At 67.7% G+C, this 57,671-nt stretch carries 48 protein-coding genes (2 of these 48 only partly in view); 22 read left to right on the top strand and 26 right to left on the bottom strand.

All coding sequences use genetic code 11. From position 1 onward, the window contains the following. From hrpB to BMX29_RS14790, 3 genes are all read right to left on the bottom strand, one after another. Positions 1-646, bottom strand: partial view of an ATP-dependent helicase HrpB gene (gene hrpB / locus BMX29_RS14800; RefSeq protein ID WP_092814235.1) — the 5' end (the start) only. 1,796 nt of this gene lie to the left of the window's left edge; 646 of the gene's 2,442 nt are visible here — the first part of the coding sequence; its start codon is at positions 644-646; the stop codon falls past the left edge of the window. 76 nt (positions 647-722) lie between these two features. Continuing rightward, a complete protein-coding gene (gene argF / locus BMX29_RS14795) occupies positions 723-1,649 on the bottom strand; it encodes an ornithine carbamoyltransferase (RefSeq protein WP_092814232.1) in 927 nt (308 codons plus the stop codon). A gap of 237 nt (positions 1,650-1,886) precedes the next feature. After that, the gene (locus BMX29_RS14790) at positions 1,887-3,065 is read right to left on the bottom strand and encodes an aspartate aminotransferase family protein (protein ID WP_043843250.1); all 1,179 of its coding nucleotides are present in this window, start codon (positions 3,063-3,065) and stop codon (positions 1,887-1,889) included. 469 nt (positions 3,066-3,534) lie between these two features. Here BMX29_RS14790 and BMX29_RS14785 point away from each other — a divergent pair, with 469 nt between their 5' ends. Together BMX29_RS14785 and BMX29_RS19285 are read left to right on the top strand one after the other, a co-directional pair. Continuing rightward, positions 3,535-5,109 carry a 2-isopropylmalate synthase gene (locus tag BMX29_RS14785; RefSeq protein WP_043843249.1) on the top strand — a complete coding sequence of 525 codons (1,575 nt, stop codon included), beginning with the start codon at positions 3,535-3,537 and terminating at the stop codon, positions 5,107-5,109. Positions 5,110-5,231: 122 nt separating this feature from the next. Next, positions 5,232-5,720 (top strand): BLUF domain-containing protein, encoded by a 489-nt coding sequence (locus BMX29_RS19285; RefSeq protein WP_175471200.1) that lies wholly within the window; start codon positions 5,232-5,234, stop codon positions 5,718-5,720. On the opposite strand, the gene BMX29_RS14775 is transcribed toward BMX29_RS19285, so the two are convergent. Further along, positions 5,662-6,648 (bottom strand): 2-hydroxyacid dehydrogenase, encoded by a 987-nt coding sequence (locus tag BMX29_RS14775; RefSeq protein WP_092814226.1) that lies wholly within the window; start codon positions 6,646-6,648, stop codon positions 5,662-5,664. The two genes, BMX29_RS19285 and BMX29_RS14775, sit on opposite strands and share 59 nt — an antisense overlap. A gap of 106 nt (positions 6,649-6,754) precedes the next feature. Here BMX29_RS14775 and BMX29_RS14770 point away from each other — a divergent pair, with 106 nt between their 5' ends. Continuing rightward, entirely contained in the window at positions 6,755-7,264 is a 510-nt protein-coding gene (locus tag BMX29_RS14770) for an SH3 domain-containing protein (protein WP_043843245.1), read from the top strand. Positions 7,265-7,333: 69 nt separating this feature from the next. On the opposite strand, the gene BMX29_RS14765 is transcribed toward BMX29_RS14770, so the two are convergent. Both BMX29_RS14765 and BMX29_RS14760 read right to left on the bottom strand, forming a co-directional pair. Next, the gene (locus BMX29_RS14765) at positions 7,334-8,410 is read right to left on the bottom strand and encodes a Hint domain-containing protein (RefSeq protein ID WP_092814224.1); all 1,077 of its coding nucleotides are present in this window, start codon (positions 8,408-8,410) and stop codon (positions 7,334-7,336) included. Between the two features lie 156 nt (positions 8,411-8,566). Further along, the gene (locus BMX29_RS14760; RefSeq protein WP_092814222.1) at positions 8,567-9,502 is read right to left on the bottom strand and encodes a lipid A-modifier LpxR family protein; all 936 of its coding nucleotides are present in this window, start codon (positions 9,500-9,502) and stop codon (positions 8,567-8,569) included. A 257-nt stretch (positions 9,503-9,759) separates the two neighbouring features. Between BMX29_RS14760 and BMX29_RS14755 the strand changes: the two genes are divergently transcribed. Together BMX29_RS14755 and BMX29_RS14750 are read left to right on the top strand one after the other, a co-directional pair. After that, positions 9,760-10,830, top strand: a complete 1,071-nt coding sequence (locus BMX29_RS14755; RefSeq protein WP_092814219.1) for an efflux RND transporter periplasmic adaptor subunit — start codon at positions 9,760-9,762, stop codon at positions 10,828-10,830. Between the two features lie 4 nt (positions 10,831-10,834). After that, positions 10,835-13,930 (top strand): efflux RND transporter permease subunit, encoded by a 3,096-nt coding sequence (locus BMX29_RS14750; RefSeq protein ID WP_092814216.1) that lies wholly within the window; start codon positions 10,835-10,837, stop codon positions 13,928-13,930. Positions 13,931-14,036: 106 nt separating this feature from the next. Here BMX29_RS14750 and BMX29_RS14745 read toward each other — a convergent pair whose 3' ends face one another. The 11 genes from BMX29_RS14745 to BMX29_RS14695 form a co-directional block, all read right to left on the bottom strand. Further along, entirely contained in the window at positions 14,037-14,870 is an 834-nt protein-coding gene (locus tag BMX29_RS14745) for a metal ABC transporter permease (RefSeq protein WP_092814213.1), read from the bottom strand. Further along, the gene (locus BMX29_RS14740; RefSeq protein ID WP_092814210.1) at positions 14,867-15,754 is read right to left on the bottom strand and encodes a metal ABC transporter permease; all 888 of its coding nucleotides are present in this window, start codon (positions 15,752-15,754) and stop codon (positions 14,867-14,869) included. Before BMX29_RS14740 ends, BMX29_RS14745 begins: the two co-directional genes overlap by 4 nt. Next, positions 15,751-16,608 (bottom strand): manganese/iron ABC transporter ATP-binding protein, encoded by an 858-nt coding sequence (locus BMX29_RS14735; RefSeq protein WP_092814207.1) that lies wholly within the window; start codon positions 16,606-16,608, stop codon positions 15,751-15,753. Before BMX29_RS14735 ends, BMX29_RS14740 begins: the two co-directional genes overlap by 4 nt. Further along, on the bottom strand, positions 16,605-17,501 hold the full coding sequence (locus BMX29_RS14730; RefSeq protein ID WP_092814204.1) for a metal ABC transporter substrate-binding protein: 897 nt from the start codon (positions 17,499-17,501) through the stop codon (positions 16,605-16,607). The genes BMX29_RS14735 and BMX29_RS14730 overlap by 4 nt, the downstream gene beginning before the upstream one ends. Positions 17,502-17,688: 187 nt before the next feature. Further along, the gene (locus BMX29_RS14725) at positions 17,689-19,908 is read right to left on the bottom strand and encodes an NADP-dependent isocitrate dehydrogenase (RefSeq protein WP_092814201.1); all 2,220 of its coding nucleotides are present in this window, start codon (positions 19,906-19,908) and stop codon (positions 17,689-17,691) included. 69 nt (positions 19,909-19,977) lie between these two features. After that, positions 19,978-21,429: a xylulokinase gene (gene xylB / locus BMX29_RS14720; RefSeq protein ID WP_092814198.1), complete on the bottom strand. Its 1,452-nt coding sequence runs from the start codon at positions 21,427-21,429 to the stop codon at positions 19,978-19,980. 71 nt (positions 21,430-21,500) lie between these two features. Continuing rightward, on the bottom strand, positions 21,501-22,427 hold the full coding sequence (locus tag BMX29_RS14715) for an ornithine cyclodeaminase family protein (protein ID WP_092814195.1): 927 nt from the start codon (positions 22,425-22,427) through the stop codon (positions 21,501-21,503). 260 nt (positions 22,428-22,687) lie between these two features. Then, positions 22,688-24,700 carry a CocE/NonD family hydrolase gene (locus BMX29_RS14710; protein WP_092814192.1) on the bottom strand — a complete coding sequence of 671 codons (2,013 nt, stop codon included), beginning with the start codon at positions 24,698-24,700 and terminating at the stop codon, positions 22,688-22,690. 136 nt (positions 24,701-24,836) lie between these two features. Continuing rightward, complete coding sequence (locus BMX29_RS14705; protein ID WP_092814190.1) at positions 24,837-26,135, bottom strand: ATP-grasp domain-containing protein; 1,299 nt, start codon at positions 26,133-26,135, stop codon at positions 24,837-24,839. 81 nt (positions 26,136-26,216) lie between these two features. Further along, a complete protein-coding gene (gene cphA, locus BMX29_RS14700) occupies positions 26,217-28,865 on the bottom strand; it encodes a cyanophycin synthetase (protein WP_092814188.1) in 2,649 nt (882 codons plus the stop codon). After that, the gene (locus BMX29_RS14695; RefSeq protein WP_092814185.1) at positions 28,852-29,724 is read right to left on the bottom strand and encodes a cyanophycinase; all 873 of its coding nucleotides are present in this window, start codon (positions 29,722-29,724) and stop codon (positions 28,852-28,854) included. Before BMX29_RS14695 ends, cphA begins: the two co-directional genes overlap by 14 nt. 179 nt (positions 29,725-29,903) lie before the next feature. On the opposite strand from BMX29_RS14695, the gene BMX29_RS14690 reads away from it, so the two are divergent. From BMX29_RS14690 to BMX29_RS14665, 6 genes are all read left to right on the top strand, one after another. Further along, positions 29,904-30,830, top strand: a complete 927-nt coding sequence (locus BMX29_RS14690) for an isoaspartyl peptidase/L-asparaginase family protein (protein WP_092814183.1) — start codon at positions 29,904-29,906, stop codon at positions 30,828-30,830. A 384-nt stretch (positions 30,831-31,214) separates the two neighbouring features. Next, entirely contained in the window at positions 31,215-32,198 is a 984-nt protein-coding gene (locus BMX29_RS14685; RefSeq protein ID WP_092814181.1) for an ABC transporter substrate-binding protein, read from the top strand. Between the two features lie 144 nt (positions 32,199-32,342). Then, the gene (locus BMX29_RS14680) at positions 32,343-33,341 is read left to right on the top strand and encodes an ABC transporter substrate-binding protein (protein WP_092814178.1); all 999 of its coding nucleotides are present in this window, start codon (positions 32,343-32,345) and stop codon (positions 33,339-33,341) included. 127 nt (positions 33,342-33,468) lie between these two features. Then, positions 33,469-34,443 (top strand): ABC transporter substrate-binding protein, encoded by a 975-nt coding sequence (locus tag BMX29_RS14675; RefSeq protein WP_092814175.1) that lies wholly within the window; start codon positions 33,469-33,471, stop codon positions 34,441-34,443. A 98-nt stretch (positions 34,444-34,541) separates the two neighbouring features. Then, a complete protein-coding gene (locus tag BMX29_RS14670) occupies positions 34,542-35,585 on the top strand; it encodes an ABC transporter permease (RefSeq protein WP_043843219.1) in 1,044 nt (347 codons plus the stop codon). Positions 35,586-35,597: 12 nt separating this feature from the next. Further along, entirely contained in the window at positions 35,598-36,653 is a 1,056-nt protein-coding gene (locus tag BMX29_RS14665; RefSeq protein ID WP_092814172.1) for a quaternary amine ABC transporter ATP-binding protein, read from the top strand. A gap of 390 nt (positions 36,654-37,043) precedes the next feature. On the opposite strand, the gene BMX29_RS14660 is transcribed toward BMX29_RS14665, so the two are convergent. Beyond that, the gene (locus BMX29_RS14660) at positions 37,044-39,416 is read right to left on the bottom strand and encodes a Tex family protein (RefSeq protein WP_092814169.1); all 2,373 of its coding nucleotides are present in this window, start codon (positions 39,414-39,416) and stop codon (positions 37,044-37,046) included. 111 nt (positions 39,417-39,527) lie between these two features. Further along, on the bottom strand, positions 39,528-40,427 hold the full coding sequence (locus tag BMX29_RS14655) for a LysR family transcriptional regulator (protein ID WP_092814166.1): 900 nt from the start codon (positions 40,425-40,427) through the stop codon (positions 39,528-39,530). Between the two features lie 111 nt (positions 40,428-40,538). Here BMX29_RS14655 and BMX29_RS14650 point away from each other — a divergent pair, with 111 nt between their 5' ends. The 6 genes from BMX29_RS14650 to BMX29_RS14625 all read left to right on the top strand — a co-directional run bounded on the left by BMX29_RS14650 (position 40,539) and on the right by BMX29_RS14625 (position 46,107). Continuing rightward, positions 40,539-41,714 carry a cytochrome P450 gene (locus BMX29_RS14650; RefSeq protein ID WP_092814163.1) on the top strand — a complete coding sequence of 392 codons (1,176 nt, stop codon included), beginning with the start codon at positions 40,539-40,541 and terminating at the stop codon, positions 41,712-41,714. 39 nt (positions 41,715-41,753) lie between these two features. After that, a complete protein-coding gene (locus BMX29_RS14645; RefSeq protein ID WP_092814160.1) occupies positions 41,754-42,077 on the top strand; it encodes a 2Fe-2S iron-sulfur cluster-binding protein in 324 nt (107 codons plus the stop codon). Then, complete coding sequence (locus BMX29_RS14640; RefSeq protein WP_092814158.1) at positions 42,077-43,261, top strand: NAD(P)/FAD-dependent oxidoreductase; 1,185 nt, start codon at positions 42,077-42,079, stop codon at positions 43,259-43,261. The genes BMX29_RS14645 and BMX29_RS14640 overlap by 1 nt, the downstream gene beginning before the upstream one ends. 61 nt (positions 43,262-43,322) lie before the next feature. Then, positions 43,323-44,309 carry a TRAP transporter substrate-binding protein gene (locus BMX29_RS14635; RefSeq protein ID WP_092814155.1) on the top strand — a complete coding sequence of 329 codons (987 nt, stop codon included), beginning with the start codon at positions 43,323-43,325 and terminating at the stop codon, positions 44,307-44,309. Continuing rightward, positions 44,309-44,812, top strand: a complete 504-nt coding sequence (locus tag BMX29_RS14630; protein ID WP_092814153.1) for a TRAP transporter small permease — start codon at positions 44,309-44,311, stop codon at positions 44,810-44,812. Before BMX29_RS14635 ends, BMX29_RS14630 begins: the two co-directional genes overlap by 1 nt. Next, entirely contained in the window at positions 44,809-46,107 is a 1,299-nt protein-coding gene (locus tag BMX29_RS14625) for a TRAP transporter large permease (protein ID WP_092814151.1), read from the top strand. Before BMX29_RS14630 ends, BMX29_RS14625 begins: the two co-directional genes overlap by 4 nt. A gap of 457 nt (positions 46,108-46,564) precedes the next feature. Here BMX29_RS14625 and BMX29_RS14620 read toward each other — a convergent pair whose 3' ends face one another. The 7 genes from BMX29_RS14620 to BMX29_RS14590 all read right to left on the bottom strand — a co-directional run bounded on the left by BMX29_RS14620 (position 46,565) and on the right by BMX29_RS14590 (position 53,124). Further along, entirely contained in the window at positions 46,565-46,981 is a 417-nt protein-coding gene (locus BMX29_RS14620; protein WP_244889252.1) for an alpha-hydroxy acid oxidase, read from the bottom strand. Between the two features lie 71 nt (positions 46,982-47,052). Then, the gene (locus BMX29_RS14615; protein ID WP_092814148.1) at positions 47,053-48,558 is read right to left on the bottom strand and encodes a tripartite tricarboxylate transporter permease; all 1,506 of its coding nucleotides are present in this window, start codon (positions 48,556-48,558) and stop codon (positions 47,053-47,055) included. 16 nt (positions 48,559-48,574) lie between these two features. Then, positions 48,575-49,030, bottom strand: a complete 456-nt coding sequence (locus BMX29_RS14610; protein WP_092814145.1) for a tripartite tricarboxylate transporter TctB family protein — start codon at positions 49,028-49,030, stop codon at positions 48,575-48,577. 132 nt (positions 49,031-49,162) lie between these two features. Beyond that, positions 49,163-50,116: a Bug family tripartite tricarboxylate transporter substrate binding protein gene (locus BMX29_RS14605; RefSeq protein ID WP_092814142.1), complete on the bottom strand. Its 954-nt coding sequence runs from the start codon at positions 50,114-50,116 to the stop codon at positions 49,163-49,165. 117 nt (positions 50,117-50,233) lie between these two features. Further along, a complete protein-coding gene (locus BMX29_RS14600) occupies positions 50,234-51,430 on the bottom strand; it encodes an MFS transporter (RefSeq protein ID WP_175471199.1) in 1,197 nt (398 codons plus the stop codon). After that, entirely contained in the window at positions 51,427-52,107 is a 681-nt protein-coding gene (locus BMX29_RS14595; protein ID WP_092814136.1) for an RraA family protein, read from the bottom strand. Before BMX29_RS14595 ends, BMX29_RS14600 begins: the two co-directional genes overlap by 4 nt. A 12-nt stretch (positions 52,108-52,119) precedes the next feature. Continuing rightward, positions 52,120-53,124: a hydroxyacid dehydrogenase gene (locus BMX29_RS14590; protein WP_092814133.1), complete on the bottom strand. Its 1,005-nt coding sequence runs from the start codon at positions 53,122-53,124 to the stop codon at positions 52,120-52,122. Positions 53,125-53,241: 117 nt separating this feature from the next. On the opposite strand from BMX29_RS14590, the gene BMX29_RS14585 reads away from it, so the two are divergent. The 5 genes from BMX29_RS14585 to BMX29_RS14565 all read left to right on the top strand — a co-directional run. Next, complete coding sequence (locus BMX29_RS14585; RefSeq protein ID WP_043843191.1) at positions 53,242-54,126, top strand: LysR substrate-binding domain-containing protein; 885 nt, start codon at positions 53,242-53,244, stop codon at positions 54,124-54,126. 282 nt (positions 54,127-54,408) lie between these two features. Beyond that, complete coding sequence (locus tag BMX29_RS14580) at positions 54,409-55,467, top strand: amidohydrolase family protein (protein WP_092814130.1); 1,059 nt, start codon at positions 54,409-54,411, stop codon at positions 55,465-55,467. Then, entirely contained in the window at positions 55,449-56,396 is a 948-nt protein-coding gene (locus tag BMX29_RS14575) for a tripartite tricarboxylate transporter substrate binding protein (RefSeq protein WP_244889251.1), read from the top strand. The genes BMX29_RS14580 and BMX29_RS14575 overlap by 19 nt, the downstream gene beginning before the upstream one ends. Positions 56,397-56,482: 86 nt before the next feature. Then, entirely contained in the window at positions 56,483-57,460 is a 978-nt protein-coding gene (gene dctP, locus BMX29_RS14570) for a TRAP transporter substrate-binding protein DctP (RefSeq protein WP_092814124.1), read from the top strand. A 4-nt stretch (positions 57,461-57,464) separates the two neighbouring features. Continuing rightward, on the top strand, positions 57,465-57,671 hold the 5' end (the start) of the coding sequence (locus tag BMX29_RS14565) for a TRAP transporter small permease (protein ID WP_092814121.1). The gene runs 312 nt beyond the window's last position; only the first 207 of its 519 coding nucleotides appear in the window; the start codon lies at positions 57,465-57,467; its stop codon lies off the right edge, out of view.

Raw genomic sequence — 57,671 nt, 5'->3', positions numbered from 1 at the left:
TGCCGCCCCCGGTCTCGCGGGCGGCCTGTATCACGAGGTCGGCGGCAGCGTCCTCGAACCGGCGGCCCTTGGGCACGGGTGTGTCGAGCCAGCGGGTCTCGACCGGGAAGGCGCGGCCCGCCGAGGTGACGACGGGGGCATCCATCAGTTCGGCCAGACCGCCCGCGTCGAGCGTGGCGGACATGGCCAGCAACACGAGGTCCTCGCGTAGCGCGCCCGCCACTTCGAGGCAGAGCGCAAGCCCGAGATCGGCGTTCAGGGAGCGTTCGTGGATCTCGTCGAAGATCACCGCGCCGACGCCGTCGAGGCCGGGATCGGATTGCAGGCGCCGGGTGAGGATGCCCTCGGTGACCACCTCGATGCGGGTGTCCGGCCCGACCTTCGACTCGCCCCGGATGCGGTAGCCGACGGTTTCTCCCACGCGCTCGCCCAGCGTCTCGGCCATGCGCTCGGCCGCCGCGCGCGCGGCGAGGCGGCGCGGCTCCAGCATGACGATGGTGCCGGGGGTGACGCCGGCCTCCAGCATCGCCAGCGGCACGCGGGTGGTCTTGCCGGCGCCGGGCGGCGCCTCGAGCACCGCACGGCCGCGGTCCTTCAGCGCCGCGATCAACTCGGGCAGCGCGTCCTCGATCGGCAACCGGGTCATGCGGACTCCGCGCGGAGGCCCGGCGCACCGGGGCGGCGCGGCACCCGCGCTGCCGGCTTGGCGGTGCGTCGCTGGCTCACGCCCCGAGGCACCACCGCATCACGGCCTTCTGGGCGTGCAGCCGGTTCTCGGCCTCGTCCCAGATGACAGAGTGTGGGCCGTCCATGACCTCGGACGTGACCTCTTCCTCGCGGTGCGCGGGAAGGCAGTGCATGAAGAGCGCGTCGGGCTTGGCTTTCTCCATCAGGTTCGCGTTGATCTGGTAGGGCCGGAGCATGTTGTGCCGCCGCTCGCGGGCGGACTGGGCATCGTGCATCGACACCCAGGTGTCGGTAATCACGAGGTCCGCGTCCTCGACCGCCTTCATCGGGTCGCGCTCGATGGTGACCTGAACGCCCTTGTTGCGGGCAAGGCCCACGAATTCCATCTCGGGGTCGAGCTGCACCGGGCCGGTGAAGGTGAAGTCGAAGCCCATCTGCGCGGCGGCGTGCAGCCACGAGGCGCAGACGTTGTTGCCGTCGCCGGACCAGACCACCTTGCGACCGCGAATGTCGCCGCGGTGCTCCTGGTAGGTCAGGAGGTCGGCCATGATCTGGCAGGGATGCGAGCGGTCGGTGAGACCGTTGATGACCGGCACGCTGGCGTATTCGGCCATTTCCTGCAGCACGCTCTCGTCGAAGGTCCGGATCATGATCATGTCGACGTAGCGGCTGAGCACGCGCGCCGTGTCGGCGATGGTCTCGCCGTGACCGAGCTGCATGTCCGTGCCCGACAGAACCATCGTCTCGCCGCCCATCTGGCGCACGCCCACGTCGAAGGAGACGCGCGTGCGGGTCGAGGGCTTCTCGAAGATCAGCGCGACCATGTGGTTCTTCAGCGGCTGCTCGGCGTCCGGCGTCGCCTTGGGCGCACCGTTGCGGGCCTCCTTCATGCGCGCGGCATTCTTCAGGATCGCGTCGAGGTCGGCGGGGTCGGTGGTGTGGATGTCGAGGAAATGGTTCATCTGTCGGTCTGCCTGTGCGGCGGCGGACCGGGGCGCTGCCCCGGACCCCGGAGTATTTGCTACGAGAAGAAGATCAGGTTCCGGCCGGGCGCGCCGCTCGGGCGGCGGTACGGGCGGAACGAGGCGCGGCGAAGTGTGTCATACATCTGATCCGGTGAGGCCGGCGGGTCGGCCGGGGGCGCTGCCCCCGGGCCCCCGGGATATTGCAGCCAGGACGAAGGCGCGGGGTCGCGCCGCCTATTTCGAGAGCGCAACGTGGGTGGCGGCGCGGTCGAGGCGGCGGACGGCCTCGGTGATCTCCTCGTCGGAGAGGATGAGCGGGGGCAGCAGGCGCACCACGTTGTCGGCCGCCGGGACGGTGATGACCTCGTGGTCGTAGCCCGCCTGCACGACGTCGGTGTTCGCCGCGCGGCACTTGAGGCCGAGCATCAGGCCCTGTCCGCGGACCTCCTCGAAGACGCCGGCATGGGTGGCGACCAGCCCCTCGAGCTTCTGGCGCAGGAGACCGGCCTTGCGCCGCACCTCGGGCAGGAAGTCGTCGGCCAGCATCTGGTCCATCACGGCCGAGCCCACCGCGCAGGCGAGCGGGTTGCCGCCGTAGGTCGAGCCGTGGGTGCCCGCGGTCATGCCGGCGGCGGCGCGCTCGGTGGCGAGCACGGCGCCGAGGGGGAAACCGCCGCCGATGCCCTTGGCGACCATCATGATGTCCGGCGTCACCCCCGCCCATTCGTGCGCGAAGAGCTTGCCGGTGCGGCCCATGCCGGATTGCACCTCGTCGAGGATCAGCAGGATGCCGTGCTCGTCGCAGAGCTTGCGGAGGCCCTGGAGGCACTGGTCGGGCAGCGGGCGGATGCCGCCTTCGCCCTGCACCGGCTCGATCAGGATCGCGGCGGTCTGCTCGCCGATGGCGGCCTTGAGCCCGTCATGGTCGGCCCAGTCCACGTGCACGAAGCCCGGCAGGATCGGCGCGAAGCCCTTGACCATCTTCTCGGACCCCGCGGCGGCGATGCCCGCGGAGGAGCGGCCGTGGAACGAGCCCGAGAAGGTGACGATCTCGGTGCGCTCGGGCGCGCCCTTCTCGTACCAGTACTTGCGCGCCATCTTGACCGCGAGTTCGCAGCTTTCGGTGCCGGAATTGGTGAAGAATACCGTGTCGGCGAAGGTGGCGCCGACGAGTTGATCGGCGAGGCGCTGCTGCTCGGGGATCCGGTAGAGGTTCGAGACGTGCCAGAGCTTGCCGGCCTGCGCCTCGAGCGCCGCGATCAGCGCGGGATGGGCGTGGCCGAGCGCGTTCACCGCGATGCCCGCGCCGAGGTCGAGGAAGCGTCGGCCGTCGGCCTCGATCAGCCAGGCGCCCTCGCCTCTCTCGAAGGAGAGCGGCGCGCGGTTGTAGGTCGGCAGGATCGAGGGGATCATGGGTCGCATCCTCTGGAATGAGAGAGCCCGATTGGTGCCAAGGCCCCACGGGCAAGTCAAGTTTGCGGGAGATGTGCCGGCGGGCACGGAACGACGGGGCGCGTAGGTCCCTGGCGGGGCGGCGCGGGCGGAGGCGATCAGAGGCCTCGTCGGATGATCCATGTGCCGGTCATGGGCGACGCAGTGGGGGTGTGCCGGACGGAATGCAAGAAAAATCGCTCCGGCGAGGCGCACGAATGCGGAAATCGGCACTTTTCATTCACGAAACAGGCGTTATTGTCCGGCCCATGATGACGACCGGCCATATCGCGACGCTCGCACGCCCCCTCGGGGCGGCACTTCCGCTCGGCCTGCTTCTGCTTACCCGCCTCTGAGCGCGGCCTTTCGGCGCGACCGCTCAGAGGAGACAGGGACGACGCGCCGAACGCCGACACATCATTCAGAAGCCACGTCACAGAGCACCAGACCCATGACAGATGCCCCCAAGGACCGCGTCCTGATTTTCGATACCACGCTGCGCGACGGCGAGCAGTCGCCCGGCGCGACGATGACCCATGCCGAGAAGCTCGAGATCGCGGAGCTTCTCGACGACATGGGGGTGGATATCATCGAGGCGGGTTTCCCGGTCGCCTCGGAAGGCGACTTCCGCGCCGTGAAGGAGATCGCGGAACGCTCCAAGCAATCGGTGATCTGCGGCCTCGCCCGCGCCAACCCGACCGATATCGACCGCTGCTGGGAGGCCGTGCGTCATTCGGAGCGGCCGCGCATCCACACCTTCATCGGCACCTCGCCGCTGCACCGCGCCATCCCGAACCTCGACAAGGAGCAGATGGCCGAGCGGATCGAGCAGACCGTGACCCACGCGCGCAATCTCTGCGACAACGTGCAATGGTCGCCGATGGACGCGACGCGGACCGAGTGGGACTACCTCTGCCGGGTGGTCGAGATCGCGATCAAGGCGGGTGCGACCACGATCAACATTCCCGACACGGTGGGCTACACCGCGCCGGTCGAAAGCGCGGACCTGATCCGGCGGCTGATCGCGACGGTGCCCGGCGCGGACGAGGTGATCTTCGCAACCCATTGCCACAACGACCTCGGGATGGCGACGGCCAACAGCCTCGCGGCCGTCGAGGGAGGCGCGCGGCAGATCGAGTGCACGATCAACGGGCTCGGCGAGCGGGCAGGCAACACCGCGCTGGAAGAGGTGGTGATGGCGCTGCGCACGCGTGGCGACATCATGCCCTACGACACAGGCGTCGACACCCGGAAGATTATGCACATCTCGCGCCGCGTCGCGACGGTGTCGGGCTTCCCCGTGCAGTTCAACAAGGCGATCGTCGGCAAGAACGCCTTCGCGCACGAGAGCGGCATCCACCAGGACGGGATGCTCAAGAACGCCGAGACGTTCGAGATCATGCGCCCCGAGGACGTAGGCCTCTCGGCGACCAGCCTCGTCATGGGCAAGCATTCGGGCCGTGCGGCCCTGCGTTCCAAGCTGTCGGAGCTGGGCGTCGAGGTGGGGGACAACCAGCTCAAGGACCTGTTCGTGCGGTTCAAGGACCTCGCCGACCGCAAGAAGGAGGTCTACGACGAGGATATCCTCGCGCTGGTCACGGCCACCACCACCGACGGCATGGCCGACCGGCTGGAGCTCGTGAACCTCGCCGTGCAGTGCGGCACCGGTGGCCCGGCCCGCGCCGAGCTGGAAATGGAGATCGACGGCACCGAGGTCTCGGCCACGTGCGAGGGTGACGGCCCCGTGGACGCGACCTTCAAGGCCGTGCGCGAGTGCTATCCCAACGGCGCCGAGCTGCAGCTCTACCAGGTGAACGCGGTGACCGAGGGCACCGACGCGCAGGCCACGGTCAGCGTCCGGCTGGAAGAGGACGGCATGATCGCCACCGGACAGTCGGCGGACACCGACACGGTCGTCGCGTCGGCGCGGGCCTACATCAACGCGCTGAACCGTCTGCTGGTGCGCCGCGACAAGGCCGGCCCCGGCTCGGACGCGCGCGAGATCAGCTACAAGGACGTCAGCTGACCGACGCGGCCGGGGCGGTCAGTCCGCCCCGGCAAGCGCCGCTTCGGTCCGCTTCGCGTCAACCATTTGTTCATCAGCTGCCCGGCATTATCCGCGAGAGAGCGCGCGCACGGGACGTTGGTTTGGACTACTTCATCTATATCAGCCGGTCATTGGTCCCGACCGGCAGTTCGGCTGCCGCCGCGATCTTCCTCACCGCCCGGCGCAACAACGCCCAGGCGGGGATCACCGGCTACCTGCATCACGAGGACGGGCATTTCGTGCAGGTCTGCGAGGGGCACCGCACGTCGCTGGTGTTGCTCTACCATCACCTGCTGACCGATCCCCGGCACACCGGGCTCCGGATGCTGGCGCGCGGCTCGGCACCCGGGCGGCGCCTGTCCGCATGGGACATGGCCGCGTCCGAGAAAGAGGCCTTGCGGTTCGCGGACTGGAGTGGCGGCGCGCCCCTGTCAAAGCTCGTTCACCGGCTGTCCGAGGAAGAACTGTTCGACTTCGCGCGGGCGGGGCTCGCAGCGGTGCGGGCCGGCACGCCGCCGGCGCCGGGGGCGGTCACAGCATTGACGGCAGCACCTGGTCCGGGGGACGGTGGCCATCGGCGAAGGTCTTGACGTTGATGATGACCTTCTCGCCCATCTCGAGCCGCCCTTCGCGAGTGGCCGAGCCCATGTGCGGCAGCAGCACGACGTTGGGCAGGCTGCGCAGTTCGGGGTTGGTGTCGGTGCCGCGCTCGTAGACGTCGAGGCCGGCGCCCGCCAGCTCGCCGGCGCGCAGGCGCCGCACGAGGGCGTTCTCGTCGATGACCTCGCCGCGCGAGGTGTTCACGATCACCGCCGACGGCTTCATCAGCGCAAGGCGCCGCGCGTTCATCAGGTGGAAGGTCGCGGGCGTGTGCGGGCAGTTGATCGACACCACGTCCATCCGCGCGAGCATCTGGTCGAGGCTTTCCCAGTAGGTCGCCTCGAGGGCGGTCTCGGTCTCTTGGCGCAGGCGCCGGCGATTGTGGTAGTGAACCTGCATCCCGAAGGCCCGCGCCCGGCGCGCGACGGCCTGCCCGATCCGGCCCATGCCGAGGATGCCCAGCCGCTTGCCGCCGATCCGATGGCCGAGATACGCGGTCGGCGCCCAGCCGTTCCAGGCACCCTCCTGCATCGTCGCGAGGCCTTCGGGGATTCGCCGCGTCACGCCGAGCATCAGCGCCATAACCATGTCGGCGGTATCCTCGGTCACCACGCCCGGCGTGTTCGACACGAGGATCCCGCGTGTCCTCGCGGTGTCCACGTCGATGTGGTCGATGCCCGCGCCGTAGTTCGCGATCAGTTTCAGCCGGTCGCCGGCCTGTCCGATAAGCCCGGCGTCGATCGTGTCGGTGAGCGTCGGCACGAGCACGTCCGCGCTCTGCATCGCGTCCAGCAGCTCGCCCCGCGTCATCGGCGTATCGTCGTCGCGCAACTTCACGTCGAACAGCTCGGACAGCCGTGTTTCCACGTCGTCCGGCAGGCGTCGCGTGACGACAACACTCAGCCGTTTTGATGGCATGCTCGAGGCCCCCGTCTTCCAAGCAACATTCTTTCGGGGCAGAGTGTCGCAAGACGGGACGGGGCACAAGAACCCCGGCCGGAGAAAACCGAGCAGGACAATTGTCATGAAGAACCTCGTCACGGGCGGCGTGCTGGCGCTGGCCCTCGCGGTGGGCGCTGTGGCTCCGAGCGGCGCCGCGACCACCGACCGCGGACCGGTCACCAACCTGCCGCTGCCGCGCTACGTCTCGATGAAGGCCTCCGAGGGCAACGTGCGGCGCGGGCCGTCGCTGACCCACCGGATCGACTGGGTCTACATGCGCCGCGACATGCCGCTGGAGATCACCGCCGAATACGGCCATTGGCGCCGCGTGCGCGACAAGGACGGCGCCGGCGGCTGGGTGCACTACTCGTTGCTGTCCGGCGTGCGCACCGTGGTCGTCCAGCAGGACATGCTGCCGCTCTACGCGCGGCCCGCCGAAGGGTCGCAGATGACCGCCAAGCTCGCGCTCGGGGTGATCGCCCGGCTGGGGTCGTGCCTGGCGCAGTGGTGCGAACTGGAGGCCGGCGGCCAGAGCGGCTGGGGCCGCAAGGCCGCGCTCTGGGGCGTGGCACCGGACGAATTGCGCGAGTGAGCGCCGTCATAGGCGGAAACTGCGCTTCACTTTCGACACAGGACGGGGGCTACGCACGGCCCCCTTCGGTCACGCCGCCTCGTGCAGGAGGATCGCGGCCTCCGATGACGTGAGGTTTCGCCGCGCGGTCGCACCGTAGGCGTGCGGCGCATGGTCGATCCCGGGCATCAGTGCGCGCAGCCGGGCGAGGTCGCCCGGCGCCAGCGTCTCGAGCGCCGACTGCCCGGGATGGAAGCTTTCTGTCTCGACGTTGTTGGCGAAGACGATCTCGTGCCGCGGCAACAGGAGGTGGATGTAACTCACCTCCTTGACCGTGACGTCGGTGACAACCGTGTCGCCGTTCACGAGGTCACGCGCAGAAACCAGCACCTCGGGCGTGTTGAACAGCGCCCGCGCGACGTGCCCGCGCACCACGATCCGGTGGTCGGGCGACACCAGCACCTCGTCGTCGGGCCGCTCGACCCCGAGCGCGCCCGCGCGGATGCGGATCGGCCGAAGACGCGGCATGGCGAAGAGACGGGCACCGGACATGCGGCGGCACCCGATCCAGCGGATTTCCTGCGCGCCGCTGTCCTTGGTCTGCACCATCGCGCCCTCGCGCAGATCCTCGACGCGCGCGCTCGTGCCGTCGGCCATGGCAATGCGCGTACCCGGTGTGAAGCAGATCACGCCCCCTGCCCCCGGTGTGGCCGGATCGGCGGCGGCCGGTGCCGTGGGCTCGAGCGTGTGGTGCACGACCCACAGGTCGGTGTTCCGCGGCGGCATCTCGCCCAGGAACATCAGCAGCGGCGGCAGGCTGCCCGAGAGGGCGATCAGCGTGATGGTGTAGCTCCGCACCCCGTTGGTCACCACGAAGCTGCGATCCTCGAAGAGCCCCGGCCCGCCGATGCCTTGGTGCCCGCCGGTTTCGTCGAGCGCGCGGCCCGCGATGCCCTGCACCATGCGCGCCGCGCGGCGGCGCATGTCCGTCTCTCCGTCGGGCCAGCCTGCGGTCGGCGCCGGCCCGGAGCCGTCCACGCGGATCGCCTCCCCGCGCCAGGACCATGCCGATCCCACCGCCAGAGAGCCGACCGGGGCCGCCTCCAATCCGTCCACACCGGTTTGCGCCCAGGAGATGACGAACGTGCCCTGAAAGCCCGTTGTCATGCTCGAACCCTGCCATTTAACTTATTGTTAACTATGGTCAGGAGTAACGGTCGATCCGAACTTTTTCAAAGCGTGTCAGGGGCCTGCGCGCCGATGTTCGATCTTTGCACGAGCATGGTTGCGCAACTGCAACATTCAATTCCCGCGATACGAGAATTAGAACTCCCAGCTTACACGCGCGGCGCCCACGAGCTGCGGTTCGCCCTGTCCCTTGAACTCCCGACCGAGGCGAGCGAGCCCGTAATACAGGCTCCGGCCCTGGCCCTGCCAGTGCAGTCCGGCGCGCAGGCGAGACCGGGTCGCTCGAAGGTCGGGGCCCCTGTCGTCGGGCAGGTAGACGCTGTCCGCGACCTGCGCGATGTCGGCGCCGAAGACAACGCTGAACCCCGGTTCGGCTGCGCCGATGACCTCGTAGCGCTGGCCGGTCACCGGTTCGCGCACCATCAGCGCGTCGGCCCCGAACCCGCCCAGCGTGAGGTCCAGTCCCGCCCGCGCCAGCGTCTCGTCGCCCCAACGCAGTTCGGCGAAGGGCCGCAGCCGGCCCGCAGCGCCGAGGGCGCGCGTGCTGCCGATCTCGGCCACCAGCGTCGGATGCACGCCGTTTCCGATCTGAGCGTCGAGGATCTCGGACGATGGCGGACGGATGCCCATGAGGTCATGCACCGCGGTCTGGACCTGGTCGATGCCGGTCCGCGGGCCGGTGAAGACAAGATCGCCGCCCAGCGCCACCTCGGCGCCGCGACGTTGAAAGTGGGTGTGCAGCCCCGCCGACAGGACGCCGGCATAAAGGCGGTCGTCTGGGTCGAGGCGGTGCAGGCTCGCCGGGGCAATGGCGCGGCCGTGGGTCCTGAGCTCCAGCAGGTCGCCGGCGCGGCCGGGCAAAGCGCCATCGAAGCCGTAGCCCCAGACCCGGCTCGCGGTGATGCCGCCAGTCTGCCAGCGATCCTCGGACTGGGCGAGCGAGTCGTTGACGAAAAGCCGTCCGTAGCCAAGCCGAATCCGGTCCTGCGCCTGCGCCGCGCCCGTCGAGAGGAGGGCCACGGCGGCAAGGGCAAGCGCGCTGCGCGCAAGGGCACGGGACCGGGTCGACATCGGGGCGGCTCCACATTCATCGGAATTTTTCGTTATTCTAAATAAGGGGATGGCAGGCGTCCCGGAAGCATGAAACCGGAGCGCGATGCGCCTCGAATGCGGAATGTGGCATCACTGCCCCGATTCACCGGCACTCCGCCGGTCCGGGTGGAGGCCCCTCTGTGTAGACGCGCACACATAAAATGAACCGTTCAGTCTTGTCCGCGACCGGACCTCGCGTCAAATGGGGAGGCAACCAAGGACGGAGTTCCCCGCACATGTTCCGCACGTTGCTCATCGCCGCGCTGACGCTTGCCGGCACGATCGTGGCCGCCCAGGAATCCGAGGATTCCGCGCAGGCGTCCAGCCCGCCCCGCCCTGCCAAGCTGATGACGCTCGACGACGGCGGCGACCGCATCTCGCGGCGCTTCTACGGCCGGGTCGAAGCGCGCGAGACCGTGGACCTCGCCTTTCAGGTCGGCGGGCAGATCATCGAGTTCCCGGCCACCGAGGGCAGCGCGATCCCCGAGGGCGACCTCGTGGCGCGGCTCGACCTCGATCCGTTCCGCCGCCAGCTCGACGAGGCGCAGACCAACCTCGCCAAGGCCGAGCGCGACCTGACGCGCCTCGAGGCACTGTCGGGCAACGCGGCCTCGGAAGTGCAGATCGAGGATGCGCGCACACAGGTGCGGCTGTCGGAGATCGCCGTCGAGAACGCCCGCGACCAGCTCGAGGACGCGACATTGAACGCGCCGTTCGACGCGCTGGTGGCACGGCGCGAGGTCGCGAACTTCTCGACCGTCTCGGCCGGTCAGCCGGTGGTGCGCCTGCACGACATGTCGGAAAAGCGCGTGGCGATCGACGTCCCCGAGGTGCTGTTCCGCCGCGCCGCCGGCGGAAAGGACGTCGAGATCACCGCCTCGTTTCCCGAGTCCTCCAAGGACTACGCACTCGAGCCGCGGGAATTCGAGGCCGAGACCGCCGACGTCGGCCAGACGTTCCACCTGACGCTCGCCTTCACAGAGGACCCCGGCGAATGGGTCCTTCCCGGCGCCTCGGCGACAGTGACCGTGGTCTCGGCGCTCGGCGCCTCCACCGGCGTGCTCCTGCCCGAGACGGCGTTGGTCTTCGAGCCCGACCGCTCGGCCTCGGTCATGGTGTTCGAGCCCTCGGGCGACGACCCCGACGTCGGCACTGTGCACCGCACCCCGGTCGAGATCGAGGCGCGCGCCGACGGCCGCGTGGCGCTGCTCGAAGGCCCCGAGGTCGGCACCGAGATCGTCATGACCGGCGCCTCGCAGCTGAGCGACGGCCAGACCGTCCGCCGCTTCACCACCGTGGGGGAGTGACGCCATGAAGGTCGCCCGCGGCGCCATCGACAAGGCGCTTCTCACCTGGATCCTGATGATCGGCTGCCTTCTGGGCGGCCTCTGGGGCTTCGCGAATATCGGCCGCCTCGAGGATCCGGCGTTCACCATCAAGAACGCGATCGTCTTTACCCAGTACCCCGGCGCCTCGGCCGAAGAGGTCGCGCGCGAGGTATCCGAGCCGCTGGAATCCGCGATCCAGCAGATGTCCGAGGTCAAGACCATCACCTCGTCCAACAAGCCCGGTGTCAGCCGGATCGAGGTGGAGATCGAGTCGATCTATGATGGCACCGAGCTGCCGCAGATATGGGACAAGCTGCGCAACAGGGTGAACGACGCGCAGGGCGACCTTCCGGACGGCGCGGGACCGTCGCTGGTCAACGACAATTTCGGCGACGTCTACGGCCTGTTCTACGCGATCTCGACGCCCGGCTTCACCGACGCCGAGACCCACGACATCGCCACGTTCATCCGCCGCGAGTTGCTTGCGGTTGAGGGCGTGGCCGACGTGGCAGTACAGGGCCTGCCCGAAGAGGCGATCTTCGTCGAACCCGACACCGCGATCACCGCCAACCTGGGCGTGTCGCCCGCGGCGCTGATCGGGGCCATCGCCGACAGCAACACGGTCACGCCCGCGGGCTCGGTTGACCAGAACGGCCAGTCGATCCGCATCGAGCCGCCCGAGGGATCGGACTCGGTCGAGGAGATCCAGAACCTGACCATCGGCGTCGGCGGCGAGGTGATCGACCTGACGGACATTGCCCGGGTCCACCGCGGCCGGGTCGAGGACCCCTCCGAGATCATCCGCTTCGACGGCCGCGAGGCGTTCACGCTGGGCGTCTCGGGCAAGGCGGACCTCAACATCGTCGATGTCGGCAAACGGGTGGACGCCCGGCTCGACCAGATCACCTCGGACATTCCCTACGGCGTCATCTTCGAGCCGATCTACCAGCAGCACGTGGTGGTCGAGGAAGCCTCGAACGACTTCCTTGTCAGCCTCGCCATGTCGGTCGCGATCGTTGTGATCGTACTGGCGCTGTTCATGGGCTGGCGCGCGGCGGTCGTGGTCGGCGTGACGCTCCTGCTGACGGTGGTGGGCACAGTCTTCTTCATGGCCGTTTTCGGGATCGAGATGCAGCGGATCTCGCTCGGGGCGCTGATCATCGCGATGGGGATGCTGGTCGACAACGCCATCGTGGTGGCCGAGGGGATGCAGGGCGACATGGCCGCGGGCAAGGCCTCGCGCGAGGCCGCCGAGGACGTGGCCGACAAAACGCAGATCCCGCTTCTGGGCGCGACGGTCATCGGCATCATGGCCTTTGCGGGCATTGGCCTGTCGCCGGACGCGACGGGCGAGTTCCTGTTCTCGCTCTTTGCCGTCATCGGCATCTCGCTCCTGCTATCCTGGGTGCTGGCGATCACGGCAACGCCGCTCCTGGGGCACTACCTGTTCAAGCAGGGCGGCGCGGCCGAGGGCGGCGCCTATAACGGTCCGATCTTCCGAGCCTACGCGTCGGTGCTGCGACTGGCGCTCAAGCTGCGCTGGCTGGTGGTCGTGCTGCTTCTGGCGATCACCGTGGTCTGCTACTGGGGCTTCGGGCAAGTGAAGCAGCAGTTCTTCCCCGACTCGAACACGCCGCTGTTCTACGTGCATTACAAGCTTCCGCAGGGTGCCGACATCCGGCGCACCTCAGACGACATGCGCGTGCTCGAGGACTGGCTTGCAGAGCGTGACGAGGTCGTGTCGGTGGCGACCTTCGTGGGCGGCGGAGCCTCGCGCTTCATGCTGACCTATGCCCCCGAGGAAAGCCTGCCGACCTACGGCCACCTCATCATCCGCACCTCCACGCTCGAGCAGATTCCGCCGCTGCGCAGCGATCTGGAGGACTTCGGCAAGCGCGCCCTGCCGCAGGGTGAATTCCGGACCGAGCGGCTGGCCTTCGGGCCCGGCGGCGGTGCGCCCATCGCGGCGCGGTTCTCGGGCAGCGATCCTGACGTGCTGCGGCGGCTGGCCGACGAGGCGTCGGCCCGCATGACCGAGGCGTCGGACCGGCTCGTCGACCTGCGCACAGACTGGCGTGAGCGCGAGCTGGTGCTGACGCCGAATTATGCGTCCGAACGCGCGCAGACCGCCGGCATCGCGCGCGAGGACGTGGCGACCGCCCTGCAGGCGGCGACGGACGGCACCCGCGCCGGCGTCTACCGCGAGGACGACCGGCTGATTCCCATCGTGGTGCGGGACCCCGACGCGGCCGAAGGCGGCGGATCGCACCTCATCGATCGGCCCGTCTGGTCGGAGCCGGCGAACATGGCGATCCCACTGGAACAGCTCGTCGACGGTTTCGACACGCTGGTTCAGGACACGCTCTACCAGCGCCGCGACCGCCTGCCGACGATCACCGTCGAGGCCGGCGTGCCGGCGGGCGTCAATGCGGCCGCGGTGTTCTCGGAGGTGCGGGGCACCATCGAGGCGATGGAACTGCCAGAGGGCTACACGCTGGAATGGGGCGGCGAATACGAAAGCTCCACCGAGGCGCAGGAGAGCCTCGGCAAGCAGCTGCCGCTGTCGCTTCTGGTGATGGTGCTGATCTCGATCTTCCTCTTCGGCACCCTGCGTCAGCCGCTCATCATCTGGCTTCTGGTGCCGATGTCGGTGAACGGCGTGGCGCTGGGGCTGCTGGGCACCGGGTTGCCGTTCTCGTTCACGGCACTGCTCGGCCTGCTCTCGCTGTCGGGGATGCTGATCAAGAACGGCATCGTTCTGGTCGAGGAGATCGACCTGACCCGGGCCGAGGGCGTGCCCTTCCGCCGCGCGGTGGTCGAGGCCTCGACGTCGCGTCTGCGGCCGGTTGTGCTCGCGGCGGGGACGACGATCCTCGGCATGACGCCGCTTCTGGGCGATGCGTTCTTCGCCTCGATGGCGGTAACCATCATGGGCGGTCTGGGCTTCGCATCGATCCTGACCCTGATCGCGGCCCCGGTCCTTTACGTGATCTTCTTCCCCCGCGCGTGGAAAGAGAACCGCGTAGAGGGCAAGGGCGCGGCCTCCGAAGGCGACGGGGGATCGGCGGTTCCCGCCTGAGCTTCCACCGCGCTTCCTGCAAGCAAAGGCCCGCGCCTCTCCCGGTGCGGGCCTTTTCGTTTGTCGCTTCGCGCTGTCGCGAGGCAGCTCGACGACACGCGGCCCTTCAGGCGTGCGCCGAGGCATGCCGCGTGAGGATCAGTCGCCGCGCCAGCGCCGCCACGAACAGCGCGGTGAGGATCAGCACCACCGTCGGCGCGGGCGCGCTGTCGAGCCAGAAGCTCGCGTATGTGCCCGCCACCAGAGAGGCCGCGCAGGCCGCGACCGCGACCGCCAGCATGGCGCCGAAGCGGCGCACGGTCAGAAAGGCGATGGCCCCCGGCGCGATCAGCAGCGCCACGGCCAGGATCAGCCCCGTCGCAGAGAGCGTCGCCACCACCGTCAGCGACAGGATCGCCAACAGCGTGTAATGCAGAACCCGCACCGGCAGGCCCGAGGCCTGGGCCTGCGCCGGGTCGAAGGCATGCAGCAGGAAGTCCCGCCACTTGAGCAGCAGCACCGCCGACACCGCGACCGAGATCGCCCCCGCGGTCCAGAGGTCCTGCCCCTCCACGCCCAGCATGTTGCCAAAGAGGATGTGGTCGAGGTGCTGATTGGTGTTCACCTGCGTGTAAAGCACGATCCCCAGCCCGAACATCCCCGAGAAGACGACGCCCATGACCGTGTCGCGCTTGACCCGGCTGTTCTCGGCCAGAAAACCGGTCAGCAGCGCGCACCCCATGCCGGCCGCGAAGGCACCGACGATCAGCGGAATGCCGGTGATCCAGGCCAGCACCACGCCGGGCAGGATCGCATGGCTCACCGCGTCGCCCATCAATGCCCAGCCCTTGAGGACCAGAAAACAGGACAGCAGCGCCGTCGGCACCGCGACGATCAGCCCGATCAGGAACGCGTTCTGCATGAACGGGAACTGGAACGGCATCAGGAGGTCGGCGCTCATGCCCGCACCTCCGTACCGCCATCCCGTGCCGGATCGGCGTCGAGCGTCGCGGACGCCCGGGCCCGCGCCGCGCGCATCCCGTGCTTCGGCGCAAAGACAAAGGCCGCGAGGAACACGACGGTCTGCAAACAGACGATGATCCCCCCGGTGGCGCCGTCGAGGAAATACGACAGGTACGCGCCCGCGAAACTCGTCACCGATCCAATCGCCACGGACACCGTCAAGAGCCGCGGAAACCGGTCGCAGAGCAGGTAGGCGGTGGCCCCCGGCGTCACGACAAGCGCGATCACCAGGAACGCGCCCACGGTCTGCATCGCCGCCACCACGGCCAGCGACAGGAGCGTGAAGAACATCAGCCGCAGGCGCCCGGGTCGCAGGCCGATGCTGCGCGCGTGGGTCTCGTCGAAGAAAACGGCCAGCAGGTCCTTCCATTTCAGCAGCAGCACCGCCAGCGACACGGTTCCGATCAGCACGAGCTGCAGGGTGTCGCCCGGCGTGATGGCGAGGATATTGCCCATGGTGATGGTCTGCACGCTCACCGCCATCGGGTTCAGCGACACCATGAACAGCCCGAGGCCGAAGAAGGCCGTGAAGATCAGCCCGATGATCACGTCGATCTTCAGCCCCGAGCGCTCCGAGAGAAGCAGCATCGCCCCTGCGGCCAGCCCGCCCGCGATGAACGCCCCCAGCGCGAACGGCAGACCGAGCATGTAGGCCCCGGCGACCCCCGGCACCACCGAGTGCGAAAGCGCGTCGCCGATCAGGCTCCAGCCCTTGAGCATGAGATAGGCCGACAGGAACGCGCAGAGCGCCCCCACCAGCGCGGAGACCCACATGGCGTTGAACATGTAGGAATAGGCGAAGGGTTCGAGCAGGACGCTCATGTCCCCTCCCCCGCCGTGGTGCGCGCGCGGTCGCCGTAATGGACCAGCGGTCGTTCGTCGTCGGTGAAGATCGACACCTGCCGGTCGTCGTCCGTGTGGTCCTCGTGCAGGTCCTTCCCGCCGAGCGTGAACTGCCGCAGCACCCCGCCGAACGCGGCTTCGAGGTTGCGGCGGGTGAAGACCTCCTCGGTCGGGCCGTAGGCCAGCACGGTGCCCTTCACCAGAACGGTGCGGTCGCAGAACTCCGGCACCGAGCCGAGATTGTGGGTCGAGACCAGCATGACCCGCCCCTCGTCCCGCAGCTCGCGCAGGAGCGCGACGATCTGCTCCTCGGTGGTGACGTCGACCCCGGTGAAGGGCTCATCGAGCAGAATGACCCGGCCGTCCTGTGCCAACGCGCGGGCGAGAAAGACGCGCTTGCGCTGACCGCCCGACAATTCGCCGATCTGGCGGTGACGGAAGGCGGTCATGTTGACCCGCTCGAGCGCGGCGTCCACCGCCTCGCGGTCGGCGCGGGACGGGCGGCGCAGGAACCCCATGTGCCCGTAGCGGCCCATCATCACCACGTCCTCGACCAGCACAGGGAAGGCCCAGTCGACCTCTTCGGACTGCGGAACGTAGGAGACGAGGTTGCTTTTCAGCGCCTCGGCCACGGTCCGGCCAAGGAGAGTGATGTCTCCGCGTGCCAGAGGCACGAAGCCCATGATCGCCTTGAAAAGCGTGGACTTGCCCGCCCCGTTCACCCCGACCAGTGCGGCGATGGAGCCTTCCGGCACCTCGAAGCTGGCATCGCGCAGGGCGGTATGGCCGTTGCGGTAGGTGACGGACAGGTGGCTGGCGGAGATGCCGCTCATGATCCGTCCCCGGGGACGAGGCCGTCGGCCACGGTGGTCGCGGTCACGCGCAGGAGGTCGAGATAGGTCGGCACCGGGCCGCCCTCTTCGGACAGCGAGTCGACGTAGAGCACGCCGCCATAGGCTGCACCGGTCTCGCGGGCGACCTGCTCGGCGGGGGCGGTGTTCACCGTGCTTTCGCAGAAGACCGCCGGCACGTCGTTCTCGCGCACCCCGTCGATCACCGCGCGGACTTGTCGGGGCGTGCCCACCTGATCCGCGTTCATCGGCCAGAGATACAGCTCTTGCAGGCCGAAATCGCGGGCGAAGTACGAGAATGCGCCCTCGCAGGTCACCAGCCAGCGCTGCTCTTCGGGGATGGAGGCGATCCGGTCGCGCACCGGCTCTAGCGTCGCGCGGATCTCTTCCTTGTAGGCGGCGGCGTTGGACGCGTAGGCCTCGGCATCGTCGGGGTCGGCCTCGGACAGTGCGGCGGCGATGTTGTCCACGTAGACCATCGCGCTTTCCAGACCCATCCACGCATGGGGATTCGACTGCCCCTCGTAGGCGCCTTCGGCGATCGGGATCGGCTCGATCCCCTCCGAGATCGTGGCCGATGGCACGTCCCCGAGATTGGAGAGGAACTGCTCGAACCACAGCTCGAGGTTCAGCCCGTTCCACAGGATCAGGTCGGCGTCCTGCGCGGCGACGATGTCGCGCGGCGTGGGCTCGTAGCCGTGTATCTCGGCGCCGGGCTTGGTCACCGACACGACTTCGGCGTGATCTCCGGCAACGTTACGCACCATGTCCGCGATGACGGTGAAGGTGGTCACGACCTTGAGCGGATCGTCCTGCGCCTGCGCGCCTCCCGCGGCCAGCGTGAGGGCGGTGACGAGGGATAGCCGTCCGAGCATCGTGGGGTCTCCTGACTTTTCTTGCGAACAATTCGCAACAAAGGAGAACTGAGAACGATTTGCAAGACGGTCAAGCGGCCTGCGGCGATTATTCCCGGTCAGGCCCCGTCGTCTGGTCGCCGCGCACACGAAAACGGCCCGGCGCAGGCGCCGGGCCGTTCCATCAAGGCGTCTCGGAAGTTCCGGATCAGCCGATGAGGTCGTTCAGCGTGCCCGAGGGACGCATGACCTTGGCGGTCTTGTCGACATCGGGGTGGTAGTAGCCACCGAGGTCCACCGCCTGGCCCTGCGCCTCGGCCAGTTCCTTGGTGATCTGGTCGGCATTGGACTTCATCGCCTCGGCGATGGGCTTGAAGTGCGCCGCAATGTCGGCGTCCTTGTCCTGCGCGGCCAGCGCCTCGGCCCAGTAGAGCGCGAACCAGAAATGGCTGTCGCGGTTGTCGGGCTCGCCGACCTTGCGCGAAGGCGACCGGTCGTGGTCGAGCACGCCCTGCGTCGCGGCCTCGACACCCTCACCGAGGATGCGCGCCTTCTCGTTGTTGCGCTGGTCGGCCAGGAACTTGAGGCTTTCCGCCAGCGCGCAGAACTCGCCCAGCGAGTCCCAGCGCAGGTGGTTCTGCTCCTGCAGCTGCTGCACGTGCTTGGGCGCCGAGCCGCCCGCGCCGGTCTCGAAGAGGCCGCCGCCGTTCATCAGCTTCACGATCGACAGCATCTTGGCCGAGGTTCCCAGCTCGAGGATCGGGAACAGGTCGGTCAGGTAGTCGCGCAGCACGTTGCCGGTGATCGCGATAGAGTTCTCGCCCTTCCGGATCGTCTCCAGCGTCTGGCGGGTCGCCTCGCGCGGGGCCATGATCTTGAAGTTATCGGCGACGCCCTGCTCTTCGAGGATGGGCTTCACGTACTTGATGAGCTCGGCGTCGTGCGCGCGGCTCTCGTCCAGCCAGAAGATCGCCTCGCAGCCCTCGGCCTTCTGACGCTCGATCGCCAGCTTCACCCAGTCCTCGATCGGCGCTTTGCGCGCGCTGGCCGACCGCCAGATATCGCCCGCCTTGACGCTGTGCAAGTGCACCACGTTGCCCGATCCGTCCACCATGCGGACGGTGCCGTCCGCGGGGATCTCGAACGTGGTCGGGTGCGAGCCGTATTCCTCGGCCTTCTGCGCCATCAGGCCGATGTTCTGCACGGTGCCCGAGGTCGTCGGGTCGAGCGCGCCGGTCTCTTTGAAGTACTTGATCGTCTCGTCATAGACGGGCGCGTAGGAGTTGTCCGGGATCGCGCAGACCACGTCATGCTGGCCGTCGTCGGGGCCCCAGCCCTTGCCGCCGGCGCGGATCACGGCCGGCATAGAGGCGTCGATGATGACGTCCGAAGGCACGTGCAGGTTGGTGATGCCCTTGCCCGAGTCCACCATGTACATTGGCGGACGCTCTTCCTTCATCACCCGATCGATCTCGGCGCGGATCTCGTCGGCCTTGCCGGTGTCGTCGAGGCGCGCCATCAGGTCCTTGATACCCGAGTTCGGGTTCACGCCCGCGGCCTTCAGCTCTTCGCCGTACTTGTCGAAGACCGGCTTGAGGAACATCTTCACCGCGTGACCGAAGATGATCGGGTCCGAGACCTTCATCATCGTCGCCTTCATGTGCAGCGAGAACAGGATTCCCTCTTCCTTGGTCTTCTCGATCTCGCGGGCGAGGAAATCGTCGAGGGCCTCCGCGGACATGTAGGTCGCGTCGACCACGGCCCCTGCCGGGAACGACAGCCCGTCCTTGAGGACGGTGACGGTACCGTCGGCGGCCTCGTGTTCGATCTTCATGGTGGTCTCGTCGCCGAGGGTCGTGGACACCTCGTTCGAGAAGAAGTCACCGCCGTCCATCGCCGCCACGCGGGTCTTGGACGAGGACGACCAGTCGCCCATCGAGTGCGGGTTGTTCATGGCGTATTTCTTGACCGCGGCGGCGGCGCGGCGGTCCGAGTTGCCCTCGCGCAGGACCGGGTTCACGGCCGAGCCCTTGATCCCGTCATAGCGCGCGCGGACCTGCTTTTCCTCGTCGGTCTGCGGCTCGTCGGGATAGTCGGGGATATCGTAGCCCTGGCTTTGCAGCTCCTTCACCGCGGCGACCAGCTGCGGCACCGAGGCCGAGATGTTCGGCAGCTTGATGACGTTGGCCTCGGGCTCCTTGACGATGCGGCCGAGGTCCTTGAGGTCGTCGGACTGCTTCTGCGCGTCGGTGAGCTTCTCGGGGAAGGTCGCGAGGATGCGGCCCGCCAGCGAGATATCCTTCAGGCCGACGTTCACGCCTGCGGCCGAGGCGAACGAGCGGATGATCGGAAGCAGCGAGAAGGACGCGAGCTCGGGGGCCTCGTCCACCTTGGTGTAGATGATGTCGGGAAGGTTGGGATCGGACATGTTCTCAAGCCTCTGAAATTGTCTACCGTTGTATACCGTTTCGTTCCGACCGGGTCCACCGGCCCTCGTCTACTGCGCGGCGCGGATCGCGGGGTAGGCCTCGCGAAAGCGCCCATGGGCCTCGGCGTAGACGTCGCGCAGCTCGCTTACCGGCTCAACGGCCGCGCCAAGCTCGGGTTTCGAGAGAATGTCATCGGGGTTCGCACCGGTGTCCGCGATCAGGCCGAGCCGGGCCACGCCCAGCGCCGCGCCGAACTCGCCCCCCTCGGGCAGGTGCAGCGGCACGCCGGTGATCGTGGCGATCAGGCGCAGCCAGTAGGCCGAGCGCGTGCCGCCGCCGATGGCGATCAAGCGCTCGAGCTCGGCACCGGTCTCGCGCAGCGCGAAGAAGCTGTCGGCAAGGCCGAAGGCCACGCCCTCGAGCACCGCGCGGGTCATGTCGTCGCGCGTGGTGTCCTGCCCGAGCCCGGTGAAGCTGCCGCGGATGGCGGCGTCGTTGTGCGGCGTCCGCTCGCCCGACAGGTACGGCAGGAAGCGCACGCGCCCCGGTCCCGCGGGCGTGTCGCCGAGGGGCGCGGTCAGCTCCGCCGGGCTGGCGCCGGTGATCCGGGCCAGCCAGTTGAGACTGTCGGTGGCCGAGAGCATCACGCCCATCTGGTACCACCGCCCCGGCACCGCGTGGCAGAAGGTGTGCACCGCCGTCTCCGGCGCGGGCACGTAGCCGTCGCGGGCCGCCAGAAGCACGCCCGAGGTCCCGAGCGAGACGAACCCGTCGCCCTCGGCGCGCGCGCCGATCCCGCAGGCCGCGGCGGCGTTGTCGCCGGCCCCGCCCGCCACGGTGACCGGCTGCGACAGGCCCCACCGGCCACGCAGGTCGTCGCGCAGCCGGCCCGCGGCCGCGCAGCCCTCGACCAGGCGGGGCATCTGGTCGCGGCGCATGTGGCCGACCTCCAGCAACCGGTCGGACCAGTCCCGCGCGCCTGTGTCGAGCCACGCGGTGCCGGCGGCGTCCGACATGTCGCAGACATGTTCTCCGGTCAGGTAGAGGTTCAGGTAGGCCGCGGGCAGCAGCACCTTGGCCGTGCGGGCGAAGAGGTCAGGCTCGTGTGCCTCGACCCAGGCGAGCTTGGGCGCGGTGAAACCGGGAAAGACGATATTGCCCGACAACGCGCGGACGTCCCGGGCGGTGTCGAGGCGCGCGGCCTCCTCGTGGCTGCGGGTGTCGTTCCAGAGGATGCAGGGCCGCAGCACCTGGTCGTCCGCGTCCAGCAGCGTGGCGCCGTGCATGTGCCCGGCGACCCCGATGCCGCGCAGCTCGGCAAACTCGGGATGCCCGGCGGAGAGGTCCGCCACCGCGCCCTCCAGCGCCTCGATCCAGGCGGCCGGGTCCTGCTCGGCCCAGCCGGCGTGGGGATGCGATACGGAATAGGACCGCTCGGCCGAGCCCACGGGACGGCCCTCGCCGTCCACCAGCAGCGCCCGCAGGCCCGACGTGCCCAGATCGATGCCAAGATAGCTCATGCGGTGGCCTCCCTCTCGTTCCCGGGCACCCATAGCGTTCCGCGCGCGTCTCGGAAAGGCCGGTGCGGACCTCAGGCGGTGCGGGCGATCCAGTCGGCGATCATCAGGTCCATATGCGCGCCGCCGCCGTTCTTGAAGACAGTGACCGCGTCGTCCGTGGGACGGCCCGGGACACCGCCGGCGATCAGGTCGTAGAAATCCGCGCGCACCGCCTCCGGGCCGATGACACCCGCCTCGATGGGGATGGTCAGCTCCCCGATATGGCCGAGCGTGGTCTCGCGGCTGTCGACGAAAAGCACGCCGCCCAAGATCAGCGCGTCGTCGGCCTCGCGCATGTCGGCCTTGAAGGCGCCGATCAGATCAACATGGGTGCCGGGCGCGATCCACGCGCCGCGCAGAACCGGGGTGCGGGCCATGGTGGCGCTGGACACGATGTCGGCCTGCCCCGCCGCCTGTTCGAGATCGGCGACCGCAGCGACCGGCACGAGGCCCCCGGCCGCCCGCGCCAGAGCCTCGGCCCGCTCGGGACGCCGGGCCCAGACCGAGATCCGCTCGAGCGACGGAAAGGCGGCGGAATAGGCACCGACGAGGCTCTGCGCCACGGTTCCCGCGCCCACGATCAGCAGGTGCCGCGGGTCCGGCCGCGCCAGAAGCCGGGCCCCCAGAACCGAGTCGGCGGCGGTCTTGATCTCGGTGACGAGCCGGCTTTCCACGATCGCGGTCAGCTGCCCCTGCTCCGGCGCGAAGACGAACATCGCGCCCTGCACGCTCGGCAGTCCGGCGGCGGGATTGTCGCCGAACACCGTCACCGACTTCACGCCGTATCCCAGCCCCTCGATCCGGGCCGCGCGGGTCAGGAGCGTGCCCTCGGGCGGCCCGAGGAACAGGTCGCCGATCTCGGCCTTGGGGCGGCGGTGGCCGTCCTCCAGCGCGGCGAGCGCACCGGGCCAGTCCAGCGCGGACCGTGCGCCGTCGTAGGTAATGATGCGAGCGTCCATGCGCGGGCCTCCGTGGGGTGAGCCCGCTCAGGGGACACGGGCACGCCGTTCGGTGCAAGGGGCGATGGGGACATGCCGCGCGACACGAAACGCGCGCTGGCGCCCTCGCGACAACGGGTCACGTTCGCCGCACCGAAGCCCCGTCACGGGGCTTCTTCTCGTCCCAAATACTCTCGCCGAAGGCGGCCCGACGCGGATCGCGCGCGGGATAGACCGGTCGATGCGGCGGCGGACATCAGACGCCGCCGCCTGCATGTCCCTCAGACCAGGTTGCGCGGGATGCGTTCGTCCCAGCTCTGGTCGCGGACCAGGTCCTCGCCGTCCCAGGCCTGCATCCGCGCCTCGATGCGGAAATGCGTGGCGTCCGAGGTCAGCTGGGTCTCGGTCAGGGTGCGGACGCGCCATTCGCCGCGCGCCATGACATGTTCCCACGCCACGCGGCCGGTGACCGAGGTCGGGTCGTTCGGCAGGACCGAGTACACCTCCTCGCAGTCGGCGGAGTGGTAGAAGTCCTGCCCCACGATTGTCACCGCGCCCTCGTGGTCGGTCACGCGCACGGTGATACGGTCGGTGTCGCGGTCCTCGGTCACGGTCCAGGTGGATTGCGGCGGCACGTCCACGTCCAGCGGCAGAGGCTCGGCGGCGCGGGGCGTGCCGAGATCGGGGCCCGCGGGCACCTCTCCGGTCAGAAGCGGCAGGTGCAGGAGCGTGCGGTCGGTGTCCACGGAGAGCGTCGCCGTCTCGGGTGCGGGCCACGCGATGGGGAAGTAGGCGGACGAGATCGACAGCCGCATCCGGTGCCCGGCGCGGAAGGTCTGCGCCACGTGCTTCAGCGGCACGCGCACTTCGTAGGTCTTGCCCGGGACCAGTGGTTCGGGGAACTCGTGCCCGTTGCGGTGGGTGAGGTTCAGAAGCCCGTAGCAGACCCGCGTCGCGGCGCCGTCTGGGGCCACGTCCGACACCCGGACCGCCACCTGCGCGACCGGACGGTCGGCGGTGAAGCTGAGCGACAGCGTGCCGTCGCCCACGAGATGCATGGGCGCCTCGAGCGGCTCGGTCGTGTAGGTCAGGCTGCCGGCGTCGTCGCGGCGCTGGTCGCCGGGCTGGTCGCCGGGATGCGCGTATGAGCACCACTTGCCGCCATGCGTGCCGACCCAGAGCGGCGAGGCGATGTCCTGCACGTCGCGCGGCGCGCCATCGACGCCCAGCGTGCCATCCGACCCCAGCGGGAACGCCACCGAGGCGACCTCGGGGGCCGGCCAGGATGGGAGCGCGATCCACTGCCCCTCGCGGTAGTCGTAGTGCGAGCGCGGCTCGGCATGATCCTGCAGGTAGAGGGTCAGCGCGGGCTCGGCGTCAATCCCGGTGTCGCGGTCCTTGAGCCAGCGATCCCACCACCGGACCTCCTCGGTCAGCCAGTCGATGGCGGGTCCGGGTTCGCCCAGGTGCGGATACTTGTGCGACCAAGGCCCGACGATGCCCTTGGCGGGGCTCTTCAGCTTCTCGACCAGCCGGAAGACCGACCGGCAATAGCCGTCGGCCCAGCCCGAAACGGCATAGACCGGCACCTCGATGTCGTCCCAGTCCTCGCAGACCGAGCCGTGCTTCCAGAAATCGTCGCGGGTCTGGTGTTCGAGCCAGGTCTTGAGCCAGAGGCCCGAACCGTCGAGTCGCTCTTCCCAGAGCCGGCGCCAGTCGTCGCCCACATGGGCGGGGTCCGGCGGCAGGGTGTTGATCCCGAACATGACCGACGCCCATGAGAGCTGATCCACCAGAAGCGTGCCGCCCATGTAGTGGATGTCGTCGGCATAGCGATCGTCGGTCGAGCAGATGGTGACCACCGCCTTCAGCGCGGGCGGGCGCAGCGCGGCGATCTGGAGGCCGTTGAAGCCGCCCCACGAGATTCCGACGATCCCCACGCCGCCGTCGCACCATGCCTGGTCGGCGATCCACGCGATGGCGTCGCAGCCGTCCTGAAGCTCGATCTCGGTGTACTCGTCCTCCATGACGCCCTCGGACTCGCCGGTGCCGCGGATGTCGAGACGGACATAGGCGTAGCCCCGCGCCGCGATCCACGGCGCCCGGGCATGGTCACGTTCGAGCGTCTTGTCGTTCTTTCGGTAGGGAATGTACTCGAGAACCGCCGGCACGGGCGCGTCCTCGGCCCCCTCGGGCATCCAGATCCGCGCGGCGAGGTGCGTGCCGTCGGGCATCGGGATTCGCACGTGTTCGAGTTCCCGAACGTCGCGGGGAAGGTCCTGGTCGATCTTCATGGAGGGGCTCGATTCTCGGATAGGGAAGGCAGGGAGACGGCAACAGGCTATGCCGCGCGGGCGCTCGGCTGTCCAGCGCGGCGCACCGGTACGTGACGCGGTGTCGGGCGGGCGTGATCGCGCCGCCCCACGCGCCTCATTCGACGATGTCCGTGAACTCGAAGTTCAACCGCTTCATCACCTGTTCGTAGTTCCACAACAGCTTGGACTGCTTTCCCGCCCCCATCCAGACGGAGGCCACGGCAAAAGAGTAGGCGTCCTGTTCGGGCAGCTCCGAAAGCTGCATGCCCTTCTTCACGTAGGACACGATCCGCGTGCCCTCGACCTGCTCGGCCGCGACCTCGATCTCGGCGCGGGACGGCGCACGGGCCACGGTCGCGTCGCGGAAGAACACCCGGTAGAAGAACTCGGCCGCCACGTTCTCGGGGCCCTCGCCGCTCGGCATATCGGGCTTGCGACCGAGGCCGAGATCCACCGTCACCTGCTGGTGGCTCACGCCGTCGACCATCTCGAACAGGTCGCAGTGTGACTGCGCGATGCGGGTGTTGATCTCCAGCAGCCAGATCTTGTCCTGCACCTCGTCCCAGTAATACTCGATGTTGAAGCCCGCGTTGTCGTAGCCGATGTGACTCATGATCGTGCGCGTGATCTCCCACATCTTGTCCTGCACCTTCTTCGGAAGCTGCGAGGGGTAGAGGTAGTAGAAGAAGCTCAGCACCTGCGGGTAACGGATCGAGTCGACGGTCCCGTAGGGCACCACGTTCCCGTCGTGGACGTAGCCCTCGACCGTGCACTGACGGCCGCCGATGACCTGCTCGGCCATGCAGTAGTGGCCCTCCACGCGCGCGATGTCGTCGGGCAGGTTGGCCTGGCTCAGGACGTGATCGAAGGGCTCGCCGATCGTGCGGATCTCGGCGCGGAGCTTCTCGGTCGCGTAGTCGAAGTCCTCGGGGCTGTCGATGCGGAAGCCGAGGCGCGAGCCCGACGACTTGATCGGCTTCACGAAGAAAGGAAACCGCAGGTCGGCTTCGCCGATTTTCGACAGCGCCTCGTCATCGAACGGGTCGAAGGCGGTGAACTTCGGGATGTGGTCGGGGATCACCTCCTTCATCACGGCGCGCGACCAGAACTTGTGCTCGCACTTCAGCAGGCTCTCAAGCGAGGCCTGCTTGGTGCCGTATTTCTCGCACAGGATCGGCAGCATGGTCGAGACCGGGAAGTCGATGTAGCCGACGATGGCGTCGATCGATCCGTCGAAGGCGTCGAGGGTGGCCTCGGCCTCCTTCAGCATCTCGGGGATGTCGAAATCCTGCGTCTCGGAGACCTGCGCGGGCGTCAGCAACGGGTGAAACGCCACGTCCTCGACGCCGCGCAGACGCTTGAGACGCTCGGCGTTCAGGTCGTTCATGCCGATGACGAATACGTTCTTGGTCATGGGGGTCTGTCCTCCCGGAGCATACGGGACGCGCGCGCCCGCCGGTTGCCTCCGGCGGTGCGCCACGCGTCGTGTCTTGGTTCAGGTCTGGGCGAGTTCCGCCTGGGTCGGGAAGGACCGCCCCTTGAGGCGCTCGGTCGTGCCCTCGATGTCGTCCACGAGCAGCAGCAGGAAGTCGCCCTCGCGGGCCTCTTCCATCGCCCGCTCCACGGCCTCGGCCTCGCCCATGATGACCTCGACGCGGCCCGCCGCGCCCGATTGCTTGGCGCCCTCCGAGATCAGCTTAGCGACCTCGCCCTCGGACCGGCCGCGGGCGTCGGTCTCGTAGACGAAGACCGAGTCGCACATCTTGGCCAACTGTGCGCCCAGCGCCTGCAGATCCTCGTCGCGCCGGTTGCCGGGCGCCGTGGAGACCGCGATCTTGCGCTGCGTGCCGAGACCGTTGACCAGCGGTTCCAGCGCCTCGAGCGCGGGCACGTTGTGGCCGTAGTCGATCAGGCACTTCACGCCGTGCGCCTCGAAGTAGTTGGTGCGGCCGGGCATCTGCGCGGGGGTCGGGTGGAACGTCAGAAGGCCTGCGCGGATGTCGTCAATCTCGATCCCGTGGGCCAGCGCCGCGGCCGCGGCCGCCATGGCGTTCTGGACGTTGAAGGGCGCGTGCCCCTCGAACGCGATCGGCACGTCGTTGACCTCGACGATCTCGACCGTGACCTTGCCGCGCAGCAGGACGATCTTGCCGTTCTTCACGGTCATTACCATGCCGAGATTGCCCAGATGCTCGGTCAGGGCGGGGTTCTCGGGGTCCATCGTGAAGTAGATGATCTGCCCGCGCGCCCAGTAGGTGCCGTGCTCCATCACGAGGGGGTCGTCCGCGTTCAGAACGCAGTAGCCGCCTTCCTCCTTGCGCTTCACGGCGTCGACGACGACCGTCTTGCAGCGCGCCAGTTCCTCGAGCGTGTGGATGTCCCGTTCGCCCAGGTGATCCGAGGCGATATTCATCAGGATGCCCACGTCGGCCTCGTCGAAGCCGAGGCCCCGGCGCATGATGCCGCCGCGCGCGACCTCGAGGACCGCATGCTCGACCGTAGGCTCGCGCAGAACGGCCTGGGCCGCGGCGGGACCGGAATAGTCGCCGCGCAGGATCACGTTGTTGTCGATCTCGACGGTGCCGGTGCAGCCCATGCCCACCGACCAGCCGGCCTGGCGCAGGATGTGACTGGTGAGGCGGGTCGTCGTTGTCTTGCCGTTCGTGCCCGTGATCGCGGTAATCGGGATCCGGCCGTCGTCGGACTGGTCGGGGAACAGCATGTCGACGATGTGCTCGCCCACCGGACGCGGATGACCGTGGGTCGGGGCCATGTGCATCCGAAAGCCGGGGCCGGCGTTGACCTCGACCACACCGGCCGATTGCTGGTCGAGCGGCACGGACACGGTTTCGCACAGCAGGTCGATGCCGATCACGTCGAGGCCCACGAGACGGCCGATCCGCTCCATCGCGAACTTGACCTCGGGGTGCACCTCGTCGGTGAGGTCGGTCGCGGTGCCGCCGGTCGAGATGTTGGCGGTGGACTTGAGGAACGCAAGCTCCCCCTTGGGCAGCACGGTGTCGAGCGAGAAACCCGCCTGCTCCAGCATCCGGTGGGTCTGTTCGTCCACCTTGATCTGGGTGAGCAGGTTCTCGTGCCCCACGCCGCGGCGCGGGTCCTCGTTCTCGCGGTCGATGAGCCACTGGATCGTGTGTTCGCCGTCGCCCTCCACGTGGGCAGGTCGGCGACGCGCGGCGGCGACGAGCTTGCCGCCGATGACCAGCATCCGGTGATCCTCGCCGCGGATGTAGCTTTCCACGATGACGCCGGCATATTCGTCGCGGGCCCGCGCCACGGCGGCGTCGTAGCCCGAGCGCAGATCCTCGTCCGAGCCGATGTCGGTGGTCACGCCGCGCCCGTGGTTGCCCGAAAGCGGCTTGGTCACGACCGGCCAGCCGATCCACGCGGCGGCCTCCTGCGCCTCTTCGAAGGAATAGCACGTCTGGCCGCGGGGCACGGGCACGCCGGCGTCGCCGAGGATCTGCTTCGTCCAGTCCTTGTCGTCGGCGATCGAGTGGCCGATGATTCCCGACGCATCCGTGACGGTCGCCTGGAAGCGGCGCTGCTTGATGCCGTGTCCGAGCTGCGTGTAGCTCGTGCCCTCGGTCAGGTTGTAGGCGGGGATGTTACGCGCCTTGGCCGCGTTCACGATCGAGCCGGTCGAGGGGCCGAGCGCGTTGGCGTCACGGACCTCTTTCAGGTGGTCGATATGCGGCTGAAGGTCGACTTCGTCGCCATCGTAGAGCTTCTGCACGATGTCGACCGCGGCCTCGCCGGCGGCGATGCCGGTGGCCTCGTCGCGGTAGCGGTAGACGACGTTGTAGACGGCGGGTTCGTAGCTATCGACGGTCTTGCCGTAGCCAACCGAGAAACCCACGAGATTTTGCAGCTCGATCGCGACATGTTCGACCATGTGGCCGGCCCATGTGCCGTTTCGCACCCGCTGCAGAAAACCGCCCGGCTCGCCAACGGAGCAGCGGTGGTCGTGAATGGATGGGATCAGCGCCTCGAGACGCTCGGCGATGCCCGGAACCTTGTCGGACGGGCGCTCTTCGAGTTCCTCGACATCGAGGCGCATGTAGATGGCTTGATAGCGGCTGTAATAGTTGGGGCCGCGCAGTGCACGGTGTTCAAGTATACGCAATCCTACGCTCCAGGCTTTCTGCCTCGAGCTCCTCCGGCCCGAGGACCCGCTGGTCCGTCAGGCTGTATCCGTACCCGTCGACCAGCGCATGCATTCTAACGCCGGAAACCGCGACCGGTTCCCCATCAGCCAACTCGAACACATTCGAACGTTCGATTCCAGAGCTGTCCACGAGGATCACGTGCCCGTCGCCGAAAACACGGATGGTATCGCCGTCGAATTGAACAGCTGCATCCTCGCCAAGGCCCACGCCGAGATATTCGGGATTGGTCGCGCCCACCTCCATCAGTCGCGAGAAGCGCCCGCGCTCGAGGAAATGCGTATCGATGATGACGCCGTCGACAAGGCCGAAGCCTGCCGCCATCTTGACCGCGCCCTTGCGGAGGGCGTCGTCGGCAGCACCGCCGTAGACCATGGTGGCCGACTGGCAGGCCGCACCGGCGCTGGTGCCGGCGATGACCATGCCGGCCTCGTGTCGTTCGCGGATGGCGTCGAGCGCATCCGACCCGCCGAAGATGTTGGTCAGCCGCATCTGGTCGCCGCCAGAGATGAACAGAACGTCGGACCGGCGGATCATGTCGGTGAACCGGCCCTCGGCCGAGTCGGCGCGTTCACGCACCCGGACATCGAGCACCTCGGAGGCGCCGAGGCTGCGGAACGCGTCGTCGTAGCCCTTGAACACGTCGTCGGGGATCGCGCTGGCGGTCGTGATGACGCCGACGACCGGATCGGGCTTTCCGCTCAGCTTCATAACGCGGCGCAGCACGTTCGATGCGGAAGTCTTGTTCTCTGCCCCGCCAATGGCGACCAGCGCGCCCTTGGTGGGCGTCTCTCGGGGAATGGCTACGCTCATGTTCATCACTTTGTCTCCGCCACGCGACATGCGTCCAGATATTGTGGCGAGTTTACCAGCATTCAGTTAAGGGGACAGCACCGTGCACCGTTATTTGATGTTTGGCGACCCTACTGCCACATTTTTTGGCGCACCGACCGGCGCCGCCGCGCCGAATAGCACATCTGAAGAGGCTTCGACATCGCATGAGCACCGGATTTTCGCTGGCCATCCACGGCGGCGCGGGCGTTCTGCCCACCGCCGACATGACCCAGGAGCGCGCCGCCCGCACCCATGCCGCGCTCGACCGCATCCTTGCGGTGGGCGAGGCGATCCTGTTGCGCGGCGGATCGGCGCTCGACGCGGTTGACGCCACGGTCTGCGCGCTGGAGGACGAGCCGCTGTTCAACGCCGGACGCGGCGCGGTCTTCACCCGGGCGGGCACCCACGAGATGGACGCGTGCATCATGGACGGCAGGACCCGCGCGGCGGGGGCCGTCGCCGGGATCATGGGCCCGCGCAACCCGGTGCGCACGGCGCGCGCGGTCATGGAGGCCACGCCTCACGTCCTGATGATCGGCGACGGCGCGCTCGAGGTCGCGCGGGCCGCCGACCTGCCCTTCGAGGACGCCGACTACTTCTTCACGCAGGAGCGCCGCGACGCCCTCGACAGCACTTTGGCGATGGAGGCGGCCGGGACGCTCGACGACGATCCTTCCCGCCGACACGGCACCGTAGGGGCGGTGGCGCGCGACCGCGACGGCAATGTCGCCGCCGCGACCTCGACCGGAGGCATGACAGCCAAGCGGGCGGGCCGTGTGGGCGACAGCCCGGTGATCGGCGCCGGCACCTTTGCCTCGAACGCCACCTGCGCGGTGTCGGCCACGGGCGACGGCGAAGCGTTCCTGCGCCTCTCGGTCGCCCACGAAATCGACGCCCGGATGCGGCTCGCCGGCGCCGATCTCGACACCGCGGCGCGCGGCGTGGTGATCGACGATCTGACGGCCATCGGCGGCTCGGGCGGGCTGATCGCCGTCGGTGCGGACGGCGCAATCTCCCTGCCCTTCAATTGCGAGGGCATGTATCGCGGCTGGAGCCGCGAAGGCGACGATCGGGGTACGGCGATCTACTGAGGGACGCCGCCCCACCCGATTCCGCGAGACCCGCGGGATCGGCATCGGCGCGATCGCGCCGGTCACGGCGGCCGTCGCGCATCACACGATTTCCGACGCGGGTCAGCGTCGGATACCGAGAAGCCGCGCCCCGAATGCTGTCAGAGTATGCAGAAAGCGACCTGCGAATGTCGTTTTCCGGCGATTTTACGCCTCGTCGGGGTAGACCGGCCCGATTTGCGCACTTACTGAATGCGACCGCGTTCCGGCCGAGACCGGCGGAATGCCGCCGATGATTGCGCCGCGCACGACCGCGGCGCGGCGGCCGGACCTGCGATCACCCCGCCCGGGGTCGGGCCTTCCCGAGGTCACCCCCGGAGCCGATGGAACAACATAGAGGAAGTCATGAGACACCTCACGCTGACGACCGCGACCACCGCCCTCACCCTTCTTGCCGCTCCTGCCTTCGCGCAGGAGTCCGGCGAATGCGGCGAGGTCTCGATCTCCGAGATGAACTGGTCCTCCGCCGCCGTCGTGACCAACGTCGCGAACTTCATCATGGAGCAGGGCTACGGCTGCGACGTCTCGATCGTACCCTCCGACACGGTTCCGGCAGTCACCTCGCTGGCCGAGAACGGTGAGCCCGACATCGTCACCGAACTGTGGACCAACTCCACCGGCGAGGTCTACGAGCGCCTCAAGGAAGAGGGCCGCGTCGAGGAGCTGGGTGCCGTGCTCGATCCCGGCGGCGTCGAAGGCTGGTGGATCCCCGCCTACCTCGCCGAGGAGCACCCCGAGCTGACATCGATCGAAGGCATCCTCGAGAACCCCGAGCTGGTAGGAAGCCGCTTTCACAACTGCCCCGAAGGCTGGGGTTGCCGCGTGATGAACGACAATCTCCTCCCGGCCTTCGGCGTCGAAGAAGCGGGCATCGAGATCTTCAACCACGGCTCGGGCGAGACCCTGGCGACCTCGATGGCTTCGGCCTACGAGAGCGAGGAGCCGTGGTTCGGCTACTACTGGGCGCCGACCGCCCCGCTTGGCCGCTACGACATGGTGTCGGTCGACATGGGCGAGTTCGACGAGGAAGCGCACGCCGCCGCTCAGAACGCCGATTCCGATAACGTCGGGCAGACCAGCTTCCCGGCCGCCCCGGTGAGCACCGCGGTGACCACCAACTTCGCGGAAGAGCACCCGGACCTGACCGACTTCCTGTCGAACATGACGTTCGAGGTCGACACGATGAACCAGATCGTGGCGTGGATGGAAGAGAACTCGGCCTCGGGTGAAGAGGGCGCGGTCTACTTCCTGACCAACTACCAGGACACCTGGTCGAACTGGATCAACGACACGGCGCGCGAAAACCTCGCGTCGGTCCTGAACCAGTAACATGATACCGCGCCGGTGCGGGGCCCTGCCTTTCGCACCGGCGCATGTCCGTCCGAGCAGGCGAAAAGTGACTGGCCACATGGCCCGCGCGCAACAGGTGAGGGTCATCCGCTTCGAAATGAACCCATCGCCAGGATACTTCCCATGACACGATTTACCCCAAAGACGGCGGCGCTCTGCGCCGTGACGCTCGTCGTTGCCGCTCCCCTGCCCGCACTGGCCCAGGACGACGCGGCCGGCAGCTGCGGCGAGGTCTCGATCACCGAGATGAACTGGGCCTCGGCCTCCGTCGTGACCAGCGTCGCCAGCTTCCTGATGCAGCAGGGCTATGGCTGCGACGTGACCGTGGTGCCGTCCTCGATCACGCCGGCGCTGGCCTCGGTCGCCGAGAACGGCGAACCGGACGTGCTGACCGAGCTGTGGGTGAACTCCGCTCCGGTCTACGACCGTCTCGTCGAGGAAGGCGCGCTGGAGCCGCTGACCGAGGTGCTGCCCGACGGCAGCGTGCAGGGCTGGTACGTGCCCGACTACCTGATCGAGGAGCACCCCGAGCTCGCGACGCTCGAGGGCGTGCTGGAGAATCCCGACCTGCTCGACAACCGCTTCCACAACTGCCCCGAAGGCTGGGACTGCCGGACGGTCAACGACAACATCCTCGAGGCCGCGGGCTTCGAAGAGGCCGGTTTCGAGATCTTCAACCATGGTTCGGGTGAGACCATGGCGTCGTCCATCGGCGCGGCCTACACGTCCGAAGAGCCATGGATCGGCTACTACTGGTCGCCGACCGCGATCCTCGGGCGTTACCCGATGACCCGCATCGACATGGGCGGATTCGACGCCGAGGCCCACGCCTGCAACGAACAGGCCGATTGCGAGAATCCGCAGGTCTCGGCCTACCCCAACGCCGACGTCTACACCGTGGTCACCGACAGCTTCGCCGAACGTGAACCCGAAGTGACCGAGATGCTGCGCAACATGCAGTTCACCAACGACCAGATGAACGGCGTGCTGGCCTGGATGGAAGAGAACACCGCCTCCGCCGAGGAAGGCGCCGTCCATTTCCTGACCGAGAACACAGACCTCTGGTCCGACTGGCTGAACGAAAGCGCCCGCGAAAACCTCGCCGGCGTGCTGAACCGCTAAGTCATTGGCGCGGCGGGGCGACTTTTTCTCGCCTCGCCGTTCCAGACGCGGCTATGATTGACCGGTCAATCAAAACGCTCCGACAAAAGGGCGGGCCATACCGAAAACCGACAGGGATAAGAACACGATGAAACGCACACTTTCCATCGCCGCGCTGGGTCTGTCCACGCTGGCGGCCGCCCCGGCCTTCGCTCAGGACGACACGAGCTGCGGCGAGGTCTCGATCACCGAGATGAACTGGGCTTCGGGCTCGGTCGTCACCGGCGTCGCGACCTTTCTTATGCAGCAGGGCTATGGCTGCGACGTCACCGTCGTGCCGTCGTCCACCAACCCCGCGATCACCTCGGTCGCGGAAAGCGGTGAGCCGGACATCCTGACCGAACTGTGGGTGAACGCCGCGCCGGTCTACGACCGCCTCGAAGCCGAGGGCAAGGTCGAGGCGCTGACGGAGGTGCTGTCCGACGGCGGCGTCGAGGGTTGGTGGATCCCTGACTACCTGCTTGAAGCGCATCCCGAACTCGCCACGATCGAGGGCGTGCTGGAGAATCCCGAGCTGGTCGGCAACCGTTTCCACAATTGCCCCGACGGCTGGGCGTGCAAGACGGTGAACAACAACAACATCCGCGCGGCGGGTCTCGAAGAGGCCGGCATCGAGGTCTTCAACCACGGCTCGGGCGAGACCATGGCGACGTCGATCGCGTCCGCCTACGAGAACGAGGAACCCTGGTTCGGCTATTACTGGGCCCCGACCTCGGTCCTCGGCCGCTACCCCATGACCCGCGTGGACGTGGGCGGCTACGACGAGGAGGCGCACGACTGCAACTCGACCGAGGACTGCGCCGACCCGCAATTGTCGGCCTACCCCAACGGCAAGGTTCTGACGGTCGTGACCGAGAGCTTCGCAGAGGACGAGCCCGAAGTCGTCGACATGCTGCGCAATCTTCAGTTCACCAATGACCAGATGAACTCGATCCTCGCGTGGCAGCAGGAAAACTCCGCCACCGCCGAGGAAGCGGCGGTGCATTTCCTGCAGAACTACAAGGACACGTGGTCGAGCTGGCTGAACGACAGCGCGCGCGAGCGCCTGTCCTCGATGTTGTGATATAACGAATATGGGCGCGCGACCCCGCGAGGCGTCGCGCGCCGCACTCAAGACGCCCCCGAGAGGCGTCGGACCACGAACACGGGAAGAGGTTTCGCATGGCCACCTACGACTGGATATTCGACACGCTGGGCCTTCGGGGCTGGTGCGACGGCAGCGGCGGCGAGGACGGGGGCGGTTCGGCCCCGATGTCGATGGCCGACCTGATGAACCAGGCCGGGAACGCGCCCGAGCGGACGATCTGGGACACGCCGTTCCCGTCGATGGACGCGCTCAATGATGCCTGCGCGTCGTTTCCGCAGTCGCGCGAGCTGACCCGCGGGCTGGAGCGGGGCTTCCTCGACATCAAGGATGCGCTGTCCTACGTGCTCGATCCGCTGACCCAGCCGCTGAGCTGGGCGCTGTCGAATGCGCTGTCGCTGTTCCAGTCGGTGCCGTGGTGGATCATGATCCCGCTTCTGGCGCTGATCGTGCTGGTCATCAGCCGCTCGTGGAAGCTCATGGCCTTCGTCGCCGGCTCCTTCGCGCTGCTCGCGTTCATCGACTACTACGACTACGCCATGCAGACTCTGGCGATCATCTTCGTCTGCGCCTTCATATGCGTCCTTCTGGGCGTGCCGATCGGCATCGCCATGTCGCGGTCGGACAAGTTGCAGGCCGGCATGATCCCGGTGCTCGACATGCTCCAGACCCTGCCGCCCTTCGTCTACCTGATCCCGCTGATCTTCCTGTTCTCGGTGACCGAACCCAAGCTCTACGGCATCGCCATCATCCTCTACGCGATCGTGCCGGTGATCCGCCTGACGAACCTCGGCATCCGGCTGGTGGACAAGGAGGTGATCGAGGCCGCCGACGCCTTCGGCATGACCAAGCGCCAGAAGCTCTACGGCGTGCAGATCCCGCTGGCGCTGCCGAACATCATGGCCGGTGTGAACCAGACGATCATGATGTCGCTCGCCATGGTGGTGATCGCGTCGCTCGTCTCGGCCCCGGGCCTCGGCGTGCTGGTGCTGCGCGGCATCCGCAACCTCGAACTGGGCGTGGGCCTGATCTCGGGTCTCGGCATCGTGCTGCTCGCGGTCATCCTCGACCGCTCCACCAAGGCGGCGCTCGCGCGCGTCAACGCCGCGCAGAAGCATTGAGGAGGGCGCGACATGGCTGACCCCAAGATTTCCATCCGCAATCTCTACAAGATCTTCGGCGAGGACCCGAAGGGCGCCCTCACCCATGCCAAGGCCGGAATGCACAAGGCCGAATTGCTGGACCAGCACCGCCACGTGCTGGGCCTGCGCGACATCAATGTCGACATGGCCCCGGGCGAGATCACCGTCATCATGGGCCTTTCGGGCTCGGGCAAGTCGACGCTGATCCGGCACCTCAACCGGCTGATCGATCCCACCGACGGCGAGGTCTGGGTCGATGGCGACAACATCATGACCTACTCGGAGGCGGAGCTTCGCAAGGTGCGCCGCAAGAAGATGTCCATGGTGTTCCAGAAGTTCGCCCTCCTGCCCCACCGCACGGTGCTCGAGAACGCGGCCACGCCGATGATCGTCGACGGCGAGAAGCGGTCCGCGTGGGAGAAGGAAGCCACCAAGTGGCTCGACCGCGTCGGCCTCGAGGGACAGGGCCCGCAATATCCCCACCAGCTGTCGGGCGGGATGCAGCAGCGCGTGGGCATCGCCCGGGCGCTGACCTCGAACTCGGACATCATGCTGATGGACGAGGCGTTCTCGGCGCTCGACCCGCTGATCCGCACCGACATGCAGGACCTGCTGCTGGAGCTTCAGCGAGAGTTGCAGAAGACGGTGGTGTTCATCACCCACGACCTCGACGAGGCGCTCAAGCTCGCCGACCACCTGGTGATCCTGAAGGACGGCGAAGTGGTCCAGCAGGGCGAGCCGCAACACATCCTGGTGAACCCGAACGATCCCTACATCGTGGACTTCATCTCGGACATCAATCGCGCCCGCGTGTTGCGCGCGCGCACCGTGATGACCGAGACCGCCGACGCCCCCGCCGACGCGGCCGGGTCGGTGGACGAGAACGCCACGTTGGAGGATGTCATCGCCCAGGCCGGCGGCGACACGGACAAGACCTACCGTGTCACCCGCGACGGTCAGACCGTCGGCACCCTGCCGATGACCGACGTGGTCCGCGCACTGGTGCCGACCGCGGCCTCCGAGGACGGGATGCGCAAGGCGTCGTGAGCGGCACCCGTCGCGCATGACGCGCGCACGGCATATCGCCAGACACACAGAGGCCCGCGCCGCACCCCGGCACGGGCCTCGTCATTTTTCGGCACGCCCTTCCCGCTCACGTCGACGCCACGCGCCGCGTGTCGGGTCTCTTGCCTCGTGCTCACGCGGCAAAGTGGGATCCTGCGACCGCCCACGCAGGGTCGGATCGCGCCGGCGGAAGCGAGGGCCTTTCCGCCTTCTCCATCGCAGCACCTCGCGCCTCCGCGCGCCTTTTCGTCACGTTCCTCCAAGCCGTGCCCGGCCTTCCTGAGAGAGGGTCCGAACACGCGCCGGCCTCGGGGGCCACCGCTGAAGGGTTCCGTGAAAAAGGCAAGACCCGCAGCCGCGCCCCGGCGCGGCTCAGCGCTTCTTCATCGCGTCCATCAGCGCCGCGCCCAGCGCGCCGGGTTGGTCGCTCTCGCTCTTCGGGGCGGCCTTGCCCCCCTTGCCGCCTTGCGGGCCGCCCTTGCCGCGCTGGCCTTTGCCAGAAGACTGACCCTTGGGACCGCCCTGCCCCCGGCCCGGACGATCGTCGCCCCGCGCCGCGCGGTCCTCGCGCGCAGAGGCGCCGCCGTCCTTTTTCATGCTCAGCCCGATGCGCTTTCGGGGCACGTCCACCTCGGTCACGCGGACCTGCACCACGTCGCCGGCCTTCACCACCTCGTGCGGGTCCTTCACGAAGCGGTCGGCGAGCTGACTTACGTGAACCAGCCCGTCCTGATGCACACCGATGTCCACGAAGGCGCCAAACGCGGCGACGTTGGTCACCGTGCCTTCGAGGCGCATCCCCGGCTTGAGGTCGGTGATCTCGTCCACGCCCTCGGCAAAGGTCGCCGTCTTGAAGGTCGGACGCGGGTCGCGGCCGGGCTTTTCCAGTTCCGACAGGATGTCGCGCACCGTGGGCAGGCCGAAACGATCGTCCACGAACTGTTCCGCGCGCACACCGCGCAGGGCCGCCGGATCGGCTTGCAGCGCGCGCAGATCGCGGCCGCAGGCGGCGACGATCCGGCGCGCCACGTCGTAGGCCTCTGGGTGGACGGCGGACGCATCCAGAGGCTCCTTTCCGCCCGTGATCCGCAGAAAGCCGGCGCTCTGCTCAAAGGCCCGCGGCCCGAGGCGCGCGACCTTCAGCAATTCCTTGCGCGACGCGAAGGCGCCCGCGGTGTCGCGGTGCCCCACGATGGATTCGGCCAGCGCCGGGGTCAGCCCCGAGACGTGCGCCAGCAACGGCGCCGAGGCGGTGTTGAGGTCCACGCCCACGGCGTTCACCGCGTCCTCGACCACGGCCTCCAGCGACTTTGCCAGCCGCCGCTGGTCGACATCGTGCTGGTACTGACCGACGCCGATGCTCTTGGGCTCGATCTTTACCAACTCGGCGAGCGGATCCTGCAACCGCCGTGCGATGGACACCGCGCCCCGCAGCGACACGTCGAGATCCGGAAATTCCTTCGCCGCCAGTTCCGAGGCCGAGTAGACCGAGGCACCGGCCTCGCTCACCACCACCTTCGTGGGCGCCTTCACGCCCTTCGGCAGCATCGCCAGCGTGTCGGCCACCATCTTCTCGGTCTCGCGCGAGGCGGTGCCGTTGCCGATGGCGATCAGCTCGATCCCGTGCCGCGAGATCATGTCGAGAATCGCCGCCTGCGCCCCGCGCAGATCCTTCTTGGGCTGGAACGGGTAGAGCGTGTGGGTCGCCACCAGCTTGCCCGTCGCGTCGATGACCGCCGCCTTCACGCCGGTCCGGATGCCCGGATCGAGGCCCAGCGTCGGGCGCGCGCCCGCTGGCGCGGCCAGCAACAGGTCCCTGAGGTTCCGGGCGAAGACCGCGATGGCCTCCTCGTGGGCGCGGGCGCGCAACTCGGCCATGAGGTCGGTTGTCATCGTGCCCGACAGCTTGACCCGCCAGGCGAAGCCCGCGACGCCGCGCAGCCACGCGTCGCCCGGGCCGCTGCCGGACGGCTTCAGCCGCGCGGCCACCATCGCCTCGCAGCGCGGCTGGCCCTCTTCGGGGTCGGGGCCGATGTCGAAGTGGACGACGCCCTCCTTCCACGCACGCATCAACGCGAGCGCGCGGTGCGACGGCATGGTGGCGAACTTCTCGGAATGATCGAAGTAGTCCGAGAACTTGGCGCCCTTCTCCTCCTGTCCCGGCACGACCTTGGCGGTCACCACGGCCTCTTTCTGGAGAAACCCGCGCAGCTCGCCCACGAGGTCGGCGGTCTCCGACAGTTCCTCGACAACGATGTCCCGAGCCCCGGCAAGCGCGTCCTTCACCGTCGGCACCGCCTCGGTCACGTAGGCCGTCGCCAGCGTCTCCGGGTCGGCCGTGCGGTCGGCGAGGATCGCGTCGCGCAGGGGCTCCAGGCCGTTCTCGCGCGCGATCATCGCCTTGGTGCGGCGCTTGGGCTTGTAGGGCAGGTAGATGTCCTCGAGCTGCGCCTTGGTCTCGGCCCCGGCGATGGCGCGCGACAGCGCGTCGGTCAGCTTGTCCTGCTCGGAGATCGACTTGAGGATGGCGTCGCGCCGGTCGTCCAGCTCGCGCAGGTAGCCCAGCCGGTCGGCGAGCGTGCGCAGCTGTCCGTCGTCGAGCCCGCCTGTCGCCTCCTTGCGGTAACGCGCCACGAAGGGAACGGTCGCGCCGTCATCCAGCAGCCCGACCGCCGCGGCCACCTGCGCCGGGCGCGCGTCGATTTCCTCGGCAATGACCTGGGTGATGCGTGTGGCGCGGTCCATGAGCGATCCTTTCCGTATCGGGTCCACCCTCGATACGCGCGCACGGGCGCGAGCGAAAGCGCCGGACAGCCCGCCAGGCATGGCGGTGCGCCACGGACCTTTTCCGAGCGTTCAACGACAGGCGGCGAAGATGCGGTCGCGCAGCCAGGTGTGCATGGCCGAGGCGTTGTTGCGCGCGGTCCAGACCACGGAGATGTCGAAGGCGCCGGGGAACGGGCAGTCGCGGATCGCGAGCCCCTCCGAGATCGACTGGCCGAGCCGGCTCGGCACCGTCGCCACGAGGTCCGAGCCGAGGATCACCGCCGCGATTCCCGCGGGGCTCGGGACCGTGATCGCCGGGCGCAACACGTGGCCCGAGGCCTCGAGTTCATGAAGATAGGCGGACTTCCAGCTGGCGCCGTAGTTGATGAGGATGTGGTTGAGGGACAGGTAGGTCTCGGCGTCCAGCCTGCGCCCCGCGTGCGGATGCGACGGGTCCATCAGGCAGGCATACTTCTCTTCGTAGAGACGCCTGGAATGAAAGCCGGATTCGGGTCGGCCGAACGGTCCGATCAGCACGTCGGCCTCGCGCCGCAGAAGCCGCAGGTGCCCGTCGCCCAGCGCATTGACGACCCGGATCGACAGGCGCGGCGCCTCCTCGCGCAGGGCCGAGACGATCCGCGGAATCACCAGGATGCGTTCATAGAAGTTGCAGGCCAGCGTCACCGTGGCCTCGGTCCGCGCGGGATCGAACGTGTCGGGCTCGGCCATGTCGTCGAGCAGGTCGAGGATGGTGCCGGCCTGCTCCAGCAGCCGTTCGCACCTTTCGGTCGGAACCTGCCGTCCGGCCTCGCGCACGAAGAGCGGATCGCCGAAACAGGCGCGCAGCTTGGCGATCGTGTAGCTCACCGCCGACTGGTTCACGTCGAGCCGCTCGGACGCGGCGGTGAACGAGCCCAGCTCGTGCACGAGGCGCAGGGTCTCGAGCGCGGCCATGTCTACGGACTTCAGGTCTGGGCCGAGGGGCGGCATGGCGCATCCATCAAATCTGTTGATGGAAGATAATAAAACCATCGCATGGCTTCGGGAAGGACCCGCGCTGTATCACATCGGCCGAGGAGACATTCAGGGGGGGAGGACACCATGGCGCTCGCGCCGATGGACGAAAGCATCACGCTCGATCAGCTGACGACGGATCCGTATCCGATCTATCGCCGCCTGCGCGCCGAGAGCCCGGTCACCCGCGTCGCCGCGGCGCGCCGGACCTTCCTGACCAAGGCGCACCTGACCAAGGCAGTGAAGGACGATCCGGTCCTGTTCAGCAGCGACGATCCGAACACGCCGATGAAGCCCGCCTTCCGCGCTCACACCCTGATGCGCAAGGACGGCGCCGAGCACATGGCCGAGCGCAAGGCGATCATGCCGGCGCTGTCGCCCAAGCGAATCCAGTCCGACTGGGGTCCGCTCTACGAGCGTCTCGCCGACGAATACATCTCGCGGCTGCCGCGCGGCGAGACCGTGGACCTCTTCCAGGAGCTCTGCGGCCCGCTAGCCGCTCGCATCCTCGCGCATATCCTCGGCATCCCCGAGGCAACGGACGAGCAGATGCAGCGCTGGTCGCAGCGGCTGATCGACGGCGCGGGCAACTTCGGCTGGAAGCCCGAACCCTTCGCGGCGTCGGAAGAGGCCAATGACGAGATGGACGCTCTGTTCGACAGCCTTCAGGACAAGCGCCGGGCGGAGGCCGACGGCAGCGCCTTCTCGGTGATGCTGAATGCCGAGAACCCGATCCCGATGAGCCAGGTCTACGCCAACATCAAGATCGCCATTGGCGGCGGCATCAACGAGCCGCGAGACGCGCTCGCCACCGCGCTCTTCGGACTTCTGGACAATCCCGACCAGCTCGCCGAGGTCCGCGCTCAGGACGCGTGGGGCAAGGCTTTCGAGGAGGCGATCCGCTGGGTCGCGCCAATCCAGGCGAGCTCTCGGCTGGTGACCGAGGACACCGAGCTTGGCGGCTGCGATATCCCCAAGGGCGACACGGTCATGACGATCCAGGCCTCGGCCTGCCGGGACGAGGACCTGTTCGAGAACGGGGAAGAGTTCTTTGTCTTCCGCGACAAGAACCCCCACCAGGCGTTCGGCAACGGTCCGCATCACTGCGCCGGCGCGCATGTGGCACGGCGAACGGTGGGCAAGATCATCCTGCCGATGCTGTTCGACCGCTTCCCCGACATGCGCATGACCGACCGTGACGCTGTGGTCTGGCGGGGCTTCGGCTTCCGCGGACCGATCAACATGCCGGTCGTGCTGAACTGAGCGGTTCGCGACGCGACCCGGACGGAGAGGAGGAGAACCATGGTCAAGGTGACCTACGTCGCCCACGATGGCGAGAGCACGACGATCGACGCCGAGGAGGGCGCGAGCGTCATGAAGACGGCGGTGTCGAACGATGTCGACGGGATCGTCGGCGAGTGCGGCGGCTCGATGATGTGCGCGACCTGCCACTGCTACGTGGACGAAGCGTGGGCCGACAAGGTCGGCACGCGCTCGGACGACGAGGACGACATGCTCGAGGGGGCCACCTCCGAGGTGACGGAGCGCTCGCGCCTGTCGTGCCAGATCAAGCTGACGCCCGAGCTCGACGGCCTCGTGGTACATCTGCCCGAGGACCAGATCTGATGGCTGGCCCCGTCGTCATAGCAGGAGCCGGGCAAGGCGGGCTGCAGGCGGCGATCAGCCTGCGGCAGGCGGGCTTCGACGGACCGGTGACGCTGATCGGCTCCGAGCCGGGCCTGCCCTACCAGCGCCCGCCTCTGTCCAAGGCCTATCTCAAGGACGGCGACGCCGACGCGCTCGCGCTGCGCCCGCAGAGTTTCTTCGAGACGAAGGACGTGACCTACCTGCCCGAGACCACCGTGACGCGCATCGACCGAGACGCGGGCCGGGTCGAGGTGACCGGGCCGGCGGGCGACAGCGCCCTGCCCTACGAGAACCTGGTCCTCGCCACCGGCACCCGAAACATGCGTCCGCCGATCGAGGGGCTGGAGCACGCCTGCGACCTACGCACCCTCGCCGACGCGCGGACCCTGCGCGGACGTCTCGACGCGCCGCGCCGCATCGCGGTGATCGGCGGCGGGTTCATCGGACTCGAATTTGCGGCCGTCGCCGTCAAGCAGGGGCACGAGGTGGCGGTCATCGAAGCCGCGCCACGCCTGATGGCGCGCGCCGTCTCGCCGCTCATGTCCAACCGCTTCGCCACGCTGCACCGCGACTGGGGCGCGGAGCTGTTCCTCGGACAGCCCGCCGTGTCCGTGGACGAGGCCGGTGTGACACTGGCCGACGGCACCCGCGTGCCGGCCGATTTCGTTCTGCTGGCGGCGGGCGTGCAGCCCAATGTCGAGCTGGCAGAGGACGCGGGCCTCGAGACCGCCAACGGCATCCGGGTGGATACGCGCCTGCGGACCAGCGATCCGGCGATCGCGGCCCTCGGCGACTGCGCCAGCTTTCCCGATCCGCGCACCGGACGCCACGTTCGTCTGGAAAGCGTGCAGGCCGCCACCGACCATGCCCGCCTGATCGCCGCGCGCATCGCCGGTGACGACCCCGACGGCCCGGACTACGCCGCCGTGCCGTGGTTCTGGTCCGATCAGGGCGACCGCAAATTGCAGATCGCGGGCTTCGCGGGCGGCCCCGACACCACGGACGAGGCCGTGACCGAAAACGTGGTCGCGCGCTTCGACGCACACGGGCTGGCGGCGGTCGAGACGATCAATGCCGCACGTGTGCACATGAAGGTCCGCCGGATGCTCGCATCCGGCGATCCGATCGAGCTGTCGCTGCTGGAGGAGCTGGCGGCGGCCTGATCGGCCCGCACCCATTCGACGACCGATCCATGCTAGGACAAAGGCTCAAGGGAGGAGCATCATGAACATCGTAACTTTCGCCTTCGGGGCGGCGGCGGGTGCCGTCGCAATTGCCGGCACCGCCGGCGCGCAGGAACTCAAGTACGCCAACTGGGCACCGCCGATGCACACCATCAACGTGGCCCAGATCGAGCCGCTGGCCGAGGCGCTCAACGAGGGCACGGACGGCGAGGCCACCGTGCGCGGTTTCCACGGCGGTGAGCTGGGCGCAGGCCCTGCTGACCAGTTCGTGCGCGTGCTCCAGGGCACCGCGGACATGGGGTGGGGTCTTCAGGGCTACACGTCCTCGCAGTTTCCCAAGAGCCTGATCGCCGAACTGCCCGGCGCGCTTTCACTCGACCGTCCGGGCTACGCCGCGCTCTGGCGCGCCTTCGAGCAGGGCGAGATCGCCGGCGAGTATCCCCGCACCGAGGTCATCGCACTCTGGGGCTCGGAGCCCAACATCCTGATGATGCGCGATCAGGACGTCCGCACGCCCGCGGACCTCGAGGGCCTCAAGATCCGCGTCGCGGGCTCGATCTCGGCCAGCGCGATGGAGGCGCTCGGCGCGACGCCCGTGCAGATCCCGATGACGCAGGTCTACAACGGCCTTCAGACCGGCCTGATCGACGGTCTCGTGTCCGGCGCCTCCGTCCTGTCGGACTTCAAGCTGAACGAGGTGGTGGGCAGCGTCACGACCGGTCCGAACTTTGGCCGCCTGACCTTCTACACGGTCATGAACCAGGGTGCCTACGAAGGCCTCTCGGACGAGGCGAAGGCCGCGCTCGACGAGATCAAGGGCGAGCCGATCTCGAAGATGACCGAGGAGGCGTGGATCGCCACCGCCGACTCCGCACTGGAGGCCGCACGCGAGTCCGATGACACCAACGTCATCGAGCTTGGCGAGGAAGAGGCGCAGGCGTTCAACGATGCGCTGGCCGACGTGACCGACGCCTACGTGGCCGAGGTCGGCGGCGAAGCCACGCTCTCGGCGATCCAGGCCGAGTGATGCTGCGCACCCTCGAAACAGTGACGGACAGGCTTATCGGCCTGTCCGCCTTCGTCGGCACCGTCGGCCTGTTGTTCGTCACCGCGGTGATCGTGGTCGACGTGGTGGGTCGCAACTTCGGCGCGCCGCTCTACGGCTCGCAGGACCTCATCACCATGACCATGGTGCTGATCGTCTTCGGGGGCATGGCGCTGTGCGACCGCACCGGCGGGCACATCGTCGTCGACATCTTCGAGAGCGCTTTCCCCCCGGCCCTGAACCGGGCCATCGACATCTTCTCGGGACTGCTCGGCGCGGTGATCTTCCTCGCCATCGCGTGGACGGTGTTCCAGTCCGCGCTGCTGAGCCAGATGCTGAACCTTTCGACCAATCTGCTGCGCCTGCCGACCGCGTGGTTCCAGTTCGCGCTCTGCGCGCTGTCGCTGGTGGGCGCGCTGACCATGCTTCTGCGCGCCGCGACGCTGATCGCCGGCGGACACGCCACCCGGAGAGACCCGCAATGAGCCCCGAACTCGTCGGTACCGTCGGCCTCGCCCTGCTGCTCGGGCTCCTGCTGATGCGGGTGCCCGTAGCCTTCGCGATGTTCGCGGTGGGCTTCTGCGGCATCTGGCTGCTAAACGGGCTTCAGGCGGCCACCGGCCTGCTGTCGTCGGAAACCTTCGCGCTGGCGTCGAATTCCGAGTTGATCGTCGTCCCGCTCTTCATCCTCATGGGCAACGTCGCCAGCGTCACCGGCATGAGCCGCAAGCTCTACGACGCGGCCTACGCCACCATCGGACAGGTGCGGGGCGGCCTCGCGTCGGCCACGGTGATCGGCTGCGGTGGCTTCGCGGCGCTCTCGGGCTCGTCCGTCGCCTCGGCGCTGACCATGGGCCGCACGGCACTGTCCGAGATGGACCGCTTCGCCTACTCCCCGCGACTGTCGACCGGCGTGGTCGCCGCGGGCGGCACGCTGGGCATCCTGATCCCGCCGTCGACCGGCTTCGTGATCTACGCGATCCTGACCGAGCAGAGCATCGGGCGGCTGTTCATGGCCGGTATCCTGCCCGGCATCCTGTTGCTGACCGCGTTCCTGCTGACCGTGTCGATCCTCTGCGCGATCTGGCCCTCGATGGGTCCCAAGGGCCCGTCCACGACGACGTCCGAGAAGGGCCGCGCCTTCCTCGGTGCGGTGCCGATCCTCGCGGTCGTGTTCATCACCATCGGTGGCATCTACTCGGGCCTCTTCTCGCCCACCGAGGCGGCGGGTGTCGGCGCGGCGCTGGTCATCGTGATCGGTGCCGTCAGCGGCAACCTCGGCCCACGCGCCTTCTGGGAGGCCGCCCGCAGCAGCATCGTCACCACCGCGTCGGTCATGCTGATCCTGATCGCGGCGCATCTCATCAACCCGTTCGTGGCGCTGAGCCACCTGCCCGCCGAGGTCAGCCGCGTGCTTGTCACCCTCGACCTCGGGCTCTACGGCACCCTTCTTCTGATCCTCGCGATCTACCTCGTGCTCGGCTGTTTCCTCGAGGGACTGGCGATGCTGGTGCTGACGCTGCCAATCTTCATGCCGGTGGTCACCGACCTCGGCATCGATCCGATCTGGTTCGGCGTGCTGGTCGTGCTGACGCTCGAGATGGGGCTGATCTCACCGCCCGTCGGCATCAACGTCTTCATCGTGAAGTCGGTGGCGCGTGACGTGCCTCTCATCGACATCTTCCGGGGTGTGATGCCGTTCTGGTTCGCCATGCTGCTGACGCTGATCATCCTCGTCGCGGTGCCGCAACTGTCGCTCTGGCTTCCGGGCATGATGTGACCTCGGTCGGGCGCCGACAGGTGCCCGTCCGACCGTCCCGATGCGGGACCGGAAGGCTCCGGTCCGCATCGCGCACGTACCGTGCAACCTGTTTCAGGCCCGGCATACTGCTCAAAGGCGTTGGTTCTTCGCGGCCTGCGTTCGCTCTGGCGGCCGGGTATTCGAATGGCCGCCGGCTCAGCATCCATCGAATCTATGGACGCCCGGCTCGAAGCACTTCGACCGCCGCGGCATTTTTCAACCACTTCCCGCCGACGGCGCGCTGTCGAGGACTGTAAGGGACGCCACTCTTCCTGCGCATTGGGTAGGAAAGCTTTGGTCCCCCGGGCGGGCCATCACGCGGAGCTAGCGGCACCCGTTGGCGCCACCGGCCATGGAGTTGGATTGTTGCCTAGGCCAGCTTGAAATAACCCGACCCTTCAAATCGGTGAGGCGGACAATCGCGCGACCCTGCTAGTTAAATCTGAAACCACTTGTCGGGATTGGTTTCGAGCACATCCTCGACCCACGTCAGGGAGGAACCGCTGAGGTTGAAGGGGATCCCCGCATCACGGGCCGCGCGCGCGAGCCCCCTGTCTCCGTCATGCGCCATCAGCGCCGAGATCCCCATGGGCGCTATTCCGACCGGTGCGGAGACATCCTGGCCAAGAACCCGCGTGGCGATGCTGCGACCCGAGACACTTGCGAGCATGCGCGGCACCAGACGCAATTCCGCATAGGCCCTGGCGGTGTCCTCCTTCGATGCGCTGCGCTCGGCCGCACCCTGGATGTATCCGAACAGCGGTCGCGCAAAACGGCGTCGCGCGGCGGGTTCGAAATCGTCGAGGCAAAGAAAGCGCGACGCCGGGCGCCGCGGTTTGATCCGGCACATCATGCAAGGTCTCGTGCCCGCAGGGCCCCCGTGTCGCCGGAGGAGAGATGGCGACACGGGGGCCCCAGCGTTTCTCAGGGCTGGCGGGCCGCCCGACGTTTCGCGACCTGCTGGCGGAGGATCGGCATCAGCACGACGACGAGGGTCAGGCCGATGATGATGAGACTCGTCGTGCTGCTCCAGAGCACCGACCAATCCCCCCGGCCGATCCGCAGCGCGAGGCGCAGGTTCTCCTCGGCGAACTTGCCAAGGATCAGGCCGAGCACCACCGGCGGCAGTGGGAACTTCAGCTTTTCCATGAAGTAGCCGATCACCCCGAAACCGAGCGTCAGGTAGACGTCGAACATGCGTCCGTTGATCGAGTAGACCCCGATGAACACGAGCGCGATGATGATCGCCCCGAGGATCGGACGCGGCAGCCGCAGGACCTGCGCAAAGCTGTTCGTGGCGATTGAACCGCCAAGGAAGATCAGCAGGATCGCGGCGAACAGGAACTGCCACATGAAGCCGAAGACGATCTCGGGGTTCGAGCGGAAGAGCATCGGACCGGGCTGCAGGCCGTGGATCAGCAGGCCGCCCAGCATGACCGCAGCAACGGCGGTCCCCGGGATGCCGAGGGTCAGCGCCGGGATCATGGCCGAGGCAGTGTCGGCGTTGTTCGCGGTCTCGGCGGCGGCAACGCCCTCGGGCTCGCCATGGCCCCATTCGTCCGGGTTGGACGACGCGCGCCGCGCCTCGTTCCAGCTCAGGAATGCCGCCATCGAGCCACCCGCACCGGGCAGGATGCCCACGAAGATGCCGATGATCGCCGAACGCAGCCACGTTTTCCAATAGCCCAGCATCCCCGGAATGGCGCTCCAGATGCTGCCGGTGGACAGCCGCGTGGCGTTCGAGGCGTCGATGTCCTTGGGCTCTTCCAGCAGACCCACGGCCGGCGGAAGCGCATAAAGGCCGACCAGAAGGACGATGATGTTAATCCCGTCGAGAAGCTCGAGCCGGCCAAAGGTGAAGCGGTCGTATCCCGAGATCGTGTCCGCACCGATGAGGGAGACGAAGACGCCGAAGGCCGCGCTCATCAGGCCTTTCACGATGTCCCCGCTCAGCAGGAACACGATCGAGGACATGCCGAACACCGCGACCCAGAAGATCTCGGCCGGGCCGAAGAGCAGCGTCACCTTGGCAAGCGGCGGGGCGAGCAGCATCAGCACGATGGCCGACGCTATGCCGCCCAGCGCCGAGGACACCACCGCGACCTGGAGCGCGTAGCCCCCCCGGCCCTTCTGGGCCATCGGGTAGCCGTCGAAACTGGTGGCGACGGCGGCGGGTGTGCCCGGGATCCGCAAGAGAACCGCGGGAATGGAGCCGCCATACATGGCGCCGTTGTAGATGCCCGCCATCATGCCGAGCGCCACGAGCGGCGACATCCCGAAGGTGAAGGGGATCAGCACCGAGATTGCCATCGTGGCGCTGAGACCCGGCAGAGCGCCGACGCAGATGCCCGAAAGCACGCCGACGACCACCGCGAGAAGATTGGCCCAGCCGAGAACCTCGGGAAGGGCGTCGAGAAGTGCTCCGTACATGTTGGCCTCCTCAGCCTCAGCGCGCGAAGAATTCGGCCGGCAGGTCCTGCCCCATCAGCACGTGGAAGATCAGGGCAATGCCGCCCACGAAGATCGCCGTGGCCAGCGCGAGCGGCACCGGCTTGCGAAATCCAAAGGCCCAGCTGACCGCCGGGATCATGATTGCCGTCGACGTGTAGAAGCCGATCAGCGCCACCGCGGCGACGTAGAGGCCAATGGCCGCGCAGACGCCGAAGAAGCGATTGCGCGAGTCGAAGACGTCGGGCCGCGCGGTTTCGGGATCGGCGTCCCGCATCAGGGCCCGGACGATCATCACGAGCGACAGGACGATCAGGGCGCCGAGCATGGCGAAGGGCAGAAGAGCGGTCATCGCCGGCATCGTGCCGGCCCTAAGCATCAGCAGGACGGATGCAAGGATGACCACCACACCCGCGATGAGATCGGGGTGCGGACGTGTCAGGTGATGTTTCATGGCTGGCCTCGTGACTATGGTCAGGGACCGGACCCGCGTGCGGCGGATGGTCCGCCGACCGGCCCGGTCCCCGTCATGTCGCTGGTGCCCGGTCGCATGGCGAGGCGGTCGGGACCGCCTCGCGCGCCGGGATCACTTCCAGGGAGTGTTTTCCCAGATGCGGGTCGCGAGATCGAGCTGCTCTTGGGTCAGCTCCTCGAACTCCTCGCCCAGAGTCAGGCGCACCGGGTTGCCGGTGGAGATCATCGCCTCCTGGAACTCCGGATCGTCGAAGGCCTGCTGGAAGGCGTCCAACAGCTTCTGCTCGACCTCTTCGGGCAAGCCATCCGGGGCGACGAAGCCGCGCAGACCGCCATTGGTGATCTCGTAGCCCTGTTCGGCCAGCGTCGGCACGTCGGGCGCGAGGTCCGAGCGCTCTTCCGAGGCGATCCCGACAACGTTCAGGTCGTCGAGGAAATTGACGGCCTCGGACAGGTTGATGATGCCCATGCCGACATGGCCGCCCATCAGCGCGGTGCGCGCCGGCGCGGAGCCCGAGAACGGCACCACTGTCATTTCGGTGTCGGTCGCTTCCTGCACCTTCACCAGGAACAGGTGGTCGTCGCCGCCGAGGCTCGACATCGCGACGGTCATCGCGCCGGGCTCTTCCGAGGCGGCTTCGACCAGCTTCTCCATAGTGTCGATGTCGCTCGAGCCAGGGGTGACGATCACGTTCGGGTCGTTCACCACGTTGGCGAGGTAGGTGAAGCTGTCGGCGTCGTAGTCGGCCTCGCGGTCGAGGGTGCGGGCCATCATGCCCGGCAGGTTGAACGTGCCGAGCGTGTAGCCGTCGGGCTCGGCGGTCGCGACCTCGGTTACGCCGATCTGGCCGCTGGCGCCGGGCATGTTCTTGACCACGACGGTCGCGTTGTTGCCGAGATATTCCTCGAGAAACGGTGCGACGGTGCGCGCCATCACGTCCGTGCCGCCCCCGGCGGAATAGCCGACGATGACCTCGATTTCTTCGGACGGGTAATCCTGCGCGGCCACGGCACCGGCCATGGCAGTGGTCGCGACGAGCGCCGCAGTGAACACTGTGCGTTTCATAAGGTTCCTCCCTTAGTTTCCTCGCAGCCACCCTATTCGTATAGGTTATCTAATTTACAGCGAATAAAAGTGATCCACAGATTAAGAATAGCTTACCGAATAGAGTGTCACAGATGATCACAATCGGCGCGCCGCAATGACCGACGCAAGGACGAGAGCTGGAATAGTCATCCAGAACAGCACCTTGGAGGACACGACCGTCCCGCCCACACCGATCAGGAACGCCCCGAGCGCAGGCATGCCACGGAATATCATCGTGTAGAGCGACAGGACCCGCCCGCGCTCGGTGTCGGCTATCTCGGTCTGAAGCATGACCTGTGTGGAGACACCATTGGCGAGGATGGCACCAGACAGGAATGTCAGGGTCGCGAGCGCCGCCGCCGCACCTGAGGACACCAGAAAGAGTGCCAGTGCGACGGTAGAGACCGCACCAGTCACCAGTATGAGCGGCACCACCCCGACGGCGGCCGTCAGCATGGAGACCGCGAGCGCGCCGACCATCGCTCCGAGCGCTTGCGCCGAAGTCATCCAACCGAAGACCTGCCCGGCTTCCAGTGCCGGACCCGCTACCGTCTCAGCGAAGGAGGGCAACAGCTCGAAAACCGGTCGAAAGCAAAGTGCCAGCAGCGCGAAGTAGATCAGGACGGCGCGGTGGCGGGCGCCGAGATGCGAGAGCGTGTCGACCCAGCCTGCCGCCACAGAGGTCGAGGGTCCGGCCTCCGGGCGGGACACCAGCGTCAGGCGCGACAGGATCGCGGCGAACCCGAGATAGCTCACCACGTTCAGCACGAAGATCGCCCCGGACGTGTCGAACGAGATCGCCGCGCCCCCGAGAGCGGGCCCGATCATGCGGGCCAGATTGAAAACGATGGAATTGATTGCAACGGCGCCCGGGACCAGCGACCGCTCGACGAGATTGCCCACCAGCACCATGCGCGTGGGATGGTCGAAGCCGTTGACGATGCCGGTCGCCAGCGACATCGCCTGCAACGCGGGCGTTGTGATCTGCCCCGCCCAGAGAAGCCCCAGCAGAATGAGGGGCGGCCCCACGGACAGAAGCTGGAGACGCCGCGCCAAGGCGAGCCGGTCGGCCCGGTCGGCCAGCGATCCCGCAAACGGCGCGACGAGAACCGAGGGCAGCAGGTCCGCCGCCGCCATCAAGCCGATGATGGCGGTGGACTCGGTCGCCTCCCACGCGAGCCAGAACAGCACCACGCGCTGCGCCCAGGTGCCGACGATGGAAACCGCGTTGCCGGTCAGATACAGCGCGAAGGACGGGTTCCGCAGTGCGGCGACGAGATGGTCGACCTTCAACCCCTTAAATCTTGGCAACCAGCCGCCGCAAGCGCCTTGTCGACCCAGGACCGGTCGTTGGTGCCCTCGGCAATGGCCTTCATCTGCTTTTCTTCGGCGGCCTGCTTGGCCATCGTCGCCTCGTATACGGTTTCGAGGTCGTCATACGGCACGGCCAGCACGCCGTCCGCGTCGCCGATCACCAGATCGCCGGGCGCGATGGTCATTCCGTCGAGCGAGATGGTCACGTTGATCTCGCCGGGACCGTCCTTGTAGGGGCCGCGATGGGTCACGCCGGCCGCGAAAGTTGGCAGGTTTGTCTCGACGAAGGCGTCCACGTCGCGGATCGCGCCGTTCAGGACAAAGCCCGCCACGCCGCGCTTGACCGCGTAGGCCAGCATCAGCTCGCCCATCAGCGCATTGGTCAGGTCGCCGCCGGCATCCACGACGATCACGTCGCCGGGTTCGGCCATGTCGATCGCCTTGTGCAGCATCAGGTTGTCGCCGGGGCGCGAACGCACGGTGATCGCCGCCCCCGCCATGCTGCCCTTGGCGTGCATGGGGCGCAGGGTCGGCCCGGCTGCGAAGACCCGGGACATGCTGTCGCTGACATTCGCGACGGGCAGCTCCGCGAACTTGGCGATGGTCTCGGCATCGACCTTGCGGTCGCGCGGGCGGATCTGATTTCCGATTGTCACGTCTTGGTCCTCTCAGTTGTGCGACGGGGCCGGCTCGGCCAGCACGTCCGCGTTCACCATCCGGGCCGGTGCAAGACCTGCGCCGTCCGCGATGGCGATGATGCTTTCGACCGCCATCAGGCCGACCCGGCGCCCGGCCTCGGCGGTGACGCCGGCGACGTGCGGGGTCACGATGGCGTTCGGACAGTCGAAAAGCGGAAGGTGTTCCTTGGGCGGTTCGGTCTCGAACGTGTCGAGCGCGGCGCCCGCGAGATGGCCTCTGTCCAGCGCGTCTTTCAGCGCGGCCTCGTCGATGAGGCCCCCGCGTGCAGTATTCACCAGGTAGCTGCCCTTCGGCATGAGGCCGATGGTGCGCGCGTTGAGCAGATGCCGCGTCTCGGAGGTAAGCGGGCAGTGCAGCGACACCACGTCAGAACCGCCGAGGCAGTCCTCGAGCGAGTCGAACCGGGTGACGCCGAGATCGACGAAGGCATCGGCCGGCGCGTAGGGATCGTAGATGCCGACGCTCATGCCGATCGCCTGGCAGAGCTTGACGGTCTCGGTTCCGATCGCGCCGCTGCCCACGAGCCCGACGCGCATACCGCGAAGCTCGCGCCCCACATGGGTCGGCTTGTCCCAGTGGCCGTCGCGTAGGCGCTTGTCCATCGGGACCACGCGCTTGACCGCGGCCATGATCATGGCGACCGCGTGCTCCGCGACCGAGACCGCGTTGCCGCCTGCCGCGCGGGTCACGAGGATCCTGCGTTCGGTCGCGGCGGCGACGTCTATGTTGTCGACGCCCGCGCCGTGCTTGGCGATGACGCGCAGGCCGGGGCCGGCATCCATCGCCGCGCCCTCGAAGCGTCCCATGCGCGAGACGACGCCGAACGGCGCATGTTCGGCGAGATGGGCGCGAAGCGTATCTGTCGACGGATAGGCGGGGGTATGCACGACGGCAAAGCCGTGCTCGGCTGCCAGCGCGACCGCATCGGAATCCAGATACGGCCCGGTGACCAGGATTGTCTTTTGGGATGTCACGTCAGGGTCCTCGTGTCGTGCGGCGGGGGCCGCTCTCCTCCACGGCAGAGGTTACAGATAGACAAAGTTCACAACAGCGAATAATTCTATCCGTTAAATGAAGCAGGGCTGAAACTAATGGATACGCGTCAACTCAAGACCCTCGTCGCCATCGCCGAACACGGCACGTTCTCGCGCGCGGCCGAACGCGTCCTGCTCACGCCGTCGGCGGTCAGCCAGCAAATCCACGCGCTCGAACAGGAGGTCGGCGTCCCGCTCTTCAACCGGGAAAAACGGCCGCCGACGCTGAACCTGCAAGGGCTGCAATTGCTCGAGACGGCCAAGCAGATCCTCGGGCTGGTGGACGAGGTGAAAGGTGCCATCGAGGGTAAGCGGACCACCGGCACGCTGAATATCGGCGCGGTGCGGACCAGCGCCATCGGCCTCCTGCCCCGTGCGATCGTCGGCCTGCGCGAGGAATATCCCGAGGTTCGCTTCAAGTTGCACGTCGGACTGTCGAGCACCCTGATCAGCGACGTTCTCGCGGGGCGGCTCGATCTGGCCATCGTCGCCGAGCATGTCGGCGTACCGCAGACCCTGACCTGGGCCCCGTTCCTGCGCGAGCCGCTCGTCGTCGCGGCGCCTTCCCATGCGCGGGGAATGACGGCTCGCGAGATGCTGACCGACCTGCCCTACCTGCGGTTCCGCAGCAACGTGCCTCTGGCCAACCTCATCGACACCGAGCTTGCCCGCCTGAACATCGTCACGGAAGACATCGCCGAGATCGATACCGTCGCGGCGCTGGTCGAATGCGTGGTGGCCGGCCTCGGAGCAAGCATCGTGCCGGACATCGCCGTGCCGAAGGATGGCCCGGAGATCGTGACGCAGCCGTTTGGCACGCCGCAGATTTTCCGCCAGATCGGCATCGTGCAGCGCGCCAGTTCGGCCAAGTCCGAGCTGATGCGCGATCTGCACAACCTGCTGGCCGTGAAGGCCGGCCCGTTCGGCGTCCCCCTCGCCTGAGGCGCACCGCTTTCGCCGTACTCGAGAATCCTATGAGGCCAGAGCCGCCCAGCGTGATAGTTTCAGTTTATCTAATTTTTTTCGAGAGAATTATGAACTTCAAATCAGCATAGCTGTAATATTTGCTGCCCGGAGAGGAGAGGCACGGTGAATCCCCGACGGGATCGCTCACCGCTGCCAGACAAGTCGCATCCGCGCCTCGGCCCGGTTGCGACACGGGAGGACAAACGTGACACACGCACTCCGCCACGCGAAACGCGGGCTGCGCGCAGGGCTGCTCCGGTGACCCCGGCAGCCGCGCAGGTCCATGCCCCGATCCGCGAGGATTGGCTGCGGCGCACGCCCGAAGAGGCGCTCGATCCCGGAATCCCCATTCTGGACGCTCACCATCACCTCTGGGATCGACCGGAGTCGCGTTACCGCACCGGGGAATTTCTGGCCGATGTTGCGTCGGGTCACGACGTGCGCGCCAGCATCTACGTGCAGTGCCGCACCGGCTACCGCGAGACCGGGCCGGTCTCCATGCGTCCACTTGGCGAGGTCGAGACCATTAGAGCCTGGAGCGCGGACGCGCCGCGCCATCCGTCCGCGATCGTCGCTTTCGCCGATCTGCAGCTCGGCCACGATGTCCGCCCGGTGGTCGAGGCGCTCTGCGCGGCCGCGCCGGGCCGGCTTCGCGGCATCCGGAACACGACCGCCTATCACCCGGATCCGGCGGTGCGCTCCAACCCGCGTCCTGCGCCGGAAGGCCTCTTGCGCTCGGACGCGTTCCGGGCCGGGGCCGCCGAAGTGGCGCGCGCGGGTCTCGTTCTGGATGTCTGGGCCTATCATACCCAGCTCGGTGAGGTCGCCGAGCTGGCCGAGGATCTGCCCGAGCTTGCGATCGTCGTCGATCATTGCGGCGGACCGCTCGGCCTCGGCCCATTCGCCGCTCACACCGAGGCGCAGTTCGATGACTGGCGGCAGGGCATCGCCCGGCTGGGCCGCCTGCCCAACGTGAAGATCAAGATCGGCGGGTTCGGTCTGCGCGTCTTCGGGCACGCTTATCACCTGCGCGATGCTCCGCCCCATTCGGAGACGCTTGCACAGGACTGGCGACCCTGGGTCGACACGTGCCTCGCGCACTTCGGTCCCGACCGCGCGATGTTCGAGAGCAACTTCCCCGTGGACAAGGGGATGTTCTCGTACGTGGCGCTCTGGAACGCCTTCAAACGGCTCTCCGCGCCACTCGGGCCAGACGAGCGCGATGCGCTCTTCTGGCGGACGGCCGCGCGGACCTACGCCGTCGATTTCCCGGCACACACCATTGAGGAGGATGACGTATGCCAAGACACACGCTGATGACGGGGGCCGTCGCCGCGCTGATGACCACGGCGGCCGCGGCCGAGATGCCCGACGGACCGATCGAGGTCATCGTGGGGTATTCCGCCGGCGGCGGCACCGACGTGATGGCCCGCACCGTCGCCAACCATCTCGAGGAGGAACTCGGCGACGGGCTTTCGGTCGTGGTCAAGAACATGCCCGGCGCCGGAGGCCAGATCGGCTTTACCGAAGTGGCTCAGGCACAGGCCGACGGCAGTACGTTGGGCACGTTCAACCTGCCCGCGGCGCTCGCGCTGACGCTCGACCGCGACGCCAGCTACGACGCCGACAGCTACACCTACCTTGCCAATTTCGTGCAGGATCCGAACACCATCGTGGTTCCGCGCGACGCCGGATACGAGAGCCTGGACGACCTGCTGGACGCGGCCCGCGAGGCCCCCGGCGCGCTTCCGATGGCGCTGTCGTCCCTCGGAGGCAACGACCACTTCAGCGCCATCCTCATGCAGGAGGCGGCCGACGTCGAGTTCACGATGGTTCCCTTCAAGGGCGCCTCGATGGCGCGCAGCGCGCTGATGGGCGGGCACGTCGCAGTCGGGACGATGACCCTTGGGCAGACCGTCGGGTTCGAGGAGAACCTCAAAGTGCTTGCCGTGCTCGACGACGAACGCTCCGAGGTCGCCCCGGACGTGCCCACCGCGCAGGAGCTTGGTTACGACGTGCAGATGGGGTCGTTCCGCGGCCTCGTGGCTCCGGCGGACCTTCCCGAGGACGTGCGCACCTCGCTGGGCGACGCGCTCACCGCGCTGAGCGAGGACAAGGCTCTTCTGACCGAACTGCGCGAGCAGGGCAGCCCCGTGAACATCGTTCTGGGCGACGACTACCGCGCGCTGGCCGAAGAACAGGCCGAGATCGCCGCCCGCATCTGGGAAGAAACTCCATGGAAATGAGCCACAGCACCTCGGTCCGTCCGACCGGGGCGGCTTGCCAATTCGCCCAGCACCTTCAGACAGAGCCAAGCAAGACAGGACACTTCATGACCAGACTTTCCGCCATTCTCACCGCCAGCACGATCCTCGCCACAGCCGGTGCCGCCCAGGCGGCCGACTGGACCGGCTATACGTATTCCTCGGTCTCCACCACCGCCGCCGTACAAGGCATGGAGCGGATCACCGAAGAGGTCGCCGAGACCACCGACGGCGAACTCGACATCACGCTGCACCTCGGCAAGACGCTGCAGATCGCCTCGTCGGACATCACGCAGGCCGTGGGCGACGGTATCGTGGACTTCGCAGCCGACTACTTCTTCTCGGGCAGCGTGCCGATCGCGCGGGTGCTGAACCTGCCGATGCTGATCAACAGCGAAGAGGAATGGGCCACCGCCTACGACGCCATGGAGCCCTACCTGCGCGAAGGCTTCGAAGAGCAGGGCGTCGTCTACCTCGGCGGTTATCGCTACCCCCAGCAGACGATCTTCACCACGTTCGAGATCGACGATCTGTCCGATCTCGAAGGCCACAAGATCCGCGTGACTTCGCCCGAGCAGGGCCAGTTCATCGAATCCTTTGGCGGTGGTGCGATCACGCTTTCGGGCAGCGAAGTGCCCACCTCGCTCGAGCGCGGCGTGATCGAGGGCGTGCTGACCGCAAGCGCCGGCGGCGCGAAGAACTGGGGTGAGTTCCTGCCCTACAACTACCGGTTCGCGGTGAACTACGGCAACTCGGTCATCATCGCCAACGCCGATGCGTTCGAGGCGCTGCCGGAAGAGCAGCAGGAGGCGCTCCGCAACATCGTTTCCGAGGAAGGCCCGGCCATCACCGAGGCGTTCATGGAAGACGAGCAGGTCCAGATGGACAAGCAGCAATCGGCCGGAATGACCATCGTCGAGGAAGCCGAAGGCGACAGCGACGCGGCGCTCGAGCAGATGCAGGGCTACTGGACCGAATGGGCCGAAGACAAGGGCCCGCAATATGTCGATGCCCTGCAGGCCGTTCGCGACGCGCTCGGCAAGTAAACCCATGGCACACGACACCGGATCCGGGGCCGCCAGCGGCGGCCCCCTCTTCACCTGGCTCGCCCGCACCGTGGCGGTGATCGGCGGCGCGACTCTCGCCGGCCTCGTTCTGCTGGTCTGCGCCGAGGTCTTCATGCGCGCGGTGCTCAACGACTCTCTCGACGTGGTCGAAGAGCTCGCGGGATACGGCGTCGTGCTGCTGACCTTCTTC

The organism is Roseivivax marinus, from assembly GCF_900109705.1.
In the GTDB taxonomy this organism is placed as follows: domain Bacteria; phylum Pseudomonadota; class Alphaproteobacteria; order Rhodobacterales; family Rhodobacteraceae; genus Roseivivax; species Roseivivax marinus.
This window is presented reverse-complemented; position numbering and strand designations above follow the sequence as displayed.

Bases quoted from the DNA above. Each gene is read 5' to 3' on its own strand.
- argF (WP_092814232.1), bottom strand. From the start codon at position 1,649: ATGAACCATTTCCTCGACATCCACACCACCGACCCCGCCGACCTCGAC.
- BMX29_RS14790 (WP_043843250.1), bottom strand. From the start codon at position 3,065: ATGATCCCCTCGATCCTGCCGACCTACAACCGCGCGCCGCTCTCCTTC.
- BMX29_RS14785 (WP_043843249.1), top strand. From the start codon at position 3,535: ATGACAGATGCCCCCAAGGACCGCGTCCTGATTTTCGATACCACGCTG.
- BMX29_RS14775 (WP_092814226.1), bottom strand. From the start codon at position 6,648: ATGCCATCAAAACGGCTGAGTGTTGTCGTCACGCGACGCCTGCCGGAC.
- BMX29_RS14770 (WP_043843245.1), top strand. From the start codon at position 6,755: ATGAAGAACCTCGTCACGGGCGGCGTGCTGGCGCTGGCCCTCGCGGTG.
- BMX29_RS14765 (WP_092814224.1), bottom strand. From the start codon at position 8,410: ATGACAACGGGCTTTCAGGGCACGTTCGTCATCTCCTGGGCGCAAACC.
- BMX29_RS14760 (WP_092814222.1), bottom strand. From the start codon at position 9,502: ATGTCGACCCGGTCCCGTGCCCTTGCGCGCAGCGCGCTTGCCCTTGCC.
- BMX29_RS14755 (WP_092814219.1), top strand. From the start codon at position 9,760: ATGTTCCGCACGTTGCTCATCGCCGCGCTGACGCTTGCCGGCACGATC.
- BMX29_RS14750 (WP_092814216.1), top strand. From the start codon at position 10,835: ATGAAGGTCGCCCGCGGCGCCATCGACAAGGCGCTTCTCACCTGGATC.
- BMX29_RS14745 (WP_092814213.1), bottom strand. From the start codon at position 14,870: ATGAGCGCCGACCTCCTGATGCCGTTCCAGTTCCCGTTCATGCAGAAC.
- BMX29_RS14740 (WP_092814210.1), bottom strand. From the start codon at position 15,754: ATGAGCGTCCTGCTCGAACCCTTCGCCTATTCCTACATGTTCAACGCC.
- BMX29_RS14735 (WP_092814207.1), bottom strand. From the start codon at position 16,608: ATGAGCGGCATCTCCGCCAGCCACCTGTCCGTCACCTACCGCAACGGC.
- BMX29_RS14730 (WP_092814204.1), bottom strand. From the start codon at position 17,501: ATGCTCGGACGGCTATCCCTCGTCACCGCCCTCACGCTGGCCGCGGGA.
- BMX29_RS14725 (WP_092814201.1), bottom strand. From the start codon at position 19,908: ATGTCCGATCCCAACCTTCCCGACATCATCTACACCAAGGTGGACGAG.
- xylB (WP_092814198.1), bottom strand. From the start codon at position 21,429: ATGAGCTATCTTGGCATCGATCTGGGCACGTCGGGCCTGCGGGCGCTG.
- BMX29_RS14715 (WP_092814195.1), bottom strand. From the start codon at position 22,427: ATGGACGCTCGCATCATTACCTACGACGGCGCACGGTCCGCGCTGGAC.
- BMX29_RS14710 (WP_092814192.1), bottom strand. From the start codon at position 24,700: ATGAAGATCGACCAGGACCTTCCCCGCGACGTTCGGGAACTCGAACAC.
- BMX29_RS14705 (WP_092814190.1), bottom strand. From the start codon at position 26,135: ATGACCAAGAACGTATTCGTCATCGGCATGAACGACCTGAACGCCGAG.
- BMX29_RS14695 (WP_092814185.1), bottom strand. From the start codon at position 29,724: ATGAACATGAGCGTAGCCATTCCCCGAGAGACGCCCACCAAGGGCGCG.
- BMX29_RS14690 (WP_092814183.1), top strand. From the start codon at position 29,904: ATGAGCACCGGATTTTCGCTGGCCATCCACGGCGGCGCGGGCGTTCTG.
- BMX29_RS14685 (WP_092814181.1), top strand. From the start codon at position 31,215: ATGAGACACCTCACGCTGACGACCGCGACCACCGCCCTCACCCTTCTT.
- BMX29_RS14680 (WP_092814178.1), top strand. From the start codon at position 32,343: ATGACACGATTTACCCCAAAGACGGCGGCGCTCTGCGCCGTGACGCTC.
- BMX29_RS14675 (WP_092814175.1), top strand. From the start codon at position 33,469: ATGAAACGCACACTTTCCATCGCCGCGCTGGGTCTGTCCACGCTGGCG.
- BMX29_RS14670 (WP_043843219.1), top strand. From the start codon at position 34,542: ATGGCCACCTACGACTGGATATTCGACACGCTGGGCCTTCGGGGCTGG.
- BMX29_RS14665 (WP_092814172.1), top strand. From the start codon at position 35,598: ATGGCTGACCCCAAGATTTCCATCCGCAATCTCTACAAGATCTTCGGC.
- BMX29_RS14660 (WP_092814169.1), bottom strand. From the start codon at position 39,416: ATGGACCGCGCCACACGCATCACCCAGGTCATTGCCGAGGAAATCGAC.
- BMX29_RS14655 (WP_092814166.1), bottom strand. From the start codon at position 40,427: ATGCCGCCCCTCGGCCCAGACCTGAAGTCCGTAGACATGGCCGCGCTC.
- BMX29_RS14650 (WP_092814163.1), top strand. From the start codon at position 40,539: ATGGCGCTCGCGCCGATGGACGAAAGCATCACGCTCGATCAGCTGACG.
- BMX29_RS14645 (WP_092814160.1), top strand. From the start codon at position 41,754: ATGGTCAAGGTGACCTACGTCGCCCACGATGGCGAGAGCACGACGATC.
- BMX29_RS14640 (WP_092814158.1), top strand. From the start codon at position 42,077: ATGGCTGGCCCCGTCGTCATAGCAGGAGCCGGGCAAGGCGGGCTGCAG.
- BMX29_RS14635 (WP_092814155.1), top strand. From the start codon at position 43,323: ATGAACATCGTAACTTTCGCCTTCGGGGCGGCGGCGGGTGCCGTCGCA.
- BMX29_RS14630 (WP_092814153.1), top strand. From the start codon at position 44,309: ATGCTGCGCACCCTCGAAACAGTGACGGACAGGCTTATCGGCCTGTCC.
- BMX29_RS14625 (WP_092814151.1), top strand. From the start codon at position 44,809: ATGAGCCCCGAACTCGTCGGTACCGTCGGCCTCGCCCTGCTGCTCGGG.
- BMX29_RS14620 (WP_244889252.1), bottom strand. From the start codon at position 46,981: ATGATGTGCCGGATCAAACCGCGGCGCCCGGCGTCGCGCTTTCTTTGC.
- BMX29_RS14615 (WP_092814148.1), bottom strand. From the start codon at position 48,558: ATGTACGGAGCACTTCTCGACGCCCTTCCCGAGGTTCTCGGCTGGGCC.
- BMX29_RS14610 (WP_092814145.1), bottom strand. From the start codon at position 49,030: ATGAAACATCACCTGACACGTCCGCACCCCGATCTCATCGCGGGTGTG.
- BMX29_RS14605 (WP_092814142.1), bottom strand. From the start codon at position 50,116: ATGAAACGCACAGTGTTCACTGCGGCGCTCGTCGCGACCACTGCCATG.
- BMX29_RS14585 (WP_043843191.1), top strand. From the start codon at position 53,242: ATGGATACGCGTCAACTCAAGACCCTCGTCGCCATCGCCGAACACGGC.
- BMX29_RS14575 (WP_244889251.1), top strand. From the start codon at position 55,449: ATGCCAAGACACACGCTGATGACGGGGGCCGTCGCCGCGCTGATGACC.
- dctP (WP_092814124.1), top strand. From the start codon at position 56,483: ATGACCAGACTTTCCGCCATTCTCACCGCCAGCACGATCCTCGCCACA.